The sequence below is a fragment of the Pseudomonas sp. SBT1-2 genome (assembly GCF_028640875.1).
Lineage (GTDB): Bacteria > Pseudomonadota > Gammaproteobacteria > Pseudomonadales > Pseudomonadaceae > Aquipseudomonas > Aquipseudomonas chlororaphis_I.
In genome coordinates this window covers 1-43,396 of record NZ_JAQZAA010000088.1, presented here as the reverse complement: position 1 = coordinate 43,396, position 43,396 = coordinate 1, and the positions used below count along the sequence as shown (strand labels likewise).

Sequence of the window (43,396 nt, the reverse complement as noted above, 5' to 3'; positions counted from 1 at the left end):
TAGTCCACGCCCATGCCGTAGGCGCCGCTGTGCTCGCGCACCAGGTCCATCACCGCGTCGTAGGTTTCCTTGTGCGCCCAGTCGCGCTGGAATTCGAGCAGCACTTGCTGCCAGGTCACCGGCACCGCGCCGGCCTGGATCATGCGCTGTACCGACATGTCATGGGCTTCCTGGCTGGTGCCGCCGGAAGCGTCGGTGACGATGTACACCTCGTAGCCTTCGGCCAGGGCTTCCAGGGCCGGGAAGTTCAGGCAGACCTCGGTCCACAGCGCGGCCATGATCAGTTTCTTGCGCCCGGTGGCCTTGACCGCTTCCACCAGCTTCTTGTCTTCCCAGGAGTTCATCGAGGTGCGCTCGATCGGCTGGTGATCCGGGAACACGCTGAGCAGTTCCGGCCAGATGTAGCCGCTGAAGCTCTCGGTTTCCACCGAAGTGAAGATGGTCGGCACGTTGAAGATCTTCGCCGCCTTGGCCAGGCCCACGGTGTTGTTCTTCAGGGTCTGGCGGTCGATCGACTGCACGCCGAAGGACATCTGTGGCTGGTGGTCGATCAGGATAAGGGCGGAGTTGCTTGGGTTGAGCAGTTCACGGATAGACATGGCGCGTTCCTTTTGATGTCGAGTAGGTTCAAACGTTGAGTTGCACAATTCGGGAGCTCGGCGCGGGTTCCGCTGGGGAGGCTTTGCTGCCGGCTTGGTGGCTAATTTAGGGGCCAAAACAAAAAGGGACAATCCAGCAAAACCGAGAATCATTGATTCCAAAACAGGGACAATTCAAGAACTGCCGCAACGCCCACCGCGAACGGCATCTGCAGCCTGCCTGCCCGCGCAAACGGCCGAATGCAGCACAGCCGTACAATCCCCGCGCCCTGTAATAGGCAACCATGCTTCGCCTCGATCCGATGGCCACGCCGAGCGGACGCCGATTGACCGAAGGCATACCGGCAGTTGCCGGAACCGCGGCCAGCCGCGTCCTGGGCCACCCACCTTGACGCGGGACATAAGCATGCTGCTTGCCTCGAAACACCTCACCGCCCCCGGGCCGCTGCGCCTGCGCCTGAAGCCGCTGTGGCTGCTCGCCTTGCTCAGCGGCGGCGCCCCGGCGCTGGCGGCACAGGGCGCGCAAGACACCCCCGGCTTCCTCGAGGGGGCGAGTCTTGAAGTGCTCAGCCGCAACTTCTACCTCAACAACGACTATCGCTCCCCGACCCCGGCCGGCAAGAGCTACAAGCAGGAATGGGCCCAGGGCTTCATCGCCTCGTTCGAGTCCGGCTTCACCCCCGGCACCATCGGCGTGGGGGTCGATGCCCACGGCTTCCTGGGCTTGAAACTGGACGGTGGCAAAGGGCATTCCGGGACGGGCCTGTTGCCGCTGGATCATGACGGGCGCAGCGAAGACAGCTACTCCAGCGCCGGCGGCGCGCTGAAGTTCAAGGCTTCGCGGACCACCCTGGCGCTCGGTGAAATGACCGTGGCGACCCCGGTGTTCGACACCGCCGACAAACGCCTGCAACCGGAATACGCCAGCGGCCTGCTGCTCTCCAGCCGGGAGCTCGAGGGGCTCGACCTGCAGGCCGGTCACTTCAACGCCTTCAAGAACCAGGACGCCTCGACCGCCAAGGGCGACTTTTCCGGCTACGGGGCAACCACCCGCCACGCCAGCATCGACTTCATCGGCGCCGACCTGTTCGCCGGCCAGGCGCTGGGCGGCGCCCTCTACGCCTCGGAGCTGAGCGACACCTGGCGCCAGTACTACGCCAACCTGCATGCCAGCCTTGGCCAGCTGTTCCTCGACGGCAACCTGTACCGCACCCGCGACCAGGGCCAGGCCGTGGCCGGCGCCATCGACACCACGGCCTACAGCCTCTCCGGCAAGTACCGGATCGACGCCCAGGCATTCACCCTGGCCTATCAGAAAATCCACGGCGACACGCCCTTCGACTTCGTCGGCGGCGACTCCATCTACCTCGCCAACTCGATCAAATACGCCGACTTCAACGGCCCCGGCGAACGCTCCTGGCAGGCGCGCTACGACCTCGACCTGGGCGCCCTGGGCATTCCCGGCCTGAGCTTCATGGCCCGCTATGTGAGCGGCCGTGGCATCGACGGCAGCCACGCGCCCCAGGGCGGCGCCTACAACCCCTTCGACAGCGCCAGCGGCACCTACAGCCCGCAACAGGGCCGGGGCGGACGCCACTGGGAACGCGACCTGGACCTGCACTACATCGTGCAGTCGGGCCCGGCCAAGGACCTGTCGCTGCAACTGTCCCACGTCAGCCACCGGGCCAATGCCGCCCAGGCCGGCGACGACATCGACAGGCTGTACATCGTCATTCAGTACCCGCTCAAGCTCGGGCCGTTCTGATCCTGCGCGGCGGGCCGAGCCTGCTCGGACCATGCGCCGGGAAGCGCCGTTGGCAGCAGCCACATGACGGCTAACCCAAGGCATGGGCCACCTGCGCGTCTGCCACCGTCGCGTCCCGCAACACCCGCGCCAGCAAGGCGCCGGGCTGGGCGCCCGAGACCCGGGTGTCGCCGATGCGAAAGGCCGGCAGCACCCCGCCCGACCAGTCCGCGGCATCGCATTTGTGGCGCTGCAACGCGGCCAGTCCTTCACCACCGCGCAGGTAGTCGAGCAGCCGCTCCTGCTCGCGCTTGCCGTCCCCGCCCAGCTCCGCGAGCACCCGCGCATCGCCGATATCGCGGCCCTCGCAGAAATAGGCACGGAAGATCCGCGCGAACAGCGCGGCGCAGTCGCCACCGCGCGCGGCCCGCTCGAGCATCAGGCTATGCGCCGGGTCGCTGTCGACCAGGCGCTCGATTCGCTCGAAGGCAAAATGCAGCCCCAGCGCCTGGCCGGCCCGGGTGATCTGCGCTTCGAACAACCGGCTGCGCGCCAGGCTGCCGAACCGGCGCCGGGCGTACTCGCCCTGCTCGATGCGGCTGGTGGGAAGGTCGAACGCGCAGCGGCTCGGCACATAGACGATCGGCCGTGGCCGGTGCGCGGCCGCCATGGCCTGGCGCAGGTTCAGCTCGCCGATCCAGCACCAGGGATTGATGAAGTCGTACGCCAGATGAATGACGTTACCCATAGCGACCACCTTGCTTCTACCCATGATGGCCAGACTCTAGGCGCGCACTTGCCGGACGAGTAGCCACAGGGCGCGCAACGCTGTCTTGCTCGAGACCCGAGCGAGGCTCAGGCGGCGAGGATTTCCTCGAGGAACTCGATAAACACATTGATGCGGCTGGAGCCGCGATGGTTGGGCAGGTACAGCGCGTTGATGCAGGTGCTGGCGGTGCCGGGATTGACCTCGTACCGCTCCAGCACGCGGGTCAGGCGGCCCTGGCCGACATCGTCGCGCACCAGCCAGTCGGCCAGCAGCGCCACGCCGCCACCGGCCAGCGCCGCCTCGCGCAGGATGTCGGCGTTGTTGCTCTGCAAGCGGCCCTGCACCCCCAGGCGCTGGGGCTCTTCGTCGCCCTGGAAGGTCCAGTCCTGGTGCACGCCGCCATAGTCGAAGCGCAGGCACTGGTGCTCCAGCAGGTCGCTCGGCTGGCGCGGCAGGCCGGTGCGTGCCAGGTAGTCGGGGCTGGCCACGACCCAACGCTGGAAGTCGCCGATCTTCTTGCTGACGATGTCATCGCTGACCACCGAGGAGCCGAGGCGCACCGAGACATCGATGCGCTCGCTGATCAGGTCGCTGACCCGGTCGCTCAACGACAGGCTGATCTCCAGGCCCGGATGGCGTTCGAGCAGGCGCCCCAGGTGCGGGGCGATGATGCGCCGGCCGAACTCCACCGGGACGCTGGCCCGCAGATGCCCCTGGGCCTCGCTGCCACGGTCGGCGACGCTGGCGTCGGCTTCGTCGATGGCCTCGAGAATCGCCACGGCCTTGTCGAAATAGGCCTGCCCGGCGAGCGTGACACTGGTGTTGCGCGTGGTGCGATTGAGCAGGCTGGCGCCCAGCTCGCTTTCCAGCCCCGCCACCTGCCGCGTCACCGACGACGTCGACAGGCCGAGCTTGCGCGCCGCCGATGAGTAGCCGCCACAGCGCACGGTTTCAACGAACATCTTCAGCGCCAGCAACTTGTCCATAAGCCGATTCCGCGAGCGAAAATTGAAGCCAGGGACTATGCCTGAGCACGCACCGAGTGTCTTGTACGGTTGTGCTCAAGCACCGTGGCCTGCGCCTGCTCCTTCGCCCCGGACCCTCAGCCCTGGCGGTAGTGACGGAGCAGAAACAGCAGCAGCGCCAAGCCAGGGACCGCGGCAATCGAGGTCGCCGACAGGCTCCACCCCACCTGCTCATACAGCGGGCTGGCCACCAGCGAACCCAGGGCGCCGCCGACGAAGATGCTGGTCATGTACACCGCATTCAGGCGCGCCCGGCTGTGCGGGTCGATGGCGTACACCTCACGCTGGCCAAGCACCATGTTCAGCTGCACGGCAAAATCCAGCAGCACCGCGCACACCACCAGCCACAGGTAGCCACTGCCCGGCAGCGCCCCTATCAGCAGGGACAGCGGTGCCAGCAACAAGGCTACGAGAGTGCCGCGCTGGCCATGCCCGGCGTCGGCCAGCCGGCCGGCAATCGGCGCCGCGACCGCCCCCACCGCGCCCACCAGGGCGAACACCGCCACCTGTGCCTGGCTGAAGCCGTGCTGGCGAATCAACTCGATGGGCACGATGGTCCAGAACAGGCTGAAGCTGGCGAACAACAAGCCCTGGTACAAGGAGCGCTCACGCAGGCCGGCATGACGGCGCGCAAGGGCGAAGACCGAGCCGATCAACTCGCCATAGGAGGACTGATGCGTCGGCATGCGCCGTGGCAGGGCAACGGCCATCACGCAGGCGATCACCGCCATCAGGCCCGCGGCGCTGAAGAACACCCCGCGCCAGCCGAACGCCTGGGCCAGCAGGCTCGACAGCGGGCGCGACAACAGAATGCCCAGCAGCAGCCCGCTCATGATGTTGCCGACCACCCGCCCGCGACTTTCCTCGGGCGCCATGTGCGCGGCCAACGGCACCAGAATCTGCACCGCCACCGAAGTCAGGCCGATGAGCAACGACAGCGCCAGGAACAGCGAAGGTGACTCAGTAAAGCCCGCGGCGATCAGGCACAGGCTCACGGCGAGCGTGAACCCCACCACCAGGCGGCGGTTTTCCATCAGGTCGGCCAGGGGCACCAACAGCAGCAGGCCCGCGGCGTAGCCGAGCTGGGTCAGCGAGACAATCAGGCTGGCATGGGCGTTCGACAGGCCGATCTGCGGGGCGATCAGCTCGACGATCGGCTGGGCGTAGTAAAGGTTGGCGACGACCGCGCCGCAACAGAAGGCCAGCAAGGCCACCAGGGCGCCAGAGAGGGTGGCGGGCCGCTCGCCCTTCAGCGCCGTGCGGGCCGTCGTTGCAAAGTTGCCGGTAGGCATGATGAAACCTCGTTCGCGTGGAGAAAAGTTTCGCCAAGGCTAGGCGCGACGCTCAATCGGGAGAATCCACCGCCGGGGCAATTGAGCGATGCGCATCACGCAACGATCCCGGCGTTGCCGATGGCGCAAAAGGTCTTTGCGCGGTTTGCCAATACCGCCGTCCACCCCCCTTCTCTACCCTTGGGCACTTGCCACGGGGCGGTCCGTCACCGCTCTCCTCAGTGGCTCAAGGAGACTTCCATGACCTCGACTGCATCACTGTCCGCCCGCGCGGATTCCACGGACCAATGAAGGGTGACCTGATGAACGCCAGGCAGTTGTGGCTGGGCGCCGTGGTGCTCGCCACGGCAGGCGCGATAGGCGCCGCGCTGTTGATGTGGCGCCCGGCGATCGCGCCGGCCGAACCGCCACAACGCTTCGATGCCGCCCAGGTGCAACGCGGCGCGCGGGTCGCCGAAGCCGGCGATTGCGCGGTGTGCCATACCCGCCCCGGCGGCCGCTACCTGGCCGGTGGGCTGGCGCTGGTAACGCCCTTTGGCACGCTCTACAGCACCAACATCACCCCGGACGCCGGGACCGGGATTGGCCAATGGTCATTACCGGCCTTCGAGCGGGCGATGCGCGAAGGGGTCGCCCGCGACGGGCACTTGCTGTATCCGGCCTTCCCTTACGCCTACTACCGGCGCATGACGGACGGGGACATCGCGGACCTCTACGCCTATCTGATGAGCGGCCCCGCCGTGCATGCGCCGGCCATGCAGAACCGGATGAACTTCCCGATGAACATCCGCCCGCTGGTGTCGTTCTGGAACCTGCTGTTCCTGCACGCGGAGCCCTTGGCGCCCGTGGCGCAGCAGTCCGCAACCTGGAACCGTGGCCGCTATCTGGTCGAAGGCCCCGGCCACTGCGCCGGCTGCCATTCTCCGCTCAACCCGCTGGGCGCCGAGCAGTCCGCCCAGCATCTTGCCGGCGGCAGGGTGGACGGCTGGCAGGCGCCGTCCCTGCTGGGCCTGGCCGACCGCGCCGCGCCCTGGAGCCGCGAGCAACTGGCGGGCTACCTGCGGGCGGAGGTGGTCGAGGGCCATGGCACCGCCGCCGGGCCGATGCGCCCGGTCAGCCTCAGCCTGGGCAACATGCCGGGTAGCGACGCCGAGGCGATTGCCGACTACCTGCTGAGCCTCGAGGACTCCGCTCCCGCCGCACCCGCTGCAGCCACCGCGCGCCCTACCGAGGTGGTCGAGCAGGCGCCTGGCGCCCAGCTGTTCCAGAGCGCCTGCGCCGGTTGCCATGGCCCGGCCGCGCCGATGCGCCAGATCGATGGGCGCCCGGCCCTGGAGCGGACGTCGGCGCTGCATGCCTCAAGCGCGCGCAACTTTCTCAAGACCGTGCTCGAAGGCGTGCCTGCCACCCCGGGGTTGCCCGGCCCGGTCATGCCGCCCTTCGCCGCCAGCCTGGACAACCAGCAGCTGGCGGCGCTGGCCTCGTTCCTGCGCGAACAGGCCAGCCCGGGCCAGCCGTGGGCCGACCTTTCTTCCACCCTTCACGAATTACGCCAGGAGGCGCAATGACCCACATGACCCTCAACGTCAACGGCTCGCCCCATGCGCTGGAGCTGGAGCCCGACATGCCGTTGCTGTATGCGCTGCGCAATCACCTGGGGCTCAACGGCGCCAAGTACGGTTGCGGCCTGGGACAATGCGGAGCCTGCACCGTGCTGGTGGATGACCAGCCGGTCTTTTCCTGCCTGACGCCCTGCAGCGGCCTGGAAGGCAAGGCCGTCCGCACGGTGGAGAGCCTGGGTACGGCGGAGCGCCCGGGGCCTTTGCAAAAAGCCTTTATCGAGGCCCAGGCCGCCCAGTGCGGCTACTGCATCGCCGGCATGCTGATGCGCGCCCAGGCGTTGCTGGAGCGCGACCCTCATCCGGACGAAGCCACCATTCGCGAGCATATGGCGAGCAACCTGTGCCGCTGCGGCACCCACCTGCGGATCATCGATGCCATCGGCCGCGTGGCCAGGCAAGAGCGGAGCGCCCCATGACCCGGCACCATGAAGTCGACCAGGGACGCCGCGCGTTCCTGCGCGGTGGCGCGCTGGTGCTGGCGTTCACCCTGGTCCCGGCGGCGCGCCAGGCGCTGGCCGACAGCGAAGTCGATACCCTCGGCACGGTAGTACTGGCGCCCGATCTGCCGGGCAGCCTGCGCACCAATCCCTACCTCGATGCCTGGATCCGCGTCGCGGCCGAAGGCGTCACCGTCTACACCGGCAAGGCCGAATTGGGGACGGGGGTGAAAACCGCGCTGTTGCAGATTGCCGCCGAACGCCTGGACCTCGCGCCAGGCGCGATCACCCTGCTCAGCGCGGACACCGCCCTGACGCCCAACGAAGGCTACACCGCCGGCAGCCACAGCATTTTCGACAGCGGCACGGCCCTGTTCAACGCCGCGGCCCAGGTCCGGCAATTGCTGCTGGCGTCGGCCGCGCGCAGCTGGGCCGTGGACGCCGCGCTGCTGACGACGCACGAGGGCCAGATCCAGGGCCCGGCCGGGCAACGCATGCCTTATGCCGAGGCGGTCAAGGGCGTGGACCTGCACCACTATGCGCAGGCGCAATCGCCCTCGATGCCACCGTCTGCGTTCAAGCTGATCGGCCATTCGCTGCCGCGCCTGGATATCCCGGCCAAGGTCAGTGGCGGCGCCGCGTTCGTCCAGGACCTGCGCCTGCCGGGCATGCTGCACGCCCGGGTGATCCGCCCGCCCCGCCCTGGCTGCCGCCTGGAAGCCTTCGATGCCGAGGCGATCAAGGCCCTGCCCGGCGTGGTGCGGGTGGTGCAGGACGGCAACTACCTGGCGGTGGTCGCCCGGGATGAGTGGCAAGCCATCAAGGCGATGCGCAGCGGCTATGAGCAGGCCCGCTGGAGCGCTGGAGAGGCGATCCCCGAAGCGCGGGACATCCACGCGCTACTGACCCGCCTGCCCGCGCGCCGCTACCCGATCAGCCATGAAGGCAACCCGGCGGCCGGCGCCCGCGCCAGCTATCGCGCGCGGTTCAGCAAGCAGTACCTGATGCACGGTTCCATCGGCCCGTCCTGCGCCGTGGCCTGGTTCAAGGACGGCGTGCTCACGGTCTGGACCCACACCCAGGGGGTCTACCCGCTGCGCGCGGGGATTGCCGAGATGGTCGGGCTGGCGCCGGAGCGGGTGCGCTGCATCCATACCGAGGGTTCCGGGTGCTACGGCCACAACGGCGCGGACGATGCGGCGGCCGATGCCGCGTTGATCGCGATGCGGCTCGCCGGCACGCCGGTGCGGGTGCAGTGGATGCGCGAGCAGGAAAACCTCTGGGAGCCCTACAGCAGCGCCATGCTCACCGAGGTCCAGGCCAGCCTCGATGCCCAGGGCCGATTGCAGGACTGGGCCTATGAGCTGTGGACCACGCCGCACAACGAACGCATCGTCAATGCCGGCCGCTTGATTCCCGCGCGGCTGTTGGCCCGGCCGTTCGTTTCCGCGCCGTCGATCCCCATCGCCCAGCCCGAAGGGGATGGCGATCGCAATGCCGTGCCGCTGTACAGCCTGGCGTCCACCCGCATCGACATGAACTTCGTCACCCGCATGCCGTTTCGCACCTCCGCCATGCGCTCGCTGGGGGCCCACATCAATATCTTCGCCATCGAAGCCTGCATCGATGAACTGGCCGCCCGGGCCGGCGCCGATCCGGTGGCCTTGCGCCTCGCCCACCTGAGCGACCCGCGGGCACGGGCGGTGGTCGAACGGGTGCGGGACGCCAGCGGCTGGCCGCACAAGGGCAAGGAACCCGGCGCGGGCATCGGCTTCGCGTTTGCCCGCTACAAAAACATCATGGGCTACTGCGCCATCGCCGTCTTGCTGCGGGTGCATCCGCAGACCGGCGAGGTGCAGCTCGATCGAGTGGTCACGGCAGTGGACGTGGGCCAGATCGTCAACCCCGATGGCCTGCGCAACCAGGTGGAAGGCGGCATCGTGCAGTCCGCCAGCTGGACCCTGTTCGAGAAGGTCGGCTACGACCCGGGTGGCGTGCGCAGCTACGACTGGAGCGGTTATCCGATCCTGCGTTTTCCACAGTTGCCCCGGCAGGTCGAGGTGCATCTGCTCGATCAGCCGGGACAGGCGTTCCTCGGCGCCGCCGAGATCGTCCAGGGCCCCATGGCCGCCGCCATCGGCAATGCCGTGGCCAATGCCACCGGCCGGCGCTGGCTGAACCTGCCGCTGACCCGCTCCGAGCAGCCGGCCTAGCCTGGAATCCGGCCGCCATTTCGGTGGCGGTCCTTTCGCACGCTGCCAATGTCTCGAGGATCGAGCGGGCCAATCGCCGCGCTCACCGTCGGCGCCCGCTCGCCGCGCCATGCATCCGTTGCCCTTCAGGGCGTTGCGTTTCACGCAATGCAGCGTAGAGCGGCGGCTGGATTATCAGCCACGGCCCGGCGGATTAGGTTAGTACCCAACAAAGACACGCAAACCGGCAATCACCTGTTGTTCAACCAGGCACCGTCCGCCTGAGCACCCACGGCATCCCGATCGATGCCCTCATAAGGAAATACCCATGACCCAGCACCTGTTCCAACCCCTTGCGGTCGGCCCCTACACCCTGGCTCACCGCGTGGCCATGGCCCCCCTGACCCGCTCCCGCGCCGGCCAGCCGGGCGACCTGCCGACCGCCATGAACGCCGAGTATTACCGGCAGCGCGCGAGTGCCGCGCTGATCGTTACCGAGGCCACGCAGATTTCCCGCCAGGGCCAGGGCTACGCCTGGACCCCGGGGATCTACAGCGATGCCCAGGTGGCGGCCTGGCGTCAGGTGAGCAGCCAAGTGCACGAAGCCGGCGGGCTGATTTTCATGCAGCTGTGGCATGTGGGGCGTGTCTCTCACCCGAGCTTCCAGCCCGACAACGCCCTGCCGGTGGCGCCCAGCGCCCTGCCGGTTCCAGGCAAGACCTTTATCGTCGACGACGAGGGCAACGGCGTCTGGGGCGATGTGCCGGTGCCGCGCGCCCTGCAAGTGGCGGAGATCGCCCAGATCGTCGACGACTATCGGCGCGCGGCGCGCAACGCCCTGAAAGCCGGCATGGACGGCGTGGAAATCCACGCGGGCAACGGCTACCTGCTCGACCAGTTCATCAACAGCAACAGCAACCAGCGCACGGACCAGTACGGCGGCAGCGTGGAAAATCGCGCCCGGCTGTTGCTGGAAGTCGTGGCAGCCGTCGCCGATGAAGTGGGCGCCGAACGCGTGGCGGTACGCCTTACCCCCATGGGGCGCTTCATGGGCATGGGCGACGCAACGCCCGAGGCCACTTTCGGCCATATCGTCCGCGCCCTGAACCGCTGGCCCCTGGCCTATCTGCACCTTGTGGAACCGGCCGTGGTCGGCACCGTCAAGGACGAGAACTTCGACCCGCACTGGGACGCGATCATCGGACAACTGCGCACGGAGTGGAACGGCGTGCTGATGCTCGCCGGCGGCTACGATCCGCAATCGGCGGAGCAGGCCCTGGCCGCCAACCGCGCCGACCTGATTGCCTTTGGTCGCCCCTTCCTGGCCAACCCCGACCTGCCCCGGCGGATCCGCGACGGGCTGGCGCTGAATGCCCCCGACCCAAGCACCTTCTTTGGCGGCGACCAGCGTGGATACACCGACTACCCCGTTCATCCATAAGGAGCGATCCCGGTAACCCCGCTCCCGGGCTTATCGAATCGGCCGCGCTTGCGGGGGCGGCCGATACCCGGCGTGCAAAGGGCCGCTTCGGCTTATCGGGGTTCCTCGGGGCCGGTTCCGCCCGCCGGGCCGGACGCGATAGCCTGCCGCAGCGTTTCCAGTGTCGCGGGCTTGAACAGAATCTGGTCCATCCCGGCGGCCATGCATCGCTCCACCGCACTCGCCTCGATACTGGCCGTCAGGGCAATGATGCGACAGCGTGGCAGGCTGCTGTGGGATTCCTCCCAGCGGATCCGCCTGGCGAGTTCGAAGCCGTCCATCCTCGGCATCATGCCATCCGTGAGCACGATGTCGAAGTCCGCGCTCAGCCAGCGCTTGAAGGCCTCCTGCCCATCTTCCGCGACCACCACTCGATGCCCCAGGGTTTCCAGCTGGGTGTTGAGGGTCACGCGATTGAAGGCATTATCTTCGGCCAGCAAGATGGACAACGGAGGCACTTCGGCAGAATCGGTCGGGTCCTGCTGCGCCGCTTCGCCCTCGACAGCGGCTGGAGGGTCACAGATGGGCAGGCTCAATTCGAGGCTGAAGCAGGATCCTTTGCCAGGTTCGCTACGCGGCTTGATCTGGCCCCCCATCAATTGCACCAGGCGGCGGCTGATGTTCAGCCCCAGGCCGCTTCCGGACGCCTGCCCCGCGCCTGGCACGCCCACCTGGGAGAAGGGTTTGAACAGCTTGTCCATGTCTTCGGCGCCAATGCCGATGCCCGTGTCGATGACATCGAGGTCCAGGCGCAAGCTGTGCCCTTCACGACGGGTGCGGGCCTGGAGGATGACGCCTCCGCGCTCGGTGAACTTGATGGCGTTGCTGAGCAGGTTGAACAGCACCTGCTTGAAATGCAGCGGGTCCAGCAGCACCCATGCCTGCAGATCGCCTTCGACCTTGACGTCCAGGGTGAGGCCTTTTTGTCGCGCCATGCCAGTGACAACCGAGGCGACGCCTTCGATCTGCTGGTTGATGAGCACCGGCTCAGGAAACGAATCGATCTTTCCGGACTCGATGCGAGCAATATCCAGCACATTGCCCAGCAGCGACAGAAGCCCCTGGGCCGCTTCCTGGGCCACGGACAGGGATACGCTGTCGGCCTCCCCCTGTTTCGCCCGCAACAGCGCGAGCTCCTGCATGCCGATGATCGCGTTCAGCGGCGTGCGTATCTCATGGCTCATCGTCGACAGGAAGACACTCTTGGCCTGGTTGGCGGCCTCGGCGCGCTCCTCGGCGGCCCGGGTCCTGCGGACCTGGCGTCGCAGGTAGAACGCCCAGATCAGCGAGATGGCGATCAGGGTCGCGAAGAGGCCGCCCAGCTGGAGAATCTTGTCGCGATGGTCGCGCCAGAAGTCGCTCCCGCCCCTGGCGAAGCGCGGCGCCCAGGCCTGGACTATGTCCGCGACCTCTTCCGGCGTGATTGCCAGCTGCGCCTTCTCCAGGATGCTGCGCAACTCCGGCTGGTGCTTCGCCACCCCGATGCCGATGGGCGTGGAGATGTTCTGCAGGATCCCGGTGACCTGGATGCGATTGTCGAAATACTGGGCCGATAGATAGCGACCGGTGTAGTCGCTGCTCAGGTACACCTCGCTCTGCCCCGAATCGACCGAGCGCATGGCCTCGAGGAACGTGGGGTATACCTTGAGCTGAATCGCCGGATAGTCGCGTCTTATCGTATCGATGAAAAAGTAGCCCTCACCCGTCGCCAGGGTCTTCCCATTCAGATCGGCAAGCCCGGTGAAACGCCGGCCGGCGTGACGACCAGCACTGGTCGCGGTCATCAATACGGTGGAGCTGCGCAGGTACGGCGACAAGACATCCAGTGGCGTCTCGAACAGCTCGGACTGAGGCATGGCCGGGGTCAGAAGCGCGCGCCCCTCGGCGATGAGCCTGTTGGTTTCGAGGGTGTTTGGCGTGCCCAGGTAGGCGAACTTCAGGCCACTGCGCTGGCTGATCAATTCCAGGTAGTCGCGGCCAATGCCGGTGACGCTGCGGTCCCGTCCCAGCTCGCCCAGCGCCCCGAGCGAGTAATTGATGGCCACGGGGACCTGCGGGTGGCTGTCCAGCCAGCGCTGTTCCGCGGGCGTCAGCTTCACGCGCGCTTCGTCGATGCTCAAGCGGCGGCCGGCGCTCCAGCTGCGCAGGATGTCTTCCCCATAGCGCCTGGATATCCTCGGTATCGCCCGGTCGATGATGCCCCTCAGCGTCTCGTCTCCCGGACGCAGCAGGAAGCGGAAGCCCTGGCTGTCGACGGGAGCGAAGTTGTCGATGCGCAGGCCCAGCAGGTAATGGGTTTGCATCAGGTAATGCGAGGACAGGGCATCCCCCAACACCGCGTCGACGTCCCCCAGCACCAGCGCTTCGAGCGCGCGTTGAGGCGAATCGAAAAACTCCACCTGGCTATGGGGGTAGGCCTCCCGTACCGCCTGTTCCTGAAGATAGCCAACGGTCATTCCCAGCACGGTACCGGCCTGGTTGGGGTCGAAGGGCTGGGCCTGCGACGTCACCAGCACCGGGCGGTCGGGCAGGTAGGCCTCGCTGAGCAGCAGGCCATTTTCCCGGCCTTCAACGTCGCTGCCCGCGCCCAGCAGGTCGATCTCGTCACTGCGCAAGGCCGCCAGTGCGGATGCCCGCGACGAGTAGGCGCGCACCTGGGGCGGCCGTTCGAACATCAGGGCCAGGTAGTCGGCGGTGATGCCCTGGTAGCGATCGCCATAGAACACCGACAGGGGCGGATAATCGAGAAGCACCACCCCGACCCTGAGCGGCCCTCGCCCCTCCAGCCACTGCCGCGCCTTGGCGTCCAGCCAGGGGTGACTGCTTGTGGTCATGCGACCGGACAACGTGATGTCTTGCGCATGAACCGGAAATATCGGTGAAAGAAAACCCAGCAACAGAATGCCAATAGCTGCGAGGGACCTCAGTAGCATGGGGAACCTTCCTTGAGGTACTTGCGAAACCTGGGGCGGCGGACGCGACCCGGCAGGCAGCCCCTGGGAAGTCGTCGACAGTCTTGGGTATTTGCCGGGAATTTTAGGCCTTAGTGGCGCGCAGCGACATAGAAACCAGCAGACAGCGGGTACGGCTGCGTTTGTTTTCTGTCATACACGATAGCCGCGGCATTGCAGTCCCCCCCATTGCGAGAGGCTGCGCCGTCAAGGCACAGCCCCCCGCCGCAAGCTCATGGCCTCAGGACAACTCGTATTGCTGACGGTTGTTCAATACCCGTTGAGCCTGTTCGCGGTCCAGGTCGCCGACCTTATCGGCCACCACCACGGTGGCCACGCAATTGCCAATCAGGTTGCCCGCCGCGCGTGCCATGCCGATAAACCAGTCGATCGACAACACCAGCACCAGGCCGATCACCGGAATGCTGGGGACTGCGCTCAGGGTCGCCGCCAGGATCACGATGGCCGAGCCCGGCACGCCGTGCGCGCCCTTGGAGGTCACGAGCGACACCCCGAGCACCAGCAGCAGGTCACCTATCGACAAGGGGGTATTGGTGGCCTGGGCAATGAAGACCACCGCCAGGGTCAGGTAGATCGAGAAGGCATCGAGGTTGAACGAATAGCCGGTGGGCACCACCAGCCCCACCACCGATTTTTTTACGCCCAGGACTTCCAGCTTGCGCATGATCTGCGGTAGCACCGAGTCCGAGGAGGCGGTGGCCAGGACGATGGTCAGTTCCTCGCGCAGGTAGGCAATGAACTTGAACACGTTGATCCCGGCATAACGCAACACCGCCCCCAGGATCACGAACACGAAGATCAGGATCGAGGCGTAGAACAGCACGACCAGGGAAATCAGCTGCTTCATCGAACCGACACCGTACTTGCCAACGGTGTAGGCCACCGCCCCTAGCACGCCCAAGGGCGCCAGCCGCACGATCAGCCCCATGGCCTTGAACAGCACCTTGGAAATATCGTCGATGAACGAGGTCACGCGCTCCGCACTTTTACCCCCCACCAATGCCAGGCTGATGCCGAACAGCAAGGCAAAGAACAGCACCTGCAATACATCGTTGCGGGCCAATGCATCGATTGAAGTGGTGGGAATGATGTTCAGGATGAACGAACCGATGCCGCTGCCCTGGAGCTTGTGGGCATTCTCCGAATAACTGCTCATGGCCCCGGCATCCAGGGTCGTGGTGTCGATGTTCATGCCATGCCCGGGCCCGAACACGAACGCCAGCAGGATGCCGAGAGCCAGGGCGATGGTGGTCATGATCTCGAAGTAGATCAGCGCCACGCCCCCTACCCGCCCGACGTTTTTCAGGTCGCCCGTACCGGCGATCCCGTGCACCACCACACAAAAGACGATGGGTGCGACGATCATCGAAATCAGCTTGAGAAAACCGTCGCTGAGCACTTTCAGCTTTACCGCGAAATCAGGCACCAGTACGCCGAGCACAATCCCCAGCAACAGGGCCAGCAACACCTGCGAAAAGAGTGATCCATACCAGGCCCTGGCCGGTGGTTTGACTGCGCTCGCAGCATTTGAGTCGTGGTTCATGATGTTTCTCCGTCAAGAATCAACCGAGTCCCTGGCGGGTCGACAACGCTGTCGACCCGCGGACTGCCCCCTCTTCAGCGACTCAGGTCGACGTCTGCCCGGTTGAATATCGGGTGGCCGAACCACAGCGAAGCCGCTTGAAGAATGCATCGTGCATAGCAGCCCCCATGCCACTTCCCGCGGAAAATCATGGATTTATCATTTACCGATCGAAAAACAAGGTCTTACAGGTCTGACCAGCCAAGGAAGCTGTGCGACTCGTCAGTTTTCTCCAGACTCGCAATCGTGCGCAGGTGGAGGCCCATGCCTCAAGACAGCGCAATCTCCCCCGCCGCCCGGGCCATGGAAGCGTGCACGAACGCTCTGAAATGGGGAGTTCAAGCCGTGAGCAGGACTGCTCGGCAACAAGGATGGCAGATGGATGAGCCCCTTCATCGAGACCCGATCCAGCTTGCAGCAGGTATCCCGGCGGCGGCCAGCGTCGCTGGCGGCAGGTTAGCAACAACCCTGGCGGGTTGTCGGCCGACGTACCTGACCGTACACCGCCAGGCAATGCACCTGGCTGACCCAATGGCTGGGCACGGGCGTCCAGGACCGAGGGTCGTTGCCGGCCTCATCGGTCGGTTGAATCACCTCGCCCTCCAGCAGCGGGCGATAACCTGGCGGTGATGTAGGCCGACCGCCAATAACGCTGCCCGCCACCAGGCCTGGGGCACCATCCGAAGGTTGTTGCGTAGAGCGCTTCGAATCCATATCGCTGAACTCCTGTGGGGTGAGGTTCAAGCGCGAAGCAAAACGCGCGCCACAGACTTGCTCAGGCAGGTGCGAAAACTAATGCGACGAGACATAGACAGATGGCGTAGACGGCGCAGGCAACGCATAGGTCGCCTTCATCCATTCGATCTCCGCCTGGGGCGTTCGGCCGAAGAAGCGTTTGAACTCGCGGCTGAATTGCGAGGCGCTTTCGTAGCCTACGTTGAAGGCCGCCGTCGAAGCGCTCATGGCGTTGCGCAGCATCAGCAGTCGCGCCTGGTGCAAGCGCGTCGACTTCAGGTACTGCATCGGAGAGGCGTTCGTCACGCTGCGAAAGTGCAGGTGAAAGCTGGGCACGCTCATGCTCGCTTCCCGGGCCAGGGACTCCACGTCCAGGCGCTCCTGGTAGCAACTGTGGATCTTGCGGATCGCGCGAGTGACCTTGCCGAAGTGCCCCTGGCGATTGAGCGCGACACGCATCGAGCCGCCCTGCTCGCCCGTCAGGATGCGGTAATAGATTTCCCGCACCAGCGACGGCCCGAGTATCTGCGCATCACCTGGAGTACTCATCGCCTCGAGAAAACGCAGTGTCGAGGCGCGCAGCAGATCGTCCATCGGCGAGGCATACATCCCCTTGGGCTGGGCGTCGCTGGGCCCGAGGGCTTCATCCACTTGCAGCATCAACTCGCTGGCCACCTGCAAGTCGAGACGCATGTAGACCGCCAGCATGGGCTCTGCCTCGCTGGCTTCGGTCTCCATGGTGAACGGCACTGGGACCGACACCACCAGGTAATGCTGGGCGTCATAGACGTAGACGTCATCCCCCAGATAGCCACGCTTGCACCCTTGGCACAGGATGACGATGCCCGGGTCATACAAAACCGGGGTACGGGTCAGGGGCCGGTTCGAACGCAGGAAGCGGATATCCTCCAGCGCGCTGAGGTTGTAGCCCTCGATCGGCGCCAGCTTTTCCATCAGTTGCACCATGCGCGAGGTCTGTGAGTCGGCCTGATTCATTGACGGCCCCTTGGCTGACCGTTCAACCATCGGTCGAACGGCTCAGCGCTTCCCATTGATCGATCTCATTGGCCGCCTGCTCCAGTCTGGAACGCACCAGGCTCAAGGCATCGCTGCCCAGCAGCAGGTGTGCGGGTGGCGCCGGACTGGCGATGACCTGCAGCATCGCTTGCGCGGCTTTGCGCGGGTCGCCGGGCTGTTTGCCGCTTTTCTCTTCGCGGGCTTTGCGCACCGGGTCGAAACTGGCGTCATAGTCGGCAATGCTCCGTGGAGTGCGCTGCATCGAACGACCGGCCCAGTCCGTGCGAAACGAGCCTGGCGCCACGGCGGTCACGAAGATATTGAACGGCCGCAATTCTTTGCTCAGCGTATCGGAGATGCCTTCGAGCGCAAACTTGCTCCCGCAGTAGTAGGCGATACCCGGCATGGTGATGGTGCCGCCCATGGAGGTGATATTGAGAATGTGGCCGGCACGCCGCTTGCGAAAATAAGGCAGGAACGCCTTGGTGACCGCGACCGCGCCGAACACATTGACGTCGAACTGGCGACGCAGCTCCTCCAGCGGCGACTCTTCGAAGATGCCCTCATGACCGTAGCCGGCGTTGTTGACCAAGACATCGACCGGGCCATGAGCGGCTTCGACAGCCGCGACCAGGCTGTCGATCCGCTCGAAGTCAGTGACATCCAGAATCACCCCATGGGCACGATCCACGGAAAGCGCCTGAAACGCCTGCAAGGCCGCTTCATTGCGCACAGTGCCGATAACCCGATGCCCCGCGGCAAGCGCTTCCCGCGCCAGCGCATTGCCAAAGCCGCTGCTGACACCCGTGATAAATAGGGTTTTTATGCTGTTCATGGCGAGCTCCGATAGAGAGGGACGAGGCGGCCATGCTATCCAGGGAAAACCCGGTCACCTATGCCGGTTTGTCTTTGAGCATTGCCTATTCCTATCAGGGCCAGTAGTTAAGTGGGTACGCGTTTAACCACACAACATGTGTTGGTGAACGAGCCCCTTGAAACACAGGACACCGTTTCCCCCTTACCATAAGGGATAGGCAAACGACTGTGTTTATGACTACCAGCAAAGACAAAAGCATCGAAGTGCTCGGCCAGGAGCGGCGAGGAGAAATTAACCATGGTGCGCCAGAGCCTGGAGCCTGGGCAAAGCGTCTCGGTGGTGGCCCGGCGCAACGGCATCAATCCCAACCAACTGTTCCACTGGCGCAAGCTCTACCAGGACGGCAGCCTTTCGGCAGTCAGTGCCGGTGAAGCGGTGGTGCCTGCTTCCGAGCTGGCCGATGCCCTCAAGCAGATCCGCGAACTGCAACGGATGCTGGGCAAGAAGACCATGGAGGCTGAAATCCTCAAGGAAGCGGTGGAGATCGCCCGCTCGCGAAAATGGATTGCGCACTCACCCTTGTTGCCGGGGGACGACCAGTGAAAGCGGTCAGTGAGAGTCTCGGTGTGGCGCGCTCGCAATTGACGGCTCGGCTCAAACAGCCCACTCCGGGGGCGCAGCCGCGTCGTCGCCGGACGCTCAACGATGCGGCCCTGGTCGAGCGGATCAAGCAGGCCGTCGGCGCATTGCCCAGCTATGGCTATCGCCGGGTCTGGGGCCTTTTGCGTCGACAGCATGAGCAGCAGGCCCAGCCACCGATCAACGTGAAGCGGGTATACCGCGTCATGCGAGACCACGACCTGTTGCTGGAGCGCCGGCGCAAGCAGCCGGGGGTGGCGCGGCGTCATGAAGGTCGCGTCGCGGTGGACACGAGCAACACCCGCTGGTGTTCGGATGGCTTCGAGTTTCGCTGCGAGGACGGCGAAAAACTGCGTGTAACCTTCGCTCTGGATTGCTGCGACCGTGAGGCCATCAGTTGGGTGGCCAGCCCAAATGGCTACAGTGGCGACGATGTTCGAGATGTGATGCTGGAAGCTATCGAGCAACGCTTTGGTGACCAGCTACCGACATCGCCGGTGCAATGGCTGAGCGATAACGGCTCGGCCTATACCGCTGGACAGACCCGGGGCTTTGCCCGGCAGATCGGCCTGCTGCCCCTGACAACTCCGGTGTGCAGCCCGCAGAGCAACGGCATGGCGGAGAGCTTCGTGAAGACTATGAAGCGTGACTACATCCGTCACATGCCCAAGCCCGATCGAGCGACGGCCCTGCGTAACCTGACCATCGCCTTCGAGCATTACAACGAGGAACATCCGCACAGCGCACTGAACTACCGCTCACCTCGGGAGTTCAGGCGCCTGGCTGAGGCATCAACTTAACGGGGTGCCGGTGTCCGGTTTGATAGGGGCAAGTCCAGTTGGCTGTACGTCTCCCTGAAAAACAGTTCAAACAGAGAACGAATGGAAGGGCCCAACCCAAAACTGAATCAACCCAAGCAGCACCGCCTAAGTTCGGGGTGACAGGAAGCAGTTAGCAGCATAGTGACTCTTTATCGCGGGCCGACCAGCAACAACTAGTAAGCAATACATCTGTTTCATCCCTCTCCGTCATGAAGACATCCATACCTCAAAACAAAAGGGGCAACATAGAGTAAGAACCTAACCCCTACTCTATGTTGCCCCCCAAGAAAGGTCGGCTCTCGCACTAGCAGTTGGAGGCTACGAAATAACCCTCGTGGCAAACCGCCCCGACTCGAGAGCACTCACCGGGGAGAAACCAGCCGTCTTTTTAAACGTCATGTTGTGCACGAAGTTTTTCATGGCATCGGAAGGGTCAATAGCCTCCACGTTGAGAGTATCAATAGTGGAACGAGAGAACGCCACGCTGAGGACTGGCTGCTCCTCCATGTGGCCCGTTGAGCTATTGAGCACGTTGTCCAATGCAGTAACGATCACCAAATCGTCCGGCAGGATTGCCAGAAGTTCGCGCCCCACACGCAAAGCGCAGCTGCAGACATAGTCTTGGTGAAGTTCGTTAAACCGGCCTAAGGGCATGGTCTTGGTCGACAGCTTGCCACTCTTAAGCAGGGATTTGACCTCCGTCGGAATCACGTGGGAACCATGAATCGACAACTGGGCCTCCAGGATGCCGCTTTCATGGACAATCATCTGAATGGCTGATCCGAGATGTGAGATTTCTGCGAAGGGCTCGAACGCTTCGATGGCATCAAGCTTCGCCTGACGATCATTCTCCAGGATACGCTTGGCGAGATCTCGCTCCTCCGCCCAATCAGAGTGAGCGACTTTCCACTCTTCCAACTCTGCTTGGTACCGATTCTCGTCCTCCATCTGGGCAGTCCCGATCTTTATGACAAGTGCTTCTCGCTGACGAGTATCCAACTTGAACAGGCGAGCCCAGAAATTCGGTCGATAGGTTGCGCTGGCATGTATAGCAGCTTGCTCGAACGTGCCGTTCTTCTGAGGTTTCTTAGGCTCGGGCTTGGAGAGAAGTTGCTTCCATTTGATGGGCTCGCCACATTCCTTGTGCATGGAGAGGAGAACCTCAAGGTGATTTTCATACACCTCAACTTCGTGCGCTGCTTGCTCAAGAGCCTCCATGCGAGAGAACTCTTTGCTTTGCCGCTCCAGTTCACGCTGCCGACGATGAGCGTTGCGCTCAGCTCGTCGTGCTGATGCCTGCAGTGAACGCACAGTCCCTTTCCACCCCATCTCTACTCTCCCTAGTTTGATCAGGCAAATGGAGGGGCCCCTCGCAGCGCGCCCCCTCTTACAATGAGTGCTATTAGTATTCGCGTTTTTGGCGAATCGCTTTCTCGATCCTCAATCGGCCTGCATGAGCAAGTTTGCTAACACCCGCCTCTTTAGCAACTGCATAGACCAACGTTTCGCCCTCATGGCCTCTTAGAGCCATCTCTTCAGCGAGAGCAGACAACTCTGGAAGGCAAATCTCAGCAAGCCCTCGAGTGGAGTCATCGTCACCCGCTCTACGGAACACGACACTGTTGTCTGTTTCGAGATGAGCAGGCCAGAAAAAGGACCCAATCTGCTCTTCCTCGTGCGATCTGAACCGCGCACGAGCGATCTGATCAACGCGATCACGTATACGTGAGCCCGTGCGAACCCAACCATGTGCCCGAGCAATACGCCTCGCTAGCTCAGTGTCCAGTACCGGCCCTTCTTCAGACACCACGTAAGCAATCATCTGCTCCAGCGTGGGCGTGTAGCTCGGATCAAAGAAACGATCTGGATCGACACCTTCGACTGCTTGGCTTGGGTCTGTTTCCCTGTATAGCGGATAATTCTGCACAGGGGTAAACGCAACCACTTCTTCAGCAACGCTCAATGTCGCCGCCTTGGCATATTTCAACTCCGGTAGTGCGCCTTCAAGGTCATTGGCAACGGGGGTGGTCTCTTCCGCCATTACAATACTTACCTGATCTACAACCTCAATGACCTTGGCAACAGCTGCGTCTATTTTCAGTCGCTCTGCCTCTTGCGCAGCATCAATGACCGCCTGCTTGGCACGCGATTCAGCCAGGATTTCATTCAAGCGCTGATGAACCTTCTCAGCCGTCCCGACGGCATCAACCCACCAATCCGTTGACCAAATCCGTACGATCTCCCAACCCAACCCCCGCAGCACGAATTCACGGAGCTTGTCACGATCTCGAGCTGTGGCACTACGGTGATAGGTGGCGCCATCACACTCCACTCCAGCAAGGAACCGACCAGGTGCGTCTGGATGAACGATACCCAAGTCAATACGGAACGAAGATACGCCAATCTGCGTGTGTACTTGCCAGCCCTTCTTTGCAAGCGCGGCTGCGACTGCTTCCTCGAACGGACTATCAAAGCCACCAACACTCCCAAAATTCGCCTCCGCCAGGGCTCGAGGACCACGCTCAGCGAATTCCAGGAAGTGTTTCAAGTCACGCACACCTAGCGCCTGTGTGCGAGCCAGATCAATGTGCTCTGGACGTAAGGTAGAGAACACCACCAGCTCCTGACGGGCGCGAGTGATGGCTACGTTCAAGCGACGCTCGCCACCGGGACGGTTCATCGGCCCGAAGTTCATGGACAGAACGCCCGCAGCATCTTTCCCGTACGTGGTCGAAAAGTAGATGATGTCTCGCTCATCACCCTGAACGCTTTCCAGGTTCTTGACAAACACTGGTTCAAGCTCGGACTCAGAGAAGTAAGAGTCCAGCGAAGGATCCTTTCGGCATGCCTCATCCAGCATGTCCATGATGAGTTTCTGCTGCTCGCCATTGAAGGTTACAACCCCCAGGGTCCGTCTGCTTTCACGGAACGTTGGTGACTGAAGACGAGTGATCAGATCGGCAACCAAAGCTCGTGCTTCAATCAAGTTTGTTCTCGACCCGCCTTTGTCATAGACACCCGCAACTGAGCAAAGCCTTACCGCTTTATCAGCTGTAAACGGCGACGGGAAGGTCACCAACTTAGACTGGTAGTAGCGCTGATTCGAGAAGGCGATCAGGCTTTCATGACGACTACGGTAGTGCCAGTTGAGATTACGCATTGGGAGATTCGCACTAATACACTCGTCCAGGATGCTCTCCAAATCAGCCTCAACATCCTCGTCATCAGCCGTCGACTCAGCTCGGTCAAAGAAGGACGTCGGAGGAAGTTGCTTGGGATCACCTACCATCACCACCTGACGCCCTCGAGCCATTGCACCGATAGCGTCCCAAACAGGAATCTGAGAGGCCTCATCGAAGATCACGAGGTCAAATGGACTGGAAGCGGGAGGCAGGTATTGGGCGATGGATAGCGGACTCATCAGCAAGCACGGCGTCAGCTTGGTCAGCGCCTCCGGTGCACGATTCATTAGCTCGCGCAATGGGATGTGCTTCGTCTTCTTGCCCATCTCGTGACGCAACAGCCCCCATTCCGAAGAACGACTCACGCTGTCTTGGCTTGGAAGATCCGCGCACAAACGAGCACGAAGCCAATCCTTGGTCAACTCTGTGAACTTATCATCCAATGTCCGGAAATCGCGAATGCGCTGCTCGTGCTCGACGCTGACGAATGTCCGGATCACTTCCTCGTTGTCCACCGTGGTGTTCAGCCACCAGCGAGCATAGTTAACTTCCAGCACGCGACGGACTTTGCCTGAGGAGATAGCACCGGTTTCCATCGCTTGAACAATCGGTGCCAAGCCAACGGCATATGCCTCGTCGCGAACTTTCCGCCAGGCACACCATGCTTTGAGTCGTGATTCGGACGAGACAACAATTTCGCAGTTTTGCTTGAGCTCACTCAGCCCCAGATCAACTGCTTCGTTGATACCCGACTCAGTGAAGTGCCCTACTGCCATCAAGTGTTCTGACCGGCCGCCTAACTGCTCAAGCTTCTCGCGAAGACTGACGCCCGCAATAGCAATGGCACCCTCTGGCTCTAGTAATGCGTTGCCATCCCCCAGCAGAGTGTGAAGCGGCGATTTATAGCCAGCGACTTGCTCAGGATTGAGCGCTAGTTTGGCAATCGCGATGGCCAGCCGGCCCTGGAACTCAATCGCCTGTCGAGCAGGCTCGACCTTTGTCTTCAAATCGTTCCAGAGTGGAATAACTTCACGCAGGTCGACCAGTTCCGACAGCTCTCGTTCAATCGCCGACCTTTGTTTCAGTAACTCGAGGTCGCCTTTCAAAGAGGATCCGCAGCCCCCTTCCTCCACTTGAGGGTGATCATCAACCAGACGGCCACGCTCCTCAATGTCACGTCGTTCAGCTTGGAAGCGTAGCGCTGCAGCCAGCAACTCGGTGTCGGAGTGCAGGCCTTTCCAAAGTTCAGCAGTATCAGCACTCAGATCTGCCAGCTCGCCGAGATCAATGTCGAAACGAGTGATGGTACGCAGCCGGGCGAGCTCTGCCTTCAAAGCTTCACCAAGGTGACCTTGCTCAATCAGCTGGAACTCCTCATCCACCCAAGTGGCATCATCTTTCTGATGCCTGATGGCCTCCTGTAGTTTGATTGCCGCTGCGAGGTGGGCCGCTTCGGATTTCGCACCTTGCCAAACAGCAACGCACTCATGACCCGGTTCCAGTTCATCAATCGCTCTGCGTACCGAGCGGATCTCAGTCCATGTGGTGAGATCCTTACCAATATCTGCTTCATCGGTGGCGGTCTGAGTCGAGGTCATTACTCCGGTAATCCTGCGCTTGCCGAACCAAGACTTAGGCCAGAAAGCCTCCTCTGCTTCTTTCCACTCGCGCTGCAGGAGCTCTACATCTAGAGCCTCAATTGCGTCTCCATATTTAACTGTTAGCTGCTGCTTGAGACCGTCAATCCGACTCAGCATCTCCAACGCTTGATGGAGTACCTCTGTGACGGTTTGCGGCCAGGCTGGGCCCAGCTCTGCAAAGGTCGCGCGACGTTGCTTCAGAAGGTCGATACCACGTTTGACTTCAGAAACAACGCGGGAAGACCAAATAGGTGAGAGCCTGGCATTGATGTCACGATGCTGTTCGACCCAGGCGCAACCGTCACTCAGCCGCTGAGACAATGAGCGGGCATCTGGCCGCAAAGCGAAGCGCCAATCCTGGCCGGCAGCCGTAGGTAGCACTTGCGAGAGTATCGACAGCCCCTCAAGGGTAGAAGGTGTGTATGCCGTAGCAGGCAGTCCGGACAACTCGACGAAGCGATCGGCAGATCGCTGTGTTTCAAGGACAGCGGGAAGTACATCACGGGCCGCCTGTACGAATTGCTGCTGCCAATAAGGCGACCACTCCGCCTGGCCAACAGCCGACAAGGCGTTGCCAGTTAACTGACCATAACCCACGTCTTGAGCATTAACCTCAAGACGGTCGCCCAGCTCTCGGAGCTCAAGCATGGCTTTCTGGTCATGTACCTCAGGGGATGCCCAGCCGAGTGGAGCTACTGGCTCATCAGTACCTGATGTAACCACACCAATCGCATCGTAAATTGAGTAACCGTTGCGATGCCGGCGGTGCAGACGCTCGACATAAATATTGAGGCCATCTCGAAGCGAGGCGAGTCGCTGCGCTTCCACTTCCCACGCAGCAGAGTCGACCTGCCCCTTCGCTTCCCAAGCGGACTGCAATTGAGCCAGAACATCAGTCTTTCGAGCCTTACTGGAATGAAGCTCGAGGCAAAACTCACCGAGGCCAATCTCACGTAGACGCCTATATACAACATCCAGAGCTGCAATTTTCTCTGACACAAAAAGTACACGCCGCCCCTGTGCTATCGACTGAGCGATCATGTTGGAAATTGTCTGACTTTTACCGGTACCCGGCGGACCTATAAGAACGAAGTCCTTACCCTTTGCTGCGCCCATCACTGCAGCAAGCTGGGATGAGTCCGATGGCAGCGGGCAGAACACATCGGTTGGGCCATAGTCGCGATCCAGCGACTCAGCTTCGGGGAAAGGAGTGTCGGAGATGAACGAATCTCGCGGCGTATCGAGCAGGTGCTGGACAACAGGACTCTGCCGAAGGTGTTCTGCGTTCTCGGCAAGATCTTTCCACATGAGATACTTGGCGAAAGAGAACATCGAGAGCACGACGTCCTCACTCAGTTCCCATCCAGCGATGTCCTTGATCGCATGACCGACCTTTTTCCAGATGCCTGCGATGTCCAGGCCCGAATCATCCCGCGGCAGCTCGTGCTCTAGCGATCCAAGACCAAGCTCGAAGTCCTGACGCAACATCTCAATCAGCGTCGGGTTAAAGCGTGGTTCGTCATCATGCAGCACCATGGTGAAACCGGAACGAGCGCTCTTGCGCTCCAGGGTTACTGGTACTAAGACCAAGGGCGCTCGATACTTCTGGCCAGCCCTATCCTCTCGCGTCCAGCTCAGGAAACCGATGGCCAGAAACAAGGTGTTGGAACCGCCTTCCTGTAACGCGGTTCGAGCGCTTCGATAGAGTTCGGTAAGTCGAACATCCATCTCCGTGGCAGTCAGTGCCACAAACACCTCTTTGCGTTTCAGGGCATCCTCAGCATGACGGCGACGAACATCCTCTCGTTCGCGCTGCTCATAGAGCGCACGCTCGCGCGGGTCTGCTCCATCCATGAGATCAGGCCTGGTCAACAGTTTCAATGCCTGTCCACTGGAGAGAATGTCCTCCAGCGCTCCTGGATCAGGAGACTCAAGTTTCAGCGCCCGCTTACCCATTTTGAAGTTGAGCAAGTTGTTTCGGAGTGAAAGATCTAGGAGTTTGCGCTGCCACCGACCTAGGCGATCTGCCGGGTCAAGCTTGGACAGATCCTCAACCTGAACCTCTCCGTTATCGTCCGAAATGTCGAGGCCTTCCTCGACCAACAATAATGAGTTTTCATCTGACTCAGCAATAGCTGCACGCGCTATCTGCGCCTCTGAACTGGCTAGCGGCTTGATGCGTTGCAAACGAGCGCGACGAATATCCAACAGCATTTCAAAGTCGCTTTCGGTGTCTTCAGCTATCTGTTTGCTGCCCTGCTCTACTGCGTACGAAAATGGTGGTATTGGACTGTGAGTAATCAGCGTGGTCTCAAACAGCACAAGCTCCTGGAGTTTCACACGTTTACGCACGGCAGTGACGTCATCCACTAACGTAGTCGTGAACTCTTCAGGCTTGAGCCACAAACCTGCGAAGGCATGCCCACGGGTGAAGACAATAACCGGGTTGAGGCCAACTTGCTCCAATGCCGCACAGAAGAGCAGAGTGAGGTCTAGGCAAGTGGCCAAGCCGGAATCGGCAATTTGACTGGGACTGCGAACCTTCTGCCCTGACTGTTCGAAGCTCGCTGGCGGTAATGCATAGTCCAGCTTCATCCGTGCCACTGCCCCCCAGACTGCCGAAGCCAACTGCCAGGCACGCTTGGGACCACCTTCATAACCATTGAGGGCAGATGACTTATCGCTCAGGCGAAGCAGCTCAGCGGCCTGTTTAAGCAGACGCTCTACGGCTGCGTCATTGGGTTGGACGAAAGCAGCGGTCATATCTGGGATATGCCTGAGGCCGCCCCATTGATTCCTGGGAAGAAGATCGACAATTTGCTCAAGCCGAGCAACTTCCCTCCGGCCACCCTCAGCTTCCTTGTCATCGACCTCAAGAACAAACGTGAAGGTGGACATCTCGGCTTCTGTCAGACGGGTCAACAGAGGACCGTCCAGAACCAGATCAAGGCCTGGTATTACTCGAAAGGTGTCAGGAGCGATCTCATCAATTCGCCAAACCTTCGACTTGAATATCTCAGGAGATGAAGTAAGTGTGAGGGTGGCGCTGACGAAGCGATAACTCGTCTCATTCGAAATACGAAGCTCTCGAATCACCGGGATGGCGTTCTGGAAATCTGCGAGGTTCAGCTTCGCCACTAAAGTGGCGAGGATCTTAATCTCTTTTGGCTGTTCTTCGAGGGGAGTGACAGACTGAACGATGTCGTCCATACGCAACTATCCTTGTCGTAATGCCCAAGGGAGTGCAGGCGACTGCCCGGTCAATTGGGCCCCGCTTGAGCTGATGGCGAGATGATAGCCTGTCTGCTCACAGCCGTAATGGGCCTTTAGTCGCCGATCTCCGCTTCCGCGAGTCAGGTCCGCTCCAGCGCGGCAAAAGGGAAAGAAGCAAAAAGCCTCGGAACAACTAAGCAAGATCGTCGTAGGCTATCGAGGGAAAAGCGCCCTGCCTCAAAATCCGCTCTAGTAAAAAGTCACGTCATGCCAAGGCTGCTACGTCCAAACGAGTCTTGAACCAAGGGGTGACGGAAAACAGACAGAGAAATGCACTTAAAACCACTGGATACTGCTGGAACGCAGCCGACGTCAGTGGAATACCGCACAAACGAAAAAAGGACCCGAAGGTCCTTTTTTCGATCGCTGCAGAGTTAAGTGGAACTCTGTAGCGCTATGTTTGGAGCGGGAAACGAGACTCGAACTCGCGACCCCGACCTTGGCAAGGTCGTGCTCTACCAACTGAGCTATTCCCGCGTCTTGGTGGTGTGCATTCTATAGAAATTCGAAACGGCGTCAACCCCTTGATTCAAAAAAGTTTTATTTCTTTTCCACATCGGTCTTCAGATGCGGCCAGGCAGCGCGCAGGTACTGCAGCATGGACCACAGGGTCAGCCCTCCTGCGATCAGCAACAGGGCATAACCCAGCAGCACCCAGAAAGTGAAGGCCGGCGGGTTGGCCAGCAGGATCACCAGCGCCAGCATCTGCGCGGCGGTTTTCCATTTGCCCATGTTGGATACCGCTACTTGCGCGCGGGCACCCAGTTCGGCCATCCACTCGCGGAGGGCGGAAACGACGATTTCACGTCCGATGATCACCGCCGCCGGCAGGGTCAGCCACAGGTTGCCGTGCTCTTGCACCAGCAGTACCAGGGCCACCGCCACCATCAACTTATCGGCCACCGGATCGAGGAAGGCCCCGAACGGTGTGCTTTGCTCCAGACGCCGCGCCAGGTAGCCATCGAGCCAGTCAGTGGCCGCGGCAAACGCGAAGACGGAACTGGCGGCCATGTAGCTCCAGTTGTAAGGCAGGTAAAACAGCAAAATGAAGATCGGGATGAGCAGAACGCGTAGAACGGTGATCAGATTAGGGATATTCATCGGCACAACTGGCTACGAGGTGAGTTGGCAATCTACTCGAAAAAGACAGCAGATGAGCTAGGCACGGCCATTCTACGGGCTTCTCGCACAGCGTGTCTAACACTGTTCCAACACGTTGAACCCCTCGAAAGCGCAACTTCCCGGGGCCTGCGCGAGCAGGACAAGACTCAGTTCGCAAACCTGCTGGAACCATCATCTGTAGACGTAGTGCGGTGGCCATGCAGATTTTCCAGCCAGACTCTCAGCCCTCGCCAGACTCCATCCAAGTTCAGAATCGTCCTAAAGCCTTAGCCATCGCCGCTTGCTAGGTTTGCGGGGCTCTACAAAGAGCCTCGCGGATCAGTCAACGCAGGGACGATAAAATGCTCTCTTCTGCTCGCCTGGGCGACAAACACCTCTGCCCGCTTCCCGGTCACGGCACGACACCTATTGCTTGCGCTTCTGGTGACATAGACATCAACTTCATGGGAGCAGCCCGTGTGGGAGACACTTGCGGTTGTGGCGCGGTCATCACCACGGGGTTTCCCTCGATCATTCTGAATGGTCGTCCCATGGCCCATTTAGGGAGCCCCACCAGCCACGGCGGGACAATCATCACAGGGTCGGGTGATACTTTCGGTGGCTTTGTCATGGGGCCCGCTCCTGGGGCTGCCATCATCAACTTCGCAGCACTCGGCGTGTTTCGCCCGGATGGCTCGGTGGACGATGAAAAGATGGCGACCTTGTTGGCTGACCCGAAGCTGACCGAGAAGGCTAAGGATGCGAATGCTTTGGTCGATCCTAACGGGGCCCCTAAGGCGCCTGAGGAGCAGCCAGAGGAGAAGGTTTGTACCGACCCCGACCGCATGGAGGAACTGGCGAATTACATTGCCGATGAGATGAACCGCAACATCAACAGCCCGTCTGTGCGGCAAATGAAAGACTTGAATAGCTTTGACCCCGCAGCAGAAACAAGGAAATACGCGGAACTGCCCTTTTACATGCGCTTCGCTCTTGAGCCAGACTTCTACAGCTTGGCGCTGGGGAAGAAAGCGAAAGCTTTTGCTATCTGGACTGAGCGCGTAGGTCAGAACAGGCCATGGGACCATAAGCCAATACTGCAAAAACTCTTTGGTGAATACCCTTGGCATAAGCAAGGGGCCTATGAATATTTCTACGATATCTGGTCGAACATCCACTACGGATATGTGGGTGTCGCAGGTGGGCTTTCTGAGAGTGTCTTATTGGACGGTGCTGGTGTAGAGCAAATCGGATCAGACACTTGGCGCTTCATCAAAAACCCTAAGAAATTTGATGGCCCGCAAAGGACCAAGGGTGTTGAAGGTATGCGCGCATGGGATGATGTACCCGATAGGGTATCGATCATTATCGGGATGAGCCTATACAAGGAATACCCAAATGGTGGCCTTACAGGGAAGATCATTATGGACAAAGTGTTGGCAGTCCCCATAAGCGACTGGGCGAAAGGGGTTCAACCACATGTCTGCAAGTGAGAAAAAGCTCTACTTAGGGCGGTGGATTACAGGATTCGTTTGTTTCCTTATTGCATGCTGGTATTTGGCTTTGCCAAGGGTCGTCATTTACTACTCAGGCGATGGCTCAAAAGCATTCAAATACGTCTTCAATACGCAGCATTCAATATTTCGACGGGACTTGATGCCGGGAGAGACAACCGGTGATGCAGGGCATATTTTCCCCGATAAGGATTTCTTTATGATGTTCGATTGGTGGGCCGATACGACCCCGCCCCGGTGCATCTACATCACACCAAAGCGGTGGAGGACAATGGATATTTACCTTGATGGAAGCGGTAAGATCGACATCACTAAAACAGGCCCTGATGTTATTGCCCACCTGAAACAGTGTCCCGGTCAACCTGACCCTTTCCGCCCCTGAACTCTCCCCTACTCACTATGCAAATTCGCATAAATCAGTTCAGCGAGCTTTTTACTGATCCCCGGCGCCTTGGCTATCTCCTCGATACTTGCGCGAGACAGCTCCTGCAATCCACCAAAGTGTTTCAGCAGGTCGCGGCGGCGTTTGGGGCCGACGCCGGCCACGCCTTCGAGGGTCGAGGTGCGGCGGGTCTTGCCCCGGCGCGCGCGGTGGCCGGTGATTGCGAAACGGTGGGCTTCGTCGCGGATCTGCTGGATCAGGTGCAGCGCCGGTGAATCGCCCTTGAGGGTGAACTCATGGGCGGCATCGTTGAGGTAGAGGGTCTCGAAACCGGCCTTGCGCGTCGCGCCCTTGGCCACCCCCAGCAGGATCAGGTCGGGCACCGCCAGCTCGTTGAGCACGTCGCGGGCCATGGACAGCTGGCCCTTGCCACCGTCCACCAGCAGGATGTCCGGCAGCTTGCCCTCGCCGTCCTTGAGCTTGCTGAAGCGCCGGGTCAGGGCCTGGTGCATCGCCGCATAGTCGTCGCCGGCGGTGACGCCTTCGATGTTGTAGCGCCGGTAATCGGACTTCAGCGGACCTTCCGGGCCGAACACCACGCAGGACGCCACGGTCGCCTCGCCGCTGGAGTGGCTGATGTCGTAGCACTCCAGGCGTTGCGGCGGTTCGTCCAGGTTCAACACTTCGGCCAGGGCTTCGAAACGTGCCGCCACATGCTGGCGGTTGGCCAGGCGCGCACTCAGGGCCTGCTCGGCATTGGTCACCGCCAGTTGCTGCCAGCGCGCCCGCGTGCCACGTACCCGGTGGCTGATGCTCAGCTCGCGGCCGCGCAAAGCCTGGATCGCGGTGATCAGGGTCGGGAAGTCTTCATGGACCACGTTGACGATCAGCTCGCTGGGCAGGTCGCGCTCCGGGCTGCTGAGAAAGTACTGGCCGAGGAACGCCGACATGACCTCGGCCACGTCCTCCTCGATACCCACCTGGGGAAAAAAGTTCTTGCTGCCCAGCACCCGGCCGCCACGCACGCTGATCAGGTGCACGCAGGCGCCGCCCGGGTTGACGAAGGCCGCCACCACGTCCACATCGCCGCTGCCGCCTTCCATGCTCTGCTGGTCCTGCACCCGCCGCAGCAGGGAAATCTGGTCGCGCAGCTCGGCGGCTTTCTCGAAGTCCAGGGTACTGGCCGCCTGCTCCATGCCGGCCGACAGCTCATCGGTCAGGGCATTGCTGCGTCCTTCGAGGAACATCACCGAGTGGCGCACATCTTCGGCGTATACCTCGGCCTCCACCAGGCCGACGCACGGTGCCTTGCAGCGCTTGATCTGATACTGCAGGCACGGCCGGGTGCGGTTCTTGTAGTAGCTGTCCTCACACTGGCGGACCATGAAGGTCTTTTGCAGCAGGCTCAGGCTCTCGCGAATGGCCCCGGCGCTGGGGTACGGGCCGAAGTACTTGCCCTTCTGCTTTTTCGCCCCGCGATGGATGCTGAAACGCGGAAACTCACCGTCCGACAAAAACACATAGGGATAGGACTTATCGTCGCGCAACAGGATGTTGTACGGCGGCCGCCATTCCTTGATCAGCGTCTGCTCAAGCAGCAGGGCTTCGGTTTCGTTGGCGGTGATGGTGGTTTCGATCTGCGCGATACGCCCCACCAGGGCGGCGGTCTTCGGCGCCAGGCCAGTCTTGCGGAAGTAGCTGGCCAGGCGGCTCTTCAGGTTCTTGGCTTTACCGACGTAGAGCAGACGTGCATCGCCATCGAACATGCGATACACGCCAGGACGGCCACTGCAGGTGGAAAGAAAAGCACTGGGATCAAACGGGTCGTTCATTGTCAGGCGCTGGCATCGACCATGCCGTGGCGAACCGCCAGCAACGTCAGTTCGACATCACTGCTGATCGAGAGCTTCTCGAAGATACGGTAACGGTAGGTATTCACGGTTTTCGGAGACAGGCACAGCTTGTCGGAGATGATCTGCACTTTCTGGCAGCCGACAATCATCAGCGCAATCTGGATCTCGCGCTCCGACAAGGCGTCGAACGGCGATTCACTGGACGGCTGGAATGACTTGAACACCAGTTGCTGGGCAATCTGCGGGCTGATGTAACGCTGGCCGGCAAACACCAGACGGATGGCCTGCACCATTTCATTGAGGCCCGCGCCCTTGGTCAGGTAACCCGCCGCGCCGGCTTGCAGCAAGCGGGTCGGGAACGGATCTTCTTCACACACAGTGACGGCCACGACTTTGATATCCGGGTGACTGCGCAACAATTTGCGCGTGGCTTCAAGACCGCCGATCCCAGGCATCTTGACGTCCATGAGGACCACATCGGGTTTCAATTCCCGGGCCTTGAGCAGGGATTCCTCCCCTGACTCGGCCTGGCCGACCACTTGCAGGCCATCGATGTCAGCCAGCATTCGTGTAATACCTGTACGAACGAGATCATGGTCATCGACTACTAGCACCCTAATCAAGCAGACACCTCGCGATTTGGTCTTATAGGTTGCCGGACACCTTAGCAAAAAAGCAGCGTGCTGACCTAATGACAAGCGCCATATAAAAAGCACCTGTTCAACAGGGGTATCCGGTGGCTGGTTAATGCACTGCGAACGCCCTGCCCTAAGGCTCTCGGGCGTCCGCCTTTCTTTTCATGAGGCTGGAAACCGAAAGCTCGGCAAGGGTATGGGTCAGGTGCCGGATCGCGTCCTGATCTTCCTTGTACAAGGCCCGATAACTGACGAGGATTTTCTCTTCGCTCTGGCTGAGGTTATCGGCCCTGGTCGGGGTCCGCCTGCCGGTCACTATATAAAGGACATCGACTCCTTTTGCCGCCACCCGGGACAAATAGTCCGCCTTGGGTACCCGGTCTCCACTTTCATATCTGCCTTGGGCATTGGCTTCCACGCCGCCAACTTCACCAAATTTCTTCTGCGACAACCCCAGGCGTTCCCTTTCCTGTCTTAACCGCGAACCGATTCCACTCATTTGGATGTATGATCCTTTTTTATGCACCCCTAGGGGTGTTACACCCTTCAAGCATTGAACAAATTTGAACGGTTTTGAACTATGCCCGGTATCCGCACTGCCGCACAAGCCAAGGCCTGGCTTGAACATCAAGGTAAATCGGTTCAACAGTTCGCCCGTGAACACGGGGTCGACCCAGCCACCACCTACCAGGTATTGGCCGGACGCAAGAAAGGACGACGCGGTGAGGCGCACAAAGTGGCGGTATTGCTGGGTATGAAAGACGGCATCATCCTCGCCGAGTCCGAGGGGCCCGACCAGGAACCCGCCTGAGCCTCGCCTGTCGCCACACCGCTCGGAACGACCGCGCCGCGCACAGCAACCAGCGGCTACGCATCCGCGGCGCTGCTTCGCTCCATCCGCAGAAAACACTCATCTTCCCCGACCACCTTCAGCCCCATGCGCCCATAAAGCGCCTGCGCCGGGTTGTCCTTGAACACCGTCAACCGTAGCAGCCCACGCCGTTCGCTGCGCGCCATCGCCAGTACCTGTTCGATGGCCCAGGCCCCGGCACCTTGCCCGCGAAACGCTTCGAGCACATGCAACTCGCGAATATACAAAGCCCTGGAATCGCGACTCAGGCTGACGAACCCCAGCACCCTGGCGCCCTGGCAGATCAGCAGGTTCTCCCGACCGGCCCAGGCCACATCGAAAGCTTCGTCCAGCCACAACAGATCGTGACGGATGTAATACCCCAGCATGCAGCTGCGGGTCAGGTCGCGGGCAAAAACCAGATCCTCCAGGGTGCTGGCCGGACGCAGTTGGAAACCGTTCAAGGCGCTTCGACCCTCAGTTGCTGGCCACTCCAGCGCCCGGCGGTGCGCCGGGCGATCAACAGCTCATCACCCGTGCCGGCCGCGGTCACGATCAGCCCGCCATCCGGCCCCCAGATCGCGCTACGCCCGGCCGACACCCAGCCTCCGGTCGGCCCGCCGTGGTTGGCCATCAGCACCAGTATCGCGTGCTCCACGGCATAGCCCTGCAACAAGGCAGTGTCCGCGGCGTAGCCTTTTTCGCTGATCAGCACGCCGGCGGCATAGATGCCGGCACCGGACTGCGCCGCCGCGCGCGCATGGCTGGCCTGGGAGAAATCGGCGCACACCGCCAGGGCGACTTGGTCCTCGGCGAATGTGAGGTTCGCGCCACCCGTGCCGCGGCTAAATACCTGCTCCTCGCCAGCATGCAGATGCTGCTTGCTGTACACCGCCAGCGAACCATCGGCGGCCAGCACCAGGGCGCCGATCAACAGCGGGCCCTCGGCCGACAGGCGGATGGGCATGCCCACCACCGCCGTCACCCCCAGCTCCCGGGCCAGGTCGCGCAACGGCTGCAACAGCGGGCTCTGCGGCAATAGCGCCAGCTCGGCCGCCAGCGCCGGTTCGTAACCGGTCAGGGACAGCTCGGGAAACACCAGCAATTGCACGCCCTGCTCCGCGGCGATGCGGATAAAGGCCTGGTGCCGGGCGATATTGCCCGGCAGGTCGCCAGCGATGGAAATCGATTGGGCGGCGGCAAGGGTCAGCGGGGTCATGATGGGTCCTGAACAAGCACAAATAAGGGCGTGGCGAGTGTGTCATAAAACCTCAAAGCGCTTAACTCATAGGCACTGACAGGCAAGCTAATAGGAATTTCTGATTGAACCGCGCCCCCAGCCTCTAGTAAGCTCGGCCCACTTCACGGAGAAACAGCATGTCGTCCCTCACCCTTTCCCTGCATCGTCACACTGCCAGCGCCTCGCGCGTCGGTGCGGCTGCCTGGGTGAAAAACGCCTGCGCTCCAGCGAGCTTTTATTTTGGGTATTGGTTTAGCCACTGGCGCGCCTGATACCCAAACGGCGCCCACTTGAACGGGTCGCCTACCAGAGAAAATCTCACCCCCGGTCGGCCTCCCGACCGGGGGTTTTGTTTTTCTGGGCCGCAGATTTTTAACCACGACTTTCAAGCGACACACCGAACTTACCGAGGATTCAAACCATGAACTACGCCACTTATTACCGTTACGACACCTGCTGCGCCTGGCGATTTAGCAGCCTCCGTTCGGGACAGCCTGCCGCCTCCGATCGGTCACCTACTGGTGGCAAACACACCTGCACAGCCAATCCGGCCAATTGTCGAACACCCCAGTAGGGCCGCGCGCGGGACACCACCCGCCGCCTGCCCAGGAAGCCTTGAATATGAACTCGTCCGTCTCCGCTCTGCCGCTGTCCACCCGCAACTGCGCCAACGAAACCCTGACCCAGCGCCTGCCCAGCTCGCTGGAGCTCAAGCAACAACTGCCGCTCAGCCCGGCCCTCAGCCAGCAAGTCGCCGCCCATCGCCAGGCGGTGCGCGCCATCCTCAACGGTGAAGACTCCCGTTTGCTGGTGGTCGTCGGCCCCTGCTCGATCCACGATCCCCAGTCCGCCCTGGAATACGCCAGCAACCTCGCCAGCCTGGCCGCCGAGGTCAACGACGAACTGCTGCTGGTGATGCGCGCCTACGTCGAAAAACCGCGCACCACCGTCGGCTGGAAGGGCCTGGCCTACGACCCGCGCCTGGACGGCAGCGACGACATGGCCGGCGGCCTGACCCTGTCCCGTGAACTGATGCGTGAAATGCTGCGCCTGGGCCTGCCGATCGCCACCGAATTGCTGCAACCCATGGCCGCCGGCTACTTCGACGACCTGCTGAGCTGGGTCGCCATCGGCGCGCGCACCACCGAATCGCAGATCCACCGGGAAATGGCCAGCGGCCTGGGCATGCCCGTGGGCTTCAAGAACGGCACCGACGGCGGCGTCGGCATCGCCTGCGACGCCATGCGCTCGGCGGCGCACCCGCACCGCCACTTCGGCGTCGACAGCCAGGGCCATCCGGCGGTGATCCAGACCCCGGGCAACCCGGACACCCATCTGGTGCTGCGTGGCGGCCATCGCGGCCCGAACTACGATCGCCAGAGCGTGGCCCAGATCCAGCACGACCTGCAGAAGCTGAAGATCCCGGCGCGGATCATGGTTGACTGCAGCCATGCCAACAGCGGCAAGGATCCGTTGCGCCAACCGGCGGTGTTCGACGAGGTATTGGAGCAGCGCCTGCAGGGCGATTCGTCCCTGGTCGGGGTGATGCTGGAAAGCCATCTGTTCGAGGGTTGCCAGCCCCTGAGCCCGACGCTGCGCTACGGGGTTTCGGTGACGGACGGTTGCCTGGGCTGGGATGCCACCGAGCAGCTGCTGCGTAGTGCTGCCCGGCAGTTGCGCAACGCCCGGCAAGACATTCCGGCCTCCGCCTGATTCCGCCCTCTGTAGGAGCGAGGCTTGCCCGCGATGAACGATAACGCGGTGTAACTGACCCACCGCGTCGCCTGCATCGCGGGCAAGCCTCGCTCCTACAGATTAAGCACCTCGACCGGCCATCCTTTGCTGCAATGCCTTGACGGAACTTTGACGAGAAATAGGCCACACAATCCGGTAGGCTCACCACTTTCTTGAAAGGAGCAACTCCCATGGCCAAAGCCACTGCCCGTCATATCCTCGTTGCCAGCGAAGCCAAGTGCAACGAACTGAAAGCCGAGATCGAAGCCGGCGCCGACTTCGCCGAAGTCGCCAAGAAGAACTCCACCTGCCCATCCAGCCGTGACGGCGGCAACCTCGGCTCGTTCGGCCCAGGCCAGATGGTCAAGGAATTCGACACCGTGGTGTTCAGCGCCCCGGTCAACGTCGTGCAAGGCCCGGTGAAGACCCAGTTCGGTTATCACCTGCTGGAAGTGACCAGCCGCCAGGACTGATCCTGTCGCGATTTGCATGAACGACGGCCCGCCCCTTGGTGGGCCGTTGTGTTTGGGCCACCGCCCGCGCTGGTCAGCAGCGCGCCGGTAGCGTACAAATCGTGGTCATCGATCACCCGGCTCTTAAGGCTGACAATGCGCCTGCTTTTCCCCTCCCTGATCTTCACCGCCCTGGCCCTGCTGCTGGGGACCGCGAGTGCCGACGCCGCGCCGCAACACGCCTTGACCGTCTATGGCGAACCGGCCAAATACCCCGCTGGCTTCAGCCACTTCGCCTACGCCAACCCACGGGCGCCCAAGGGCGGGAGCATGCGCCGCTCGGCCATCGAGATCGGCCGTTTCGACCATGTGTTGCCCTACATCGACAAAGGCATCGGCGTCTCGCAACTCGACGGCTACATCTACTCGCCCCTGGCCCAGCGCTCGCTGGACGAGCCCTACACCGTCTATGGCCTGGTGGCAGAAAAGATGGAGCGCGCCGACGACGGCCTGTGGCTGCGCTTCTACCTCAACCCCAAGGCGCGCTTCGCCGACGGCAAGCCGATCACCGCCGCAGACGTGCGCTACACCTACAACCTGCTGATGACCCAGGGCAGCCTGCGTTATCGCACCCAGTTCGCCGACGTCAAGGACGTCGAGGTCGAGTCGCCGCGGGTGATCCGCTTCGACTTCAAGAGCAATGAAAACCGCACCCTGCCCCTGGATATCGCGACCCTGCCGGTGCTCCCCGAGCATTGGTGGAAGAGCCGCGACTTCGCCGGCGGCGGGGGTTACGAAGCGCCCCTGGGCAGCGGCCCGTACAAGGTGAGCAAGGTCGACAACGGCAACAGCATCACCTTCACCCGCGATGCCGACTGGTGGGGCAAGGACCTGCCGGTCAGCCGCGGCCTGTACAACTTCGACCGCTTCAGCATCGAGTACTTCGGCGACACCGACGTCGCCCGCCAAGTGTTGCGCGGCGGCGCCTACGACTACAACCGTGAGTTCTCCGCCACCGGCTTCTCCATCGGCTACGACAGCCCGGCCCTGGACGACGGCCGCCTGCAAAAGGCCCACCTGGCCAAGCAGGCGCCGCAACCGGCCCAGGGCTTCGTGTTCAACCTGCAAAAACCGATGTTCCAGGACCGCCGGGTGCGCCAGGCCCTGGCCATGCTCTGGGACTTCGAGTGGAGCAACCGGCAGATGATGCGCGACCTGTATATCCGCCAGCAGAGCTTCTTTTCCAACAGCGCCCTGGCCGCGCGGGCGCTACCGGATGCCGAGGAACTGAAAATCCTCGAACCGCTGCGCGGGCAGGTCCCCGACGAAGTCTTCACCCAGGTCTTCGAGGCACCAAAAACCGATGGCAGCGGCCTGATCCGCGACAAGCAACTGCAAGCCCTGGCCCTGCTCGAAGCGGCCGGCTGGAAACCCGACGGCGACACGCTGGTCAACGCCGACGGCGAACCGCTGCGCTTCACTTTCCTCAACAGCCAGAACGGCATCGAGCGCCTGCTGCTGCCGTACAAGCGCAACCTGGCGCAGATCGGCATCACCCTGGAAATCCGCCGCATCGACGCCTCGCAGTACGTCAACCGGCTGATGGCCCGCGACTACGACATGATCGTCACCGGCTACCCGGTGACCACCTCGCCGGGGCTGGAGCTGTATAACTACTTCGGTTCGGCGGCGGCCAACGATCCCGGCTCGAGCAACCTGATGGTGCTGAAGAACCCGGCGGTGGACAGCCTGATCAGCGGCCTGGTCAAGGCCACCAGCCAGCCGCAGATGCTGAGCTACGCCCACGCCCTGGACCGGGTGCTGCAATGGAACTACTACTGGATCCCCAACTACTACCCGCCGGGCACCTCAACCGTGTGGTGGAACCGCTTCGGCATGCCGGCCATTCCCGCCAGCAATGACGAAGCCATCGAAAGCTGGTGGGAAATGAGCCGCACGCCCCTGACCAACGAGCAAATGGCGGCCGAGCGCGTCCAGCGCGGCAAGCCTGGAGGGCCGCACTGATGCTGGCGTATATCCTGCGGCGCCTGCTGCTGATCATCCCGACCCTGCTGATCATCCTGCTGGTCAACTTCGCCATCGTCCAGGCGGCCCCCGGCGGCCCGGTGGAACAGGCCATCGCCCGCCTGCAAGGCATAGGTGGCGGCGGCAACCTCGGCGGTTCCAGCGACGGCATCAGCGGCAACTCGCGGGCCAGCCGTGGCCTCGACCCGCAGCTGATCAAGGACATCGAGAAACAGTACGGCTTCGACAAGCCGGCCCACGAACGCCTGTGGCTGATGCTCAAGAGCTACGCGCAACTGGACTTCGGCAAGAGCTTTTTCCGCGGCGCCACGGTCACCGAGCTGATCCTGCAAAAGATGCCGGTGACCATCTCCCTCGGGCTCTGGGCGACCCTGATCACCTACCTGGTGTCGATCCCCCTGGGGATTCGCAAGGCGGTGCACCACGGCAGCCATTTCGATATCTGGAGCAGCACCGCGATCATCATCGGCTACGCCATGCCGGCCTTCCTGTTCGCCATGTTCCTGATCGTGCTGTTCGCCGGAGGCACTTCGCTGAACTGGTTCCCGGTGCGCGGGCTGGTCTCGGAGAACTTCGAGCAACTGAGTACCATTGGCAAGATCGCCGACTACTTCTGGCACCTGGTGCTGCCGGTGACTTCCCTGGTGATCGGCGGCTTCGCCACCCTGACCATCCTCACCAAGAACTCGTTCCTCAACGAAATCACCCGCCAGTACGTGGTCACCGCCCGGGCCAAGGGCCTGAGCGAACGCCGGGTGCTCTACGGCCATGTGTTCCGCAACGCCATGCTGCTGGTGGTCTCGGGCATTCCCCAGGCCTTTATCAGCGTGTTCTTCGCAGGGTCCCTCTTGATCGAGGTGATCTTCTCCCTCGACGGCCTCGGCCGCATGAGCTACGAGGCGGCGGTGTCGCGGGACTATCCGGTGGTGTTCGGCTCGCTGTTCATCTTCACCCTGTTCGGCCTGCTGATAAAACTCATCGGAGACCTCTGCTACACCCTGGTCGACCCACGAATCGACTTTGCCGCGAGGAACGCCTGATGCTCAAGCTCTCCCCGCTGGCGCGCCGGCGCTTCGACCGCTTCAAGAAAAACCGCCGTGGCTGGTGGTCGCTGTGGCTGTTCGTCGGCCTGTTCATCCTCACCCTCGGCGGCGAGCTGATCGCCAACGACAAACCGCTGGTGGTCAGTTACCAGGGCTCGCTGTATTTCCCGGTGTTCAAGCGCTACACCGAGCAGGAGTTCGGCGGCCAGCTGCCGTTCCAGGCCGACTACCGCAGCGACTACGTGCAGAAGCTGATCCGCCAGGACGGCGGCTGGCTGCTGTTCCCGCCGATCCCGTTCAGCGAAGACACGCCCAACTACGAGCTCAGCCGCCCGGCGCCGAGCCCGCCGACCGCGGTCAACTGGCTGGGCACCGACGACCAGGCGCGGGACGTGCTGGCCCGGGTGATCTACGGCGCCCGGGTGTCGATCCTGTTCGCCCTGGCCCTGACCTTTATCAGCGCCCTGATCGGCATCGCCGCCGGCGCCCTGCAGGGCTATTACGGCGGCTGGGTCGACCTGCTGGGCCAACGCCTGCTGGAGGTCTGGTCGGGGCTGCCGGTGCTGTACCTGCTGATCATCCTGTCCGGTTTCGTCGAGCCGAACTTCTGGTGGCTGCTGGGGATCATGGCGCTGTTCTCCTGGCTGGCCCTGGTGGACGTGGTGCGCGCCGAGTTCCTGCGTGGGCGCAACCTGGAATACGTCAAGGCCGCCCGCGCCCTGGGCCTCAACGACCGCAAGGTGATCGTGCGGCACATCCTGCCCAACGCGATGAACGCCACCCTGAGCTACCTGCCGTTCATTCTCACCGGGGCGATTTCCACCCTCACCGCCCTGGACTTCCTCGGCTTCGGCATGCCGGCCGGCAGCGCTTCCCTGGGCGAGTTGATCGGCCAGGGCAAGCAGAACCTGCAGGCGCCCTGGCTGGGCCTGACGGCATTTTTCACCCTGGCGCTGATTCTCTCGCTGCTGGTGTTTATCGGCGAGGCGTTGCGCGATGCCTTCGATCCACGTTCTTGAGCCATGTTCCTGAGCCACGTTATTGAACCAGGCGGATACTGAAATGACTGACAACCTGATTGAAATCCGCAACCTCAACGTCGCCTTCGGCGAGCAGAAGGTGGTGCGCGACCTGTGCCTGGATATCCGCCCCGGCGAGTGCCTGGCGCTGGTCGGCGAGTCGGGTTCGGGCAAGTCGGTGACCGCCCATTCGATCCTGCAATTGCTGCCCGACTGCGACACCCACAGCAGCGGCAGCATCCGCTACCGCGGCCAGGAGTTGCTCGGCGCCGAAGCCCGGACCTTGCAGAAACTGCGCGGCGACCGCATCGCCATGATCTTCCAGGAGCCGATGACCTCGCTGAACCCGCTGCACAGCATCGAGAAGCAGATCGGCGAAACCCTGCTGCTGCACAAGGGCCTGGGTGGCAAGGCGGCCCAGGCGCGGATCCTCGAACTGCTGCGCCTGGTGGGCATCCAGAAACCCGAGGAACGGCTCAAGGCCTACCCGCACCAGCTCTCCGGCGGCCAGCGCCAGCGGGTGATGATCGCCATGGCCCTGGCCTGCGAACCGGAGCTGCTGATCGCCGACGAACCGACCACCGCCCTCGACGTGACAGTGCAGCGCAAGATCCTGCTGCTGCTCAAATCCCTGCAACAGCGCCTGGGCATGTCCCTGCTGCTGATCAGCCACGACCTCAACCTGGTGCGCAGCATCGCCCAGCGTGTGTGCGTGATGAAGGCCGGGCAGATCGTCGAACAGGCACCGTGCGAAACCCTGTTCAGCGCGCCGCAGCATCCCTACAGCCGCGTGTTGCTCAATGCCGAGCCGGAAGGCGAAGCCCTGCCCCGGGACGAGCGCGAAGTGGTGCTGCAGGTGGACGACCTGAACGTGCAGTTCCAGATCGGCGGCGGGCTGCTGCGCCGCAAGCAATACCTGCGGGCGGTGGACGGTATCAGCCTGAGCCTGCAACGGGGCAAGACCCTGGGCATAGTCGGCGAGTCCGGCTCCGGCAAGTCGACCCTCGGCCAGGCGATCCTGCGCCTGCTGGATTCCGAAGGCAGCATCCGCTTCCAGGGCGAGGCCCTCGACGGCCTCAATCAGAAGCAGTTGCGACCGTGGCGCAAGCAGATGCAGGTGGTGTTCCAGGACCCGTTCGGCAGCCTCAGCCCACGGATGTCGGTGCAACAGATCATCAGTGAAGGGCTGGAAGTGCACAGCCACTCCACGGCCCAGCAGTGCGAGCAGCAGGTGATCCAGGCGCTGGAAGAAGTCGGTCTGGACCCGGCCAGCCGCCATCGCTACCCCCACGAGTTCTCCGGCGGCCAGCGCCAGCGCATCGCCATCGCCCGCGCCCTGGTACTCAAGCCGGCGCTGATCCTGCTGGACGAGCCCACCTCGGCCCTCGACCGCACGGTACAGAAGCAGGTGGTGGCGCTGTTGCGCCAGCTCCAGGAGCGGCATGGCCTGACCTACCTGTTCATCAGCCATGACCTGGCCGTGGTCCGCGCCCTGGCCCACGACATGATCGTGATCAAGGACGGCAAGGTGGTCGAACGCGGCCCCAGCCACGAAGTGTTCGAAGCGCCGCAGCATCCCTACACCCAGGAACTGCTGGCCGCCGCCCACCCGGCCTGACCCTGCATTCTCCTGCAGGAGCGAGGCTTGCCCGCGATAGGCTCTACGCGGTGTGCCTGCAATACCGCAGC

32 protein-coding genes and 1 tRNA gene are annotated in these 43,396 nt (G+C 62.2%); 15 read left to right on the top strand and 18 right to left on the bottom strand.

Going from position 1 to position 43,396, the window contains the following annotated elements; all coding sequences use genetic code 11:
• Positions 1 to 599, bottom strand: a 599-nt coding sequence (locus PVZ78_RS18720) for a hydrolase (RefSeq protein WP_273829066.1), incomplete at its 3' end; no start/stop codon positions are given.
• 406 nt (positions 600 to 1,005) lie between these two features.
• Between PVZ78_RS18720 and PVZ78_RS18715 the strand changes: the two genes are divergently transcribed.
• Positions 1,006 to 2,364 carry an OprD family porin gene (locus PVZ78_RS18715; protein WP_016703080.1) on the top strand — a complete coding sequence of 453 codons (1,359 nt, stop codon included), beginning with the start codon at positions 1,006 to 1,008 and terminating at the stop codon, positions 2,362 to 2,364.
• Between the two features lie 70 nt (positions 2,365 to 2,434).
• On the opposite strand, the gene PVZ78_RS18710 is transcribed toward PVZ78_RS18715, so the two are convergent.
• The 3 genes from PVZ78_RS18710 to PVZ78_RS18700 form a co-directional block, all read right to left on the bottom strand.
• Positions 2,435 to 3,091 (bottom strand): DsbA family protein, encoded by a 657-nt coding sequence (locus tag PVZ78_RS18710; protein ID WP_273829065.1) that lies wholly within the window; start codon positions 3,089 to 3,091, stop codon positions 2,435 to 2,437.
• A gap of 107 nt (positions 3,092 to 3,198) precedes the next feature.
• Positions 3,199 to 4,098, bottom strand: a complete 900-nt coding sequence (locus PVZ78_RS18705) for a LysR family transcriptional regulator (RefSeq protein WP_009049601.1) — start codon at positions 4,096 to 4,098, stop codon at positions 3,199 to 3,201.
• Between the two features lie 116 nt (positions 4,099 to 4,214).
• Positions 4,215 to 5,429 (bottom strand): MFS transporter, encoded by a 1,215-nt coding sequence (locus PVZ78_RS18700; protein WP_273829064.1) that lies wholly within the window; start codon positions 5,427 to 5,429, stop codon positions 4,215 to 4,217.
• Between the two features lie 302 nt (positions 5,430 to 5,731).
• Between PVZ78_RS18700 and PVZ78_RS18695 the strand changes: the two genes are divergently transcribed.
• The 4 genes from PVZ78_RS18695 (at position 5,732) to PVZ78_RS18680 (ending at position 11,121) form a co-directional block, all read left to right on the top strand.
• Complete coding sequence (locus PVZ78_RS18695; protein WP_273829067.1) at positions 5,732 to 6,997, top strand: c-type cytochrome; 1,266 nt, start codon at positions 5,732 to 5,734, stop codon at positions 6,995 to 6,997.
• Positions 6,994 to 7,467, top strand: coding sequence for a (2Fe-2S)-binding protein (locus PVZ78_RS18690; RefSeq protein ID WP_009049604.1), 474 nt, complete (start codon positions 6,994 to 6,996; stop codon positions 7,465 to 7,467). The genes PVZ78_RS18695 and PVZ78_RS18690 overlap by 4 nt, the downstream gene beginning before the upstream one ends.
• Positions 7,464 to 9,701, top strand: a complete 2,238-nt coding sequence (locus PVZ78_RS18685) for a xanthine dehydrogenase family protein molybdopterin-binding subunit (RefSeq protein WP_273829063.1) — start codon at positions 7,464 to 7,466, stop codon at positions 9,699 to 9,701. The genes PVZ78_RS18690 and PVZ78_RS18685 overlap by 4 nt, the downstream gene beginning before the upstream one ends.
• 307 nt (positions 9,702 to 10,008) lie before the next feature.
• A complete protein-coding gene (locus PVZ78_RS18680; protein ID WP_273829062.1) occupies positions 10,009 to 11,121 on the top strand; it encodes an alkene reductase in 1,113 nt (370 codons plus the stop codon).
• A 92-nt stretch (positions 11,122 to 11,213) separates the two neighbouring features.
• Here PVZ78_RS18680 and PVZ78_RS18675 read toward each other — a convergent pair whose 3' ends face one another.
• The 5 genes from PVZ78_RS18675 to PVZ78_RS18655 all read right to left on the bottom strand — a co-directional run bounded on the left by PVZ78_RS18675 (position 11,214) and on the right by PVZ78_RS18655 (position 18,301).
• Complete coding sequence (locus tag PVZ78_RS18675) at positions 11,214 to 14,093, bottom strand: ATP-binding protein (RefSeq protein ID WP_273829061.1); 2,880 nt, start codon at positions 14,091 to 14,093, stop codon at positions 11,214 to 11,216.
• Positions 14,094 to 14,352: 259 nt separating this feature from the next.
• Positions 14,353 to 15,675, bottom strand: coding sequence for a C4-dicarboxylate transporter DctA (dctA, locus tag PVZ78_RS18670; protein WP_016703088.1), 1,323 nt, complete (start codon positions 15,673 to 15,675; stop codon positions 14,353 to 14,355).
• 495 nt (positions 15,676 to 16,170) lie between these two features.
• Positions 16,171 to 16,428 carry a hypothetical protein gene (locus PVZ78_RS18665; protein ID WP_135006745.1) on the bottom strand — a complete coding sequence of 86 codons (258 nt, stop codon included), beginning with the start codon at positions 16,426 to 16,428 and terminating at the stop codon, positions 16,171 to 16,173.
• A 78-nt stretch (positions 16,429 to 16,506) separates the two neighbouring features.
• Positions 16,507 to 17,445 (bottom strand): AraC family transcriptional regulator, encoded by a 939-nt coding sequence (locus PVZ78_RS18660; RefSeq protein ID WP_273829060.1) that lies wholly within the window; start codon positions 17,443 to 17,445, stop codon positions 16,507 to 16,509.
• A 22-nt stretch (positions 17,446 to 17,467) separates the two neighbouring features.
• Positions 17,468 to 18,301 carry an oxidoreductase gene (locus PVZ78_RS18655; protein WP_273829059.1) on the bottom strand — a complete coding sequence of 278 codons (834 nt, stop codon included), beginning with the start codon at positions 18,299 to 18,301 and terminating at the stop codon, positions 17,468 to 17,470.
• 279 nt (positions 18,302 to 18,580) lie between these two features.
• Between PVZ78_RS18655 and PVZ78_RS18650 the strand changes: the two genes are divergently transcribed.
• A protein-coding gene (locus tag PVZ78_RS18650) for an IS3 family transposase (RefSeq protein WP_273829058.1) occupies positions 18,581 to 19,722 on the top strand; the annotation gives its coding sequence in 2 pieces (ribosomal slippage) (positions 18,581 to 18,845 and positions 18,845 to 19,722; 1,143 coding nt in all).
• A 339-nt stretch (positions 19,723 to 20,061) separates the two neighbouring features.
• On the opposite strand, the gene PVZ78_RS18645 is transcribed toward PVZ78_RS18650, so the two are convergent.
• From PVZ78_RS18645 to pgsA, 4 genes are all read right to left on the bottom strand, one after another.
• A complete protein-coding gene (locus PVZ78_RS18645; RefSeq protein ID WP_337960405.1) occupies positions 20,062 to 21,054 on the bottom strand; it encodes a hypothetical protein in 993 nt (330 codons plus the stop codon).
• 91 nt (positions 21,055 to 21,145) lie between these two features.
• Positions 21,146 to 27,775 (bottom strand): DUF3320 domain-containing protein, encoded by a 6,630-nt coding sequence (locus PVZ78_RS18640; protein ID WP_273829056.1) that lies wholly within the window; start codon positions 27,773 to 27,775, stop codon positions 21,146 to 21,148.
• Positions 27,776 to 28,239: 464 nt separating this feature from the next.
• Positions 28,240 to 28,315 (bottom strand) — tRNA-Gly (locus tag PVZ78_RS18635).
• Positions 28,316 to 28,378: 63 nt separating this feature from the next.
• A complete protein-coding gene (gene pgsA / locus PVZ78_RS18630; protein ID WP_009049612.1) occupies positions 28,379 to 28,939 on the bottom strand; it encodes a CDP-diacylglycerol--glycerol-3-phosphate 3-phosphatidyltransferase in 561 nt (186 codons plus the stop codon).
• 362 nt (positions 28,940 to 29,301) lie between these two features.
• Here pgsA and PVZ78_RS18625 point away from each other — a divergent pair, with 362 nt between their 5' ends.
• Both PVZ78_RS18625 and PVZ78_RS18620 read left to right on the top strand, forming a co-directional pair.
• Positions 29,302 to 30,432, top strand: a complete 1,131-nt coding sequence (locus PVZ78_RS18625) for a polymorphic toxin type 44 domain-containing protein (protein WP_273829055.1) — start codon at positions 29,302 to 29,304, stop codon at positions 30,430 to 30,432.
• Positions 30,419 to 30,835, top strand: coding sequence for a hypothetical protein (locus PVZ78_RS18620; RefSeq protein WP_273829054.1), 417 nt, complete (start codon positions 30,419 to 30,421; stop codon positions 30,833 to 30,835). The genes PVZ78_RS18625 and PVZ78_RS18620 overlap by 14 nt, the downstream gene beginning before the upstream one ends.
• A gap of 8 nt (positions 30,836 to 30,843) precedes the next feature.
• Here PVZ78_RS18620 and uvrC read toward each other — a convergent pair whose 3' ends face one another.
• From uvrC to PVZ78_RS18605, 3 genes are all read right to left on the bottom strand, one after another.
• Positions 30,844 to 32,667, bottom strand: coding sequence for an excinuclease ABC subunit UvrC (gene uvrC / locus PVZ78_RS18615; protein WP_273829053.1), 1,824 nt, complete (start codon positions 32,665 to 32,667; stop codon positions 30,844 to 30,846).
• A 2-nt stretch (positions 32,668 to 32,669) separates the two neighbouring features.
• Complete coding sequence (gene gacA, locus PVZ78_RS18610; protein WP_009049615.1) at positions 32,670 to 33,311, bottom strand: response regulator transcription factor GacA; 642 nt, start codon at positions 33,309 to 33,311, stop codon at positions 32,670 to 32,672.
• 145 nt (positions 33,312 to 33,456) lie between these two features.
• Entirely contained in the window at positions 33,457 to 33,822 is a 366-nt protein-coding gene (locus PVZ78_RS18605; protein ID WP_007924437.1) for a helix-turn-helix domain-containing protein, read from the bottom strand.
• A gap of 81 nt (positions 33,823 to 33,903) precedes the next feature.
• On the opposite strand from PVZ78_RS18605, the gene PVZ78_RS18600 reads away from it, so the two are divergent.
• Positions 33,904 to 34,134, top strand: coding sequence for a DNA-binding protein (locus PVZ78_RS18600; RefSeq protein WP_009049616.1), 231 nt, complete (start codon positions 33,904 to 33,906; stop codon positions 34,132 to 34,134).
• A 56-nt stretch (positions 34,135 to 34,190) separates the two neighbouring features.
• Here the strand turns inward: PVZ78_RS18600 and PVZ78_RS18595 are convergent, their stop codons facing one another.
• Positions 34,191 to 34,637 (bottom strand): GNAT family N-acetyltransferase, encoded by a 447-nt coding sequence (locus tag PVZ78_RS18595; protein ID WP_124340401.1) that lies wholly within the window; start codon positions 34,635 to 34,637, stop codon positions 34,191 to 34,193.
• A complete protein-coding gene (locus tag PVZ78_RS18590; protein ID WP_273829052.1) occupies positions 34,634 to 35,392 on the bottom strand; it encodes a carbon-nitrogen hydrolase family protein in 759 nt (252 codons plus the stop codon). Before PVZ78_RS18590 ends, PVZ78_RS18595 begins: the two co-directional genes overlap by 4 nt.
• 642 nt (positions 35,393 to 36,034) lie before the next feature.
• On the opposite strand from PVZ78_RS18590, the gene PVZ78_RS18585 reads away from it, so the two are divergent.
• The 6 genes from PVZ78_RS18585 to PVZ78_RS18560 all read left to right on the top strand — a co-directional run bounded on the left by PVZ78_RS18585 (position 36,035) and on the right by PVZ78_RS18560 (position 43,325).
• A complete protein-coding gene (locus tag PVZ78_RS18585) occupies positions 36,035 to 37,126 on the top strand; it encodes a 3-deoxy-7-phosphoheptulonate synthase (RefSeq protein WP_273829051.1) in 1,092 nt (363 codons plus the stop codon).
• 212 nt (positions 37,127 to 37,338) lie between these two features.
• Complete coding sequence (locus tag PVZ78_RS18580; RefSeq protein WP_007924449.1) at positions 37,339 to 37,620, top strand: peptidylprolyl isomerase; 282 nt, start codon at positions 37,339 to 37,341, stop codon at positions 37,618 to 37,620.
• Positions 37,621 to 37,755: 135 nt separating this feature from the next.
• Positions 37,756 to 39,624, top strand: coding sequence for an extracellular solute-binding protein (locus tag PVZ78_RS18575; protein WP_273829050.1), 1,869 nt, complete (start codon positions 37,756 to 37,758; stop codon positions 39,622 to 39,624).
• A complete protein-coding gene (locus PVZ78_RS18570; protein ID WP_025810099.1) occupies positions 39,624 to 40,685 on the top strand; it encodes a microcin C ABC transporter permease YejB in 1,062 nt (353 codons plus the stop codon). The genes PVZ78_RS18575 and PVZ78_RS18570 overlap by 1 nt, the downstream gene beginning before the upstream one ends.
• Positions 40,685 to 41,707, top strand: a complete 1,023-nt coding sequence (locus tag PVZ78_RS18565; protein ID WP_124324830.1) for an ABC transporter permease — start codon at positions 40,685 to 40,687, stop codon at positions 41,705 to 41,707. Before PVZ78_RS18570 ends, PVZ78_RS18565 begins: the two co-directional genes overlap by 1 nt.
• 43 nt (positions 41,708 to 41,750) lie before the next feature.
• On the top strand, positions 41,751 to 43,325 hold the full coding sequence (locus tag PVZ78_RS18560; protein ID WP_273829049.1) for an ABC transporter ATP-binding protein: 1,575 nt from the start codon (positions 41,751 to 41,753) through the stop codon (positions 43,323 to 43,325).
• Positions 43,326 to 43,396 lie beyond the last annotated feature (71 nt).

Excerpts from the sequence above, each read along its gene's own strand:
- PVZ78_RS18715 (WP_016703080.1), top strand. The coding sequence starts at position 1,006 with ATGCTGCTTGCCTCGAAACACCTCACCGCCCCCGGGCCGCTGCGCCTG.
- PVZ78_RS18710 (WP_273829065.1), bottom strand. The coding sequence starts at position 3,091 with ATGGGTAACGTCATTCATCTGGCGTACGACTTCATCAATCCCTGGTGC.
- PVZ78_RS18705 (WP_009049601.1), bottom strand. The coding sequence starts at position 4,098 with ATGGACAAGTTGCTGGCGCTGAAGATGTTCGTTGAAACCGTGCGCTGT.
- PVZ78_RS18700 (WP_273829064.1), bottom strand. The coding sequence starts at position 5,429 with ATGCCTACCGGCAACTTTGCAACGACGGCCCGCACGGCGCTGAAGGGC.
- PVZ78_RS18695 (WP_273829067.1), top strand. The coding sequence starts at position 5,732 with ATGAACGCCAGGCAGTTGTGGCTGGGCGCCGTGGTGCTCGCCACGGCA.
- PVZ78_RS18690 (WP_009049604.1), top strand. The coding sequence starts at position 6,994 with ATGACCCACATGACCCTCAACGTCAACGGCTCGCCCCATGCGCTGGAG.
- PVZ78_RS18685 (WP_273829063.1), top strand. The coding sequence starts at position 7,464 with ATGACCCGGCACCATGAAGTCGACCAGGGACGCCGCGCGTTCCTGCGC.
- PVZ78_RS18680 (WP_273829062.1), top strand. The coding sequence starts at position 10,009 with ATGACCCAGCACCTGTTCCAACCCCTTGCGGTCGGCCCCTACACCCTG.
- PVZ78_RS18675 (WP_273829061.1), bottom strand. The coding sequence starts at position 14,093 with ATGCTACTGAGGTCCCTCGCAGCTATTGGCATTCTGTTGCTGGGTTTT.
- dctA (WP_016703088.1), bottom strand. The coding sequence starts at position 15,675 with ATGAACCACGACTCAAATGCTGCGAGCGCAGTCAAACCACCGGCCAGG.
- PVZ78_RS18665 (WP_135006745.1), bottom strand. The coding sequence starts at position 16,428 with ATGGATTCGAAGCGCTCTACGCAACAACCTTCGGATGGTGCCCCAGGC.
- PVZ78_RS18660 (WP_273829060.1), bottom strand. The coding sequence starts at position 17,445 with ATGAATCAGGCCGACTCACAGACCTCGCGCATGGTGCAACTGATGGAA.
- PVZ78_RS18655 (WP_273829059.1), bottom strand. The coding sequence starts at position 18,301 with ATGAACAGCATAAAAACCCTATTTATCACGGGTGTCAGCAGCGGCTTT.
- PVZ78_RS18640 (WP_273829056.1), bottom strand. The coding sequence starts at position 27,775 with ATGGACGACATCGTTCAGTCTGTCACTCCCCTCGAAGAACAGCCAAAA.
- pgsA (WP_009049612.1), bottom strand. The coding sequence starts at position 28,939 with ATGAATATCCCTAATCTGATCACCGTTCTACGCGTTCTGCTCATCCCG.
- PVZ78_RS18625 (WP_273829055.1), top strand. The coding sequence starts at position 29,302 with ATGCTCTCTTCTGCTCGCCTGGGCGACAAACACCTCTGCCCGCTTCCC.
- PVZ78_RS18620 (WP_273829054.1), top strand. The coding sequence starts at position 30,419 with ATGTCTGCAAGTGAGAAAAAGCTCTACTTAGGGCGGTGGATTACAGGA.
- uvrC (WP_273829053.1), bottom strand. The coding sequence starts at position 32,667 with ATGAACGACCCGTTTGATCCCAGTGCTTTTCTTTCCACCTGCAGTGGC.
- PVZ78_RS18605 (WP_007924437.1), bottom strand. The coding sequence starts at position 33,822 with ATGAGTGGAATCGGTTCGCGGTTAAGACAGGAAAGGGAACGCCTGGGG.
- PVZ78_RS18600 (WP_009049616.1), top strand. The coding sequence starts at position 33,904 with ATGCCCGGTATCCGCACTGCCGCACAAGCCAAGGCCTGGCTTGAACAT.
- PVZ78_RS18590 (WP_273829052.1), bottom strand. The coding sequence starts at position 35,392 with ATGACCCCGCTGACCCTTGCCGCCGCCCAATCGATTTCCATCGCTGGC.
- PVZ78_RS18585 (WP_273829051.1), top strand. The coding sequence starts at position 36,035 with ATGAACTCGTCCGTCTCCGCTCTGCCGCTGTCCACCCGCAACTGCGCC.
- PVZ78_RS18580 (WP_007924449.1), top strand. The coding sequence starts at position 37,339 with ATGGCCAAAGCCACTGCCCGTCATATCCTCGTTGCCAGCGAAGCCAAG.
- PVZ78_RS18575 (WP_273829050.1), top strand. The coding sequence starts at position 37,756 with ATGCGCCTGCTTTTCCCCTCCCTGATCTTCACCGCCCTGGCCCTGCTG.
- PVZ78_RS18570 (WP_025810099.1), top strand. The coding sequence starts at position 39,624 with ATGCTGGCGTATATCCTGCGGCGCCTGCTGCTGATCATCCCGACCCTG.
- PVZ78_RS18565 (WP_124324830.1), top strand. The coding sequence starts at position 40,685 with ATGCTCAAGCTCTCCCCGCTGGCGCGCCGGCGCTTCGACCGCTTCAAG.
- PVZ78_RS18560 (WP_273829049.1), top strand. The coding sequence starts at position 41,751 with ATGACTGACAACCTGATTGAAATCCGCAACCTCAACGTCGCCTTCGGC.